46 protein-coding genes (2 of these 46 only partly in view) are annotated in these 57,671 nt (G+C 62.8%); 19 read left to right on the top strand and 27 right to left on the bottom strand.

Annotated elements, in window-relative coordinates; translation table 11 throughout:
• The 3 genes in view from gspD to AC3RCM_RS05700 are tightly spaced (at most 21 nt apart) and all read right to left on the bottom strand, a layout consistent with a single transcriptional unit that may run on beyond the window.
• Nucleotides 1-1,202: the 5' portion of a type II secretion system secretin GspD gene (gene gspD, locus AC3RCM_RS05710; protein ID WP_064493208.1), read on the bottom strand. Its footprint begins 535 nt before the window's first position; 1,202 of the gene's 1,737 nt are visible here — the first part of the coding sequence; the start codon lies at nt 1,200-1,202; its stop codon lies off the left edge, out of view.
• A gap of 21 nt (nt 1,203-1,223) precedes the next feature.
• Complete coding sequence (locus AC3RCM_RS05705) at nt 1,224-1,646, bottom strand: hypothetical protein (protein WP_064493207.1); 423 nt, start codon at nt 1,644-1,646, stop codon at nt 1,224-1,226.
• On the bottom strand, nt 1,646-3,286 hold the full coding sequence (locus AC3RCM_RS05700) for a bifunctional UDP-sugar hydrolase/5'-nucleotidase (protein ID WP_492629421.1): 1,641 nt from the start codon (nt 3,284-3,286) through the stop codon (nt 1,646-1,648). The genes AC3RCM_RS05705 and AC3RCM_RS05700 overlap by 1 nt, the downstream gene beginning before the upstream one ends.
• Before the next feature lie 224 nt (nt 3,287-3,510).
• Here AC3RCM_RS05700 and AC3RCM_RS05695 point away from each other — a divergent pair, with 224 nt between their 5' ends.
• Nucleotides 3,511-5,586: a PhoX family protein gene (locus tag AC3RCM_RS05695; protein ID WP_064493205.1), complete on the top strand. Its 2,076-nt coding sequence runs from the start codon at nt 3,511-3,513 to the stop codon at nt 5,584-5,586.
• A gap of 259 nt (nt 5,587-5,845) precedes the next feature.
• Nucleotides 5,846-6,817 carry an RHS repeat-associated core domain-containing protein gene (locus AC3RCM_RS05690; protein ID WP_492629420.1) on the top strand — a complete coding sequence of 324 codons (972 nt, stop codon included), beginning with the start codon at nt 5,846-5,848 and terminating at the stop codon, nt 6,815-6,817.
• Nucleotides 6,818-6,972: 155 nt separating this feature from the next.
• Here AC3RCM_RS05690 and gspK read toward each other — a convergent pair whose 3' ends face one another.
• Nucleotides 6,973-7,938 (bottom strand): type II secretion system minor pseudopilin GspK, encoded by a 966-nt coding sequence (gspK, locus tag AC3RCM_RS05685; protein WP_492629419.1) that lies wholly within the window; start codon nt 7,936-7,938, stop codon nt 6,973-6,975.
• Nucleotides 7,939-8,083: 145 nt separating this feature from the next.
• Between gspK and tatA the strand changes: the two genes are divergently transcribed.
• Genes tatA through tatC form a run of 3 tightly spaced genes read left to right on the top strand, consistent with a single transcriptional unit; the run spans nt 8,084 to nt 9,365 of the window.
• Complete coding sequence (gene tatA / locus AC3RCM_RS05680; protein WP_003255011.1) at nt 8,084-8,317, top strand: twin-arginine translocase TatA/TatE family subunit; 234 nt, start codon at nt 8,084-8,086, stop codon at nt 8,315-8,317.
• The gene (gene tatB / locus AC3RCM_RS05675; RefSeq protein WP_003255013.1) at nt 8,317-8,607 is read left to right on the top strand and encodes a Sec-independent protein translocase protein TatB; all 291 of its coding nucleotides are present in this window, start codon (nt 8,317-8,319) and stop codon (nt 8,605-8,607) included. The genes tatA and tatB overlap by 1 nt, the downstream gene beginning before the upstream one ends.
• A complete protein-coding gene (gene tatC, locus AC3RCM_RS05670) occupies nt 8,604-9,365 on the top strand; it encodes a twin-arginine translocase subunit TatC (protein ID WP_409322719.1) in 762 nt (253 codons plus the stop codon). Before tatB ends, tatC begins: the two co-directional genes overlap by 4 nt.
• Nucleotides 9,366-9,406: 41 nt before the next feature.
• Here the strand turns inward: tatC and AC3RCM_RS05665 are convergent, their stop codons facing one another.
• On the bottom strand, nt 9,407-9,718 hold the full coding sequence (locus tag AC3RCM_RS05665) for a YqfO family protein (protein ID WP_010952215.1): 312 nt from the start codon (nt 9,716-9,718) through the stop codon (nt 9,407-9,409).
• A 3-nt stretch (nt 9,719-9,721) separates the two neighbouring features.
• Nucleotides 9,722-13,621: a phosphoribosylformylglycinamidine synthase gene (gene purL / locus AC3RCM_RS05660; RefSeq protein ID WP_492629418.1), complete on the bottom strand. Its 3,900-nt coding sequence runs from the start codon at nt 13,619-13,621 to the stop codon at nt 9,722-9,724.
• A 568-nt stretch (nt 13,622-14,189) separates the two neighbouring features.
• Here purL and mltF point away from each other — a divergent pair.
• Nucleotides 14,190-15,647, top strand: coding sequence for a membrane-bound lytic murein transglycosylase MltF (gene mltF / locus AC3RCM_RS05655; RefSeq protein ID WP_064493201.1), 1,458 nt, complete (start codon nt 14,190-14,192; stop codon nt 15,645-15,647).
• A gap of 91 nt (nt 15,648-15,738) precedes the next feature.
• Here mltF and tadA read toward each other — a convergent pair whose 3' ends face one another.
• Nucleotides 15,739-16,218 (bottom strand): tRNA adenosine(34) deaminase TadA, encoded by a 480-nt coding sequence (gene tadA, locus AC3RCM_RS05650; protein WP_012051365.1) that lies wholly within the window; start codon nt 16,216-16,218, stop codon nt 15,739-15,741.
• Nucleotides 16,218-17,597 carry a multicopper oxidase family protein gene (locus AC3RCM_RS05645; RefSeq protein ID WP_020193354.1) on the bottom strand — a complete coding sequence of 460 codons (1,380 nt, stop codon included), beginning with the start codon at nt 17,595-17,597 and terminating at the stop codon, nt 16,218-16,220. The genes tadA and AC3RCM_RS05645 overlap by 1 nt, the downstream gene beginning before the upstream one ends.
• A 299-nt stretch (nt 17,598-17,896) precedes the next feature.
• Here AC3RCM_RS05645 and AC3RCM_RS05640 point away from each other — a divergent pair, with 299 nt between their 5' ends.
• Nucleotides 17,897-19,777: an LTA synthase family protein gene (locus AC3RCM_RS05640; RefSeq protein ID WP_492629676.1), complete on the top strand. Its 1,881-nt coding sequence runs from the start codon at nt 17,897-17,899 to the stop codon at nt 19,775-19,777.
• A 93-nt stretch (nt 19,778-19,870) separates the two neighbouring features.
• Here the strand turns inward: AC3RCM_RS05640 and guaA are convergent, their stop codons facing one another.
• From guaA to AC3RCM_RS05620, 4 genes are all read right to left on the bottom strand, one after another.
• Nucleotides 19,871-21,448 (bottom strand): glutamine-hydrolyzing GMP synthase, encoded by a 1,578-nt coding sequence (gene guaA, locus AC3RCM_RS05635; RefSeq protein ID WP_064493199.1) that lies wholly within the window; start codon nt 21,446-21,448, stop codon nt 19,871-19,873.
• 78 nt (nt 21,449-21,526) lie between these two features.
• Nucleotides 21,527-22,996, bottom strand: coding sequence for an IMP dehydrogenase (gene guaB, locus AC3RCM_RS05630; protein WP_003255025.1), 1,470 nt, complete (start codon nt 22,994-22,996; stop codon nt 21,527-21,529).
• An 86-nt stretch (nt 22,997-23,082) separates the two neighbouring features.
• Nucleotides 23,083-23,640 carry a hypothetical protein gene (locus AC3RCM_RS05625; RefSeq protein WP_020193644.1) on the bottom strand — a complete coding sequence of 186 codons (558 nt, stop codon included), beginning with the start codon at nt 23,638-23,640 and terminating at the stop codon, nt 23,083-23,085.
• Nucleotides 23,641-23,687: 47 nt separating this feature from the next.
• Nucleotides 23,688-24,443 carry a sulfite exporter TauE/SafE family protein gene (locus tag AC3RCM_RS05620; protein ID WP_104886622.1) on the bottom strand — a complete coding sequence of 252 codons (756 nt, stop codon included), beginning with the start codon at nt 24,441-24,443 and terminating at the stop codon, nt 23,688-23,690.
• Nucleotides 24,444-24,540: 97 nt separating this feature from the next.
• On the opposite strand from AC3RCM_RS05620, the gene AC3RCM_RS05615 reads away from it, so the two are divergent.
• From AC3RCM_RS05615 to leuA, 4 genes are all read left to right on the top strand, one after another.
• Nucleotides 24,541-25,419 (top strand): LysR family transcriptional regulator, encoded by an 879-nt coding sequence (locus AC3RCM_RS05615; protein ID WP_492629417.1) that lies wholly within the window; start codon nt 24,541-24,543, stop codon nt 25,417-25,419.
• 80 nt (nt 25,420-25,499) lie between these two features.
• Nucleotides 25,500-26,879 (top strand): exodeoxyribonuclease VII large subunit, encoded by a 1,380-nt coding sequence (gene xseA / locus AC3RCM_RS05610; protein WP_492629416.1) that lies wholly within the window; start codon nt 25,500-25,502, stop codon nt 26,877-26,879.
• Between the two features lie 3 nt (nt 26,880-26,882).
• The gene (locus tag AC3RCM_RS05605) at nt 26,883-27,710 is read left to right on the top strand and encodes a M23 family metallopeptidase (protein ID WP_129933841.1); all 828 of its coding nucleotides are present in this window, start codon (nt 26,883-26,885) and stop codon (nt 27,708-27,710) included.
• Nucleotides 27,711-28,142: 432 nt separating this feature from the next.
• Entirely contained in the window at nt 28,143-29,816 is a 1,674-nt protein-coding gene (gene leuA, locus AC3RCM_RS05600; RefSeq protein ID WP_010952204.1) for a 2-isopropylmalate synthase, read from the top strand.
• A 398-nt stretch (nt 29,817-30,214) separates the two neighbouring features.
• Here the strand turns inward: leuA and AC3RCM_RS05595 are convergent, their stop codons facing one another.
• The 3 genes from AC3RCM_RS05595 to zwf are packed head-to-tail and all read right to left on the bottom strand — an operon-like array spanning nt 30,215 to nt 33,082.
• Nucleotides 30,215-30,895 carry a bifunctional 4-hydroxy-2-oxoglutarate aldolase/2-dehydro-3-deoxy-phosphogluconate aldolase gene (locus AC3RCM_RS05595; RefSeq protein ID WP_064493196.1) on the bottom strand — a complete coding sequence of 227 codons (681 nt, stop codon included), beginning with the start codon at nt 30,893-30,895 and terminating at the stop codon, nt 30,215-30,217.
• Between the two features lie 17 nt (nt 30,896-30,912).
• Complete coding sequence (pgl, locus tag AC3RCM_RS05590; protein ID WP_104886625.1) at nt 30,913-31,626, bottom strand: 6-phosphogluconolactonase; 714 nt, start codon at nt 31,624-31,626, stop codon at nt 30,913-30,915.
• Nucleotides 31,613-33,082: a glucose-6-phosphate dehydrogenase gene (zwf, locus tag AC3RCM_RS05585; RefSeq protein ID WP_010952201.1), complete on the bottom strand. Its 1,470-nt coding sequence runs from the start codon at nt 33,080-33,082 to the stop codon at nt 31,613-31,615. Before zwf ends, pgl begins: the two co-directional genes overlap by 14 nt.
• A gap of 211 nt (nt 33,083-33,293) precedes the next feature.
• Between zwf and hexR the strand changes: the two genes are divergently transcribed.
• Complete coding sequence (gene hexR, locus AC3RCM_RS05580) at nt 33,294-34,157, top strand: DNA-binding transcriptional regulator HexR (RefSeq protein ID WP_198748214.1); 864 nt, start codon at nt 33,294-33,296, stop codon at nt 34,155-34,157.
• On the opposite strand, the gene AC3RCM_RS05575 is transcribed toward hexR, so the two are convergent.
• From AC3RCM_RS05575 to edd, 11 genes are all read right to left on the bottom strand, one after another.
• Complete coding sequence (locus tag AC3RCM_RS05575; protein WP_003255044.1) at nt 34,150-35,004, bottom strand: D-hexose-6-phosphate mutarotase; 855 nt, start codon at nt 35,002-35,004, stop codon at nt 34,150-34,152. The two genes, hexR and AC3RCM_RS05575, sit on opposite strands and share 8 nt — an antisense overlap.
• Nucleotides 35,005-35,121: 117 nt before the next feature.
• The gene (locus tag AC3RCM_RS05570; protein WP_064493193.1) at nt 35,122-36,465 is read right to left on the bottom strand and encodes a carbohydrate porin; all 1,344 of its coding nucleotides are present in this window, start codon (nt 36,463-36,465) and stop codon (nt 35,122-35,124) included.
• Between the two features lie 40 nt (nt 36,466-36,505).
• On the bottom strand, nt 36,506-37,660 hold the full coding sequence (locus AC3RCM_RS05565) for an ABC transporter ATP-binding protein (protein ID WP_064493192.1): 1,155 nt from the start codon (nt 37,658-37,660) through the stop codon (nt 36,506-36,508).
• Nucleotides 37,661-37,663: 3 nt separating this feature from the next.
• Nucleotides 37,664-38,509: a carbohydrate ABC transporter permease gene (locus tag AC3RCM_RS05560; protein WP_010952198.1), complete on the bottom strand. Its 846-nt coding sequence runs from the start codon at nt 38,507-38,509 to the stop codon at nt 37,664-37,666.
• The gene (locus AC3RCM_RS05555) at nt 38,502-39,410 is read right to left on the bottom strand and encodes a carbohydrate ABC transporter permease (protein ID WP_003255050.1); all 909 of its coding nucleotides are present in this window, start codon (nt 39,408-39,410) and stop codon (nt 38,502-38,504) included. Before AC3RCM_RS05555 ends, AC3RCM_RS05560 begins: the two co-directional genes overlap by 8 nt.
• 133 nt (nt 39,411-39,543) lie before the next feature.
• The gene (locus AC3RCM_RS05550) at nt 39,544-40,830 is read right to left on the bottom strand and encodes an ABC transporter substrate-binding protein (RefSeq protein WP_064493191.1); all 1,287 of its coding nucleotides are present in this window, start codon (nt 40,828-40,830) and stop codon (nt 39,544-39,546) included.
• A gap of 104 nt (nt 40,831-40,934) precedes the next feature.
• Nucleotides 40,935-42,185 carry a D-mannose isomerase gene (locus AC3RCM_RS05545; RefSeq protein ID WP_336090024.1) on the bottom strand — a complete coding sequence of 417 codons (1,251 nt, stop codon included), beginning with the start codon at nt 42,183-42,185 and terminating at the stop codon, nt 40,935-40,937.
• A gap of 228 nt (nt 42,186-42,413) precedes the next feature.
• Nucleotides 42,414-43,868, bottom strand: coding sequence for an ATP-binding protein (locus AC3RCM_RS05540; protein WP_336090023.1), 1,455 nt, complete (start codon nt 43,866-43,868; stop codon nt 42,414-42,416).
• Nucleotides 43,849-44,574, bottom strand: a complete 726-nt coding sequence (gene gltR / locus AC3RCM_RS05535) for a two-component system response regulator GltR (protein WP_014589861.1) — start codon at nt 44,572-44,574, stop codon at nt 43,849-43,851. The genes AC3RCM_RS05540 and gltR overlap by 20 nt, the downstream gene beginning before the upstream one ends.
• 78 nt (nt 44,575-44,652) lie before the next feature.
• Entirely contained in the window at nt 44,653-45,612 is a 960-nt protein-coding gene (locus AC3RCM_RS05530; protein WP_064493363.1) for a glucokinase, read from the bottom strand.
• Nucleotides 45,609-47,435, bottom strand: a complete 1,827-nt coding sequence (gene edd / locus AC3RCM_RS05525; protein WP_003255057.1) for a phosphogluconate dehydratase — start codon at nt 47,433-47,435, stop codon at nt 45,609-45,611. Before edd ends, AC3RCM_RS05530 begins: the two co-directional genes overlap by 4 nt.
• Before the next feature lie 264 nt (nt 47,436-47,699).
• Between edd and gap the strand changes: the two genes are divergently transcribed.
• From gap to AC3RCM_RS05495, 6 genes are all read left to right on the top strand, one after another.
• On the top strand, nt 47,700-48,701 hold the full coding sequence (gene gap / locus AC3RCM_RS05520) for a type I glyceraldehyde-3-phosphate dehydrogenase (protein WP_014589858.1): 1,002 nt from the start codon (nt 47,700-47,702) through the stop codon (nt 48,699-48,701).
• Between the two features lie 251 nt (nt 48,702-48,952).
• A complete protein-coding gene (locus AC3RCM_RS05515) occupies nt 48,953-49,465 on the top strand; it encodes an RNA polymerase sigma factor (RefSeq protein ID WP_492629415.1) in 513 nt (170 codons plus the stop codon).
• 89 nt (nt 49,466-49,554) lie between these two features.
• On the top strand, nt 49,555-50,517 hold the full coding sequence (locus tag AC3RCM_RS05510; RefSeq protein WP_336090022.1) for a FecR family protein: 963 nt from the start codon (nt 49,555-49,557) through the stop codon (nt 50,515-50,517).
• 126 nt (nt 50,518-50,643) lie between these two features.
• Complete coding sequence (locus AC3RCM_RS05505; protein WP_492629414.1) at nt 50,644-53,232, top strand: TonB-dependent receptor; 2,589 nt, start codon at nt 50,644-50,646, stop codon at nt 53,230-53,232.
• Nucleotides 53,233-53,371: 139 nt separating this feature from the next.
• Nucleotides 53,372-53,965 (top strand): biliverdin-producing heme oxygenase, encoded by a 594-nt coding sequence (locus AC3RCM_RS05500; RefSeq protein ID WP_336090021.1) that lies wholly within the window; start codon nt 53,372-53,374, stop codon nt 53,963-53,965.
• A 54-nt stretch (nt 53,966-54,019) separates the two neighbouring features.
• Nucleotides 54,020-54,433: a YbaN family protein gene (locus tag AC3RCM_RS05495; RefSeq protein WP_003255065.1), complete on the top strand. Its 414-nt coding sequence runs from the start codon at nt 54,020-54,022 to the stop codon at nt 54,431-54,433.
• Here the strand turns inward: AC3RCM_RS05495 and arcD (AC3RCM_RS05490) are convergent.
• A complete protein-coding gene (arcD, locus tag AC3RCM_RS05490; protein WP_492629413.1) occupies nt 54,413-55,840 on the bottom strand; it encodes an arginine-ornithine antiporter in 1,428 nt (475 codons plus the stop codon). The two genes, AC3RCM_RS05495 and arcD (AC3RCM_RS05490), sit on opposite strands and share 21 nt — an antisense overlap.
• 436 nt (nt 55,841-56,276) lie before the next feature.
• Here arcD (AC3RCM_RS05490) and arcD (AC3RCM_RS05485) point away from each other — a divergent pair, with 436 nt between their 5' ends.
• Nucleotides 56,277-57,671, top strand: partial view of an arginine-ornithine antiporter gene (arcD, locus tag AC3RCM_RS05485; protein WP_064493358.1) — the 5' portion only. 33 nt of this gene lie beyond the right edge of the window; the window shows 1,395 of its 1,428 coding nt (coding positions 1-1,395); the start codon lies at nt 56,277-56,279; the stop codon falls past the right edge of the window.

Below are 57,671 nucleotides of genomic sequence, written 5' to 3'. Positions count from 1 at the left end.
AAGGGCACTTCCTGGCCGACCAGGATCGATGCCTCGGCATTGTCCAGGGTCAGCAAGGTGGGCGTGGACAGCAGGTTGAAGCCGCTCTTGCCCTTCAGCGCGTTGACCAGCATGGCAAAGTTGAAGCCACCGCCGAAATGGCCGATGCCCGCCGTGGCACCGGTGGTGGTGGACAACAGATCGCCCAGGGCTTCGTTGTCGCCACTGGCGGCGGCGCCGGCGATGCTGGCGATATTCACCCCGTTACTGCCGAAGTTGACGATACCGGCGCCGAACTTCTCGTCGGCGAACAGCCACTGCACGCCCAGCTCCTGGGCGCTGCTGTCGGACACCTCGGCGATGATCGCTTCGACCACCACCTGGGCACGGCGAATGTCCAGTTGCTCGACAATGGCCCGGTACGCCGCCAGCTCGCTGTCGGGGCCGACCATGACCACGGCATTGGTACCTTCTTCGTATTCCAGGCGGATGCCCGAGCCACCGGCGGCTGGCACCACCGGCCGGTCCTTGCCCTCTGCCTCACCCGCGCCTTCAGCCGGCACCGCCCCTTCCTGGCTGAGCCCTCGCAGCACCTTGACCACTTCACCGGCATTGGCATGGCGCAAGTAGATCACCTGGGTGCTGCCGCTGCCCGGTGCCTCTTGAGGGCGGTCGAGCTGGCGCAGCAGGCTGGCGATGCGTTCGAGGTTGCTGCGCCAGTCAGTCACCACCAACTGGTGCGCCGCCGGGTACGGTGTAATAACCCCAACCCGTGGGTCGATCAGCGGTTTGAGGATGCCCAGTACCTGTTCGCTGGCGGCGTTGCGCACGCTGAATACGCGGGTGGCCACGCTGTCGCTGCCCTCGCCCTGCTGCCCGCCCGCCTCCACTGGCACCGGCTCCAGGCGCGCGGCCTGGTCGGGCACGATTTTCACGCTGCCGTTGGGCAGGTCGACGGTGGCATAGCCCTGGGCGCGCAGTTGGGCCAGGAAGATGTCGTAGATGGCGTCGGCGTCGTGCAGGTCGACGGTGCGCACGGTGACCTTGCCCTTGACCCGGGGGTCGACGATGAAGGTGGTGCCGGTGATGCGCGACACGCTGTCGATGAACTCGCCGAGTTCGGTATCGACGAAATTCACTTCGTACATCGGCGTACCGTTGTCATCGAACACCGGCTCTTGGGCATAGGCCATGGACAAGGCCAGGCTCAGCGCAGCCGCCATGCAGTATCTAACAGGCATCGTTCATCCTTGCCGCTTGAAGCCGGTCACGGCGGGGCGTGGCGGCCAGGGCAGGCGTTCACGCCGCCCCTGGTTGTTGAAAATCAGGCCATCGCTGTCGATGTCCTGCAGCACGATCCCTGGCGCCAGGCGCTGACCGCGGGCCAGGGTGCGCACTTGCTCGCCGTAGCGCAGCACCACCACACTGGCGGCCAATGGCTGGGCCTTGAGGCCGCCGAGGTATTGCAGCGGCAGACGAGTGATGGTGATGGCGCCGTCGTCGGGCGGCGCCTGCCAGTGACCGACCATCAGCCCGGGCAGCGGGCTGTCGGCCACCGCAGGCGCCATGGCCGGGTGTGGCTGCCGACTCAACTGCAGCACACACTGCGCAGACAGCCAGCCGGCCAGGGTCAGGCCAGCGCCGGTGAGCAGACGCGAGGTGAGCATCACGAGGCCAATTGCCTTGGGTGCCAGCCTGGGTGCCCCTGCACGTAACGCACTTCGGGCAGTTGCAGCGGCGCCAGTTGCCAATCCTCAGGCTGGCGGGCGAGCCAGGCCTCGACCCGCTGCCACAGTGGCTCGCCGGCCTGGCTTTCGAATTGCAAGCCAAAGGTGCGGCACAGGCCCTGCACCGGCTCCAACCCCGTGATGCGCTTGCCTTGCGGGCTGTAGCTGACGCTCCAGGCCTGGCCCTGCCAGCGCGGCAGGTCCTGGCTGTTGTCCAGCAGCAGCGGGTCACCGAACAATTGCTCAGCGGCGTTTTCCAGCACTTGCTCGACCTGCCTGGCCGGTGCCTCGACTACTGGCGCGGGGTAGCCACCGGTAAGGCTGATCAGATGTTCGCGGGTAATGGCCGCCCCCGCTGCCAGCGGGTAGTCATAACGCAGGCCCGGCAGCAACACTGGCATGCTGCTATCGTCGGCCAAGGCTTGATGCAGCAGGCAGTCCCAGCTGCCGCCACGGGTATCGCGGCGCCAAAAGGCCTGAGGCGCGCGGGCCAGCGGCTGGTCAAGCCAGGCCGCGTGGCCGGCCCGTTGCTGGCGCAGTTGCGCCTGCAATTGCGCGACACGCAGCTGCGCGGCAGGCGCCAGTTGCTGTTCAAAGGCCGGGAAAAAACGCCCGTCGAACTGCCACTGGCCGGCCACACGCTGGCAGCGCAGGCGGAAGGCACCGCTGCCCCGGCAGCCGGCAAACAGCACCGGCACGCGCCGACCGCTGGCCTGGGTGACCTCGACCGGTGCGGGCCACAGGTCCTGACCACGGGCGCACAACAGCACGTCGATTTGCGGCACCCGTTCAGCCAGCCACAGGCCGGGGCCCGTGCCTGCATCGGCCATGGCCACCACCAGGTCAGCCTCGTGCCGGGCTTGTTCGAATACCGGCAGCAGAGACTGGTACCACTGTTTGAGTGAGGCTTTCTGATCCTGGGCGTACGGGTCGGTCACGCCGACCACTGCAATACGGGCACCGCCGCGCTCGAAAACGTGCAGGGCTTGCACACCCAGTGCCTGGCGTTGTGCATCAGCCAGCCCGGCGCCGAGGGTAATGGCGCTGGCCTGGCGATACAGGCCCGTGCTGCGTTGTGGCCACAGCACACGCTCGTCGCTGCTGACCCGCGCTTCGATGCCCAGCAGCTGGCTGCCTTGCACGCCACTTTCGCCTTGGGTCAGGTAGGCCAGGCCACTGCCATTCCAGCCCTGGCCGTTTTCCAGGGTCAGGCTGTTGCCCGCACCGGCTTCGCCACGCAGTTGTTCCAGCAACGCCGCGAGTACCGCATAACCGCCCAGCTGGGCTGTCGTTGCCTGGCGGGCATCGAGCAGCGGCGCCAGTTGCGGGTAGGCGATACTGGCGCTGCGGCCGGTCATCCAGGGCGCACGGCCCAAGTGGCTGACCGGCCCCAACCGGGTAGCCGGTACCACCGCCTGGCCAGGTTGGCGGGCATCGAGGGTATCGGCCACGTACAGCAAGTCGAGCTGGACATTGCCGCCCTGCTGCCCTGGGAAGGCTGTGCAGGCGCCGAGCAGCGGTGCCAAGGCACCGATACCCATCCAGCCGATCACTTCGCGCCTGTGCACACTGCTCGCCATCGCATCCGCCATCCTTAACCACGTCCATTCAGGGCCCCGGATGTTGCGGCGTTGGCATTACAGTTTGATGGCAGAAATCCGACAGCAATTCCAATTCGATCTTTAGAAGAGCAATCCAAGAACCGGAAGTTTTAAAAGCTCGTTAACATTTCTGCCAAGGAATCATCACACTTGCGCCTTACAGTCGCGGTTTCTTCCAACTCAGCCAACATAAGGACAACCTGATGAGTCGAGATACCGGCGACAACCTGGACCGGAACCAAAGCGGCAACCTGCCGATGGCCAACGTCATGGACGCCTACCTGAGCCGCCGCAGCGTGATGCGCGGCAGCCTGGGCGCCGCCATCGCCATGATTGCCGGTACCGGCCTGACAGGCTGCTTCGACGGTGGTGGTTCCGATCACGATGATCCGGTCACCGAGCCACCGGTGACCGAACCGCCAGTCACCGAGCCGGAAGTGCCGAAACTGGCACTGGGCTTCCAGTCCATCCCAGGCTCGCGCACCGACGCCTGTGTGGTCGCCGCCGGCTACAGCGCCTACGTGCTGGCGCCCTGGGGTACGCCACTGAACAGCAACGGCAACCCGTGGAAGTCCGACGGCAGCAACACCTCGACCGACCAGGCCAACGCCATGGGCATGCACCACGATGGCATGCACTTCTTCCCCATCAACGGCAGCTCGGAAGACGGCCTGCTGGCGATCAATTTCGAGTACATCGACACTGCCGCCCTGCACCCGGCCGGCCCCACTACCGATGTCAACGGCAAGCGCCCGGTTGAAGAAGTGCGCAAGGAAATCAACGCACACGGTGCGGGCGTCGTACGCCTGCAGAAAATCAACGGCCGTTGGCAGGTGGTCGACAACGACCCACTGAACCGTCGCTTCACCACTGCTTCACGCATGGAGATCACCGGCCCGCTGCGTGGCACCGACCACGTCAAGACCAAATACTCCACTGCTGGCACCCACTGCCGTGGCACCAACAACAACTGCGGCAACGGCTATACCCCGTGGGGCACCTACCTGACCTGCGAAGAGAACTGGCCGGGCATTTTCGTCAACAAGGGCACCCGCCCCGAGGACCAGCGCCGCATTGGCGTGGGCACCTCCAGCGGCCAGTACAAGTGGGAAAGCGCTGCCGGTGACGCCAGCGAAGTGGACGACGAATTCGCCCGCTTCGACGTTACCGTCAAAGGCGCCAGCGCCACCGACGACTATCGCAACGAAGCCAGCACCTATGGCTACATTGTCGAGATCGACCCGTACAACAGCAGCACCCTGGCCACCAAACGCACCGCGCTGGGCCGCTTCCGCCACGAGGGCTGCGCCCCCGGCCTGCCCGTCGCCGGCAAGCCGCTGGTGTGGTACATGGGTGACGACTCGAACAACGAGTACCTGTACAAGTGGGTGTCCACCGCCGTGTGGGACCCCGCCGACGCCACCCCGGCCGACCGCCTGGCCACCGGCGCCAAGTACCTCGACCAAGGCAAGCTCTACGTGGCCCGCTTCAATGCCGACGGCACCGGCGTATGGCTATTGCTGGACGTGGCCACCGCCACTACCGGCGGCAGCACCCTGGGTGCGCTGTATGGTGACCTCCCGGGCATCATCCTCAACACCCGTGGTGCCGGCGATGCCGTGGGCGCAACGCCGATGGACCGCCCGGAGTGGACCACGGTCAACCCGCTGAACGGCGACGTATACCTGACCCTGACCAACAACAGTGCACGCACCCCGGACAAGGTCGATGCAGCGAACCCACGCGGCCCGAACCGACACGGCCACATCATTCGCTGGCACGACAGCGACGACCAGCTGAGCTTTACCTGGGACATCTTCGTGTTCGGCGCCAACGCTGCCGGTACCGCCGACATCAACCGCTCCGGTCTGACCGAACTGAACCAGTTCGCCAGCCCCGACGGCATGAGCTTCGATAGCCGCGGCGTGCTGTGGTTCGAGACCGACAACGGCGAAACCACGTTGACCGACTACACCAACGACCAGTTGCTGGCGGTGATCCCTACCGACCTGGTGGATGCCAGCGGCAAGCAGGTGCCGGTGAACGCACAGAACCAGGTGGACCTGCGGCGCTTCTTTGTCGGGCCAAATGGTTGCGAGGTGACCGGGATTACCTTTACCCCGGACAACAAGACGCTGTTCGTCAACATTCAACACCCGGACAACTGGCCGTATACCGACAAGGCGACCGATGCGACGCCGGCTGGGGCTACCGTACGGCCGCGGGCTTCGACGGTGGTGATTCAGCGGATCGATGGCGGTGAGATCGGCACCGCCTGACCTGCGGTAACACAGCCAGCCTTGTGCTGGCTGTGCAGGCCTCTTCGCGGGTGAGCCCGCGCCTACCAGGGATCGCGTATTTCGTGGAGCGGCCTTATGTTGCGATGGGCTGCACCGCAATCAGCAAACTTTCTCTTTCCACTTCGCTCGGAAGCCGCATACACAGTGGCGTGTCCAAGCGACCTGATAAATCTGCCAGTAGACATCAACATGCGCGTAGAAAATCATTAGCCCACCTACCACTCCACGGATCACGCATATGCGCTCAACCAAGTGGCTGTCAAACAGGAAAAATTTCTTCTTCCAAGTCGACCATTTGGCTTGTGAAGTCGGTGACAGCCCACGTCAATTGTTACGGGGCAATGGTATCGCTTTAGCAGAGTTAGACGCCCCCACACAGGCGGGCCTGATCCTACAGTCTGACCATGCAAATACTGCTTTGCGCATCGTTCCTGAATGCTTGCCACAAAACTATACACCCTATGGTTTTCTCCACACGCTGCCCGCTTCACAACTTGTCGCGTATAGCGGGCAACGACTTGATCAGATGCTGCACTGTTACCCACTTGGCAATGGGCACCGATTCTACAGCCCCACGTTGAGGCGATTTATCCAATCTGACACTCAGTCTCCATTTCGTAAAGGTGGGACCAACGGATATAGCTATTGTCAGAACGACCCCATCAATCGTAATGACCCGACTGGACAGTTTTGGCAGTGGTTCAGCCGAAGCGTGCAGCGAGGAGTGAGTCGAGCAGTGAACTGGGTGATCGGTCAGCTTCCACGCATTTCTGTAGTCAGACCACTTTTAAGTACCAGTAACGGCAACAGCACCGTTCAACATCTTGATCCGAGAATCAATTTGTATAGGGCAGGACAAACCCCGCCACCCAACGCGCCCCACGTTACCCTAGAGATCAATGGAATCGAGACCATTGCGCATGGGGCAAGGGAAATTTTCAGGAGTTCAAATGATCTAGCCGAGTTCTGGGGAACTATGATGACCCGTTACGAAAATGGTGCCGTATCAGGTGGGCTCGGTTATGGAATATATCTTGCGAGTCACAGCGCCGTTGGCGCAGCAAGTATACCTGTCGGTTTTGCCGCCGGTACATTAACTTACGCCTATCTCGAGCGCAACATGTACAGAGATATGGCATTACAATTACGAACCGGAACTGATCAAATGCCCCATTATCCTTATAGTCGTTATCGTTATGACTCGGAATAGTGGAAAAGTTTGGAAGACGGTGTGAGCTTGTGCAGCGCTTTCCAAGCATGTATCGCACCACCATCAGCCGCACGACGAGTCGAGGAGAAGGGCGGCCGCGGGCCTCTACCGCGGAGCGATGGTGGTGAGATCGGCACTGCCTGATCTGCGCTAACCTACCAGGCTATAGGCTCTCTACTACGCACCCGCACCTGCTGTGCCGGCACCCGGGCATGCCATTGCACCACCCCCAGCGCCTCCACCTGGAACTCGATGCGCATCACCCGCCCCTCTTCCTCGAACGACAGCTGCAACAGAAAATGCCCGCTGTTGAGCAGCAGCCCTTCGCTCAACCGTTCGAACGTTTCGTCATCCACCGCCCCCAGCGCCTGACGCAGTGCAGCCGCGTCCATATACCCCGACGCCGGCCTGCCGCTGACAATGCGGCTGAGCAACGAACGCGAGTAACGCCCTTCATACAGCGCCTCCAGCAGGGGCAGATGCTCCAACCCCAGCGCATTGGCGTTGAGCCGCCAACCCGTGGTCTGGGGCAAGGCGCACAGCATTGGGTAACGCGCCTGGCGGCTGGCGTCCGGCTCCAGCAACAGGTTCAGCTCGCTGGTGTCGAGCATCGGCTGGTCGGCCACCAGCCGGGGCGGTTGCTGACGCAGGTACTGGGCGCTCTCGGCGCCCTGCAGGCGGGCATCACTGTCGGCATCGAGCCAGTCGGCCAGGGCGTCGACCAGGCGTTCGGCCGCCATGTCATTGCCCAGCAAGTAACGCAACTGGCGCTCGGCGCGTTCGCCATCGGCACCCAGCAATGCATTGACGTTGAAGCAGGTGTGCTGGTCGCGTACCCGCAACTGCGCCTGGCCAGCGCCAAAGTCGTAGTTCAGCGGCTGCCCGCGCAAGGCTTGCCAGAACAGCGGACTGAGCCGCCAGGCGGGGTCACGCAGGGCCTGCCCGGCATAGGCCAGGCCGGCCTGCTCCATGGCCCGCACCTGCACTCGCTGGTGCAGCAGGCGCACTTCGTCGACCTGACGCCGGCCATCTTCCACCAGCCAGGCCATGCCCGCCGCCAGCATTGCCAGCACCACCATCACCATCAACAGGGCCGCACCCTGCTGTTGCCTTCCACCCATCCGTGCGTGCCTCGCTCGCGGAATAAAAACGCCAGTCAACACGCGGGGTGTTTCAGCTAGATGGCAATGCCCGTTCGTCATGTGCACGTCATCTAGGCAAGGCAGGATTGCCCTTCCTTTTCATGACCTTACAGGAGTGGTCGCTATGGGTGGCATTGGAATCTGGCAACTGGTGATCGTACTGCTGATCGTGTTCTTGCTGTTTGGTACCAAGCGCCTGAAGGGCCTGGGTAGCGATGTGGGCGAGGCGATCCAGGGTTTTCGCAAGTCCATGGGTGGTGACAATGACGCCAGCGCCGCTGACCAGGCGCACGTGCAGCAACAGTGCCCGCTGAACGGCCAAGTTGCCCAGCAATCTCAAGCGGACCGCCAGGCCTGATGTTCGAGGTAGGCTTCAGCGAGTTGCTGCTGATCGGCGTCGTCGCGCTATTGGTGCTGGGCCCCGAGCGCCTGCCGGTGGCAGCCCGTACCCTCGGCCGCGGCCTGGGCCAGGCGCGCCGGGCCATGCACGCCTTGCGCACGCAGGTGGAGCGCGAAATCGAGATGCCCAACCTCGACCAGGCACCTCTGCAACGCTTGGAACAGGAGATCCGCCAGGGCATCAGCCTGAACGCGGAACCGGCCAATGATGCGGCCACGGCCGTGCTGCCCAAGGAAAATGCTTCATGACCATTGCCATGGACCCTGCCGCGAGCATGCCCCTGACCGAACACCTGCGCGACCTGCGCAAACGCCTGGTGCGTTGCCTGGCGCTGGTGGCATTGGTGTTCGCCGGCCTGTTCCCCTTTGCCCAGACGCTGTACACGCTCATATCCGAGCCGCTACGGCGCTTTTTGCCGGAAGGCGCGAGCATGATCGCCACCAGCGTCACCTCGCCCTTTCTAACACCGTTCAAGCTGACCGCGATGTGCGCCCTGTTCCTGGCCATGCCGCTGCTGCTGCATCAGGCCTGGGGCTTTCTGGCGCCTGGGCTGTACCGCCGTGAACGGCGCATTGCCCTGCCGCTGCTGGTATCGAGCATCGTTTTGTTCTATGCCGGCATGGCGTTCGCGTTCTTTCTGGTTTTCCCGATGATGTTCGGTTTCTTTGCCAGCGTGACGCCGGACGGCGTGGCGATGATGACCGATATCAGCCAGTACCTGGACTTTATCCTGGCGCTGTTTCTGGCGTTCGGGCTGGCGTTCGAGATCCCGGTGGCGACGTTCATCGTGGTCTGGGCAGGGTTGGCCGATGTGGCCACATTGCGGCGCAGCAGGCCCTACGTGGTCGTCGGGTGCTTTGTGGTGGGGATGATCCTGACACCGCCGGATGTGTTTTCGCAGACGATGCTGGCAGTACCGATGTGGGTGCTGTTCGAGGTGGGGTTGCTGGCTTGTGGAATGTTGAAGCGGCCGGAGCCAGACAAGGAGATTGTGGCTGGATTGTAGGGCCCTTTCGCGGGCACGCCCGCGAATAGCCGTGATGCGTTCTAGAACTCGGCGAGCCGCCAGACTTCATAGGCTGGCGTCTCGTACGGGTGGCTCTGCTTGAGCGCAGCGACGACCTGCACAATCAGCTCGTCAGCCACCACCAGCTCCACCTTCCACTCTTCCACCGCCTCGACCTGGCCCGCTTGCCCGAGGAACGGCTGGCTGCCGTCCAACGGGCGGAACTGGCCCTGGCCAAGGGTTTGCCAGGCGCAGTGGTCATAGTCACCGATGCGCCCGCCGCCAGCAGCGAACACAGCGGCCTTGACCACTTCGACATGGCTGGCGGGGACGAAGAAGGCGAGCTTGTACACGCCTTAGTTCACCCACACCCGTGCGTTGCGGAACATACGCATCAGCGCGGCATCTTCCTGCCACTCGTCCGGGCGCCAGGAGTTCTGCACAGCGCGGAACACACGCTCCGGGTGCGGCATCATGATGGTCACGCGGCCGTCGCGGCTGGTCAGGCCAGTAATACCACGCGGCGAGCCGTTCGGGTTGGCCGGGTAGGCTTCGGTGACCTTGCCATGGTTGTCGACGTAGCGCAGGGCCACGCAACCGGACACATCGGCTTCCAGCAATGCTTCTTCGCTGGCGAACTCGGCATGGCCTTCGCCGTGGGCGATGGCGATCGGCATGCGCGAACCGGCCATGCCCTGCAGGAAGATCGAGTTGGACTTCTGCACTTCGACCATGGCCACGCGGGCCTCGAACTGCTCCGAGCGGTTGCGCACGAAGTGCGGCCAGTACTCGGTGCCCGGGATCAGCTCGTGCAGGTTGGACATCATCTGGCAACCGTTGCACACGCCCAGGGCGAAGCTGTCGGTACGCTCGAAGAAGGCCTGGAAGGCGTCACGGGCACGGGCGTTGAACAGCGCCGACTTGGCCCAGCCTTCGCCAGCACCCAGCACGTCACCGTACGAGAAGCCGCCACAGGCGACCAGGCCCTTGAAGGCTTCGAAGTCGACACGGCCAGCGAGAATATCGCTCATGTGCACGTCGATGGCGGCGAAGCCGGCGCGGTCGAAGGCAGCAGCCATCTCGACCTGGCCGTTGACGCCCTGCTCGCGCAGGATGGCCACTTGCGGGCGCACGCCCTTCTTGATGTAAGGCGCGGCGATGTCGTCGTTGACGTCGAAGCCCAGCTTCACCGACAGGCCCGGGTTGTCTTCCTCGAGCAGCAGGTCGAACTCCTGATCAGCGCAGTCGGCGTTGTCGCGCAGGCGCTGGATCTGGTAGCTGGTTTCAGCCCACTGGCGCTGCAGCATGCGACGGTCATCGTCGAACAGCACTTCGCCGTTCAGGCTGATGGTCACTTCAGCGTTGTTGACTGGCTTGCCGATCACCGCGACGCACTCTTCACCCAGGCCTGCAGCGCTGAACTGTGCCAGCACGTCCGGGGTAGCATCCTGGCGAACCTGGATCACCGCACCCAGCTCTTCGTTGAAGAGGATGGCCGGCACTTCGCCCTTGCTGTCGGTCAGCGGGTCGAGTTGCAGGTCGAGGCCGCAGTGGCCAGCGAAGGCCATTTCCAGCACGGTGGTGACCAGGCCGCCGTCGGAACGGTCGTGGTAGGCCAGCAGGTGGCCGTCGGCGTTCAGGCCCTGGATCACGGCGAAGAAGGCCTTGAGGTCTTCGGCGTCGTCGACGTCCGGTGCCTGGGCCGCGATCTTGCCGTAGGTCTGGGCCAGGATCGAGGCGCCCATGCGGTTCTTGCCGCGGCCCAGGTCGATCAGGATCAGGTCGGTCTCGCCCTTGTCCATGCGCAGTTGCGGGGTCAGGGTCTTGCGGATGTCGGTGACCGGGGCGAAGCCGGTGATGATCAGCGACATCGGCGAGGTGACGCTCTTCTCGACGCCCTCGTCGCTCCACTTGGTCTTCATCGACATCGAGTCTTTGCCGACCGGAATGGTGATGCCCAGCTCCGGGCACAGCTCCATGCCGACAGCCTTCACGGTGTCGTACAGGCGTGCGTCTTCACCTGGGTGACCAGCAGCGGACATCCAGTTGGCCGACAGTTTGATGTCGGACAGCTTTTCGATGCGCGAAGCCGCCAGGTTGGTCAGGGTTTCGCCGATGGCCATGCGGCCGGACGCCGGGGCATCCAGCAGCGCCAGCGGCGTACGCTCGCCCATGGCCATGGCTTCACCGGTGTAGACGTCGAAGCTGGTGGCGGTGACGGCGCAGTCAGCCACCGGAACCTGCCACGGGCCGACCATCTGGTCGCGGGCAACCAGGCCGGTGATGGTACGGTCGCCAATGGTGATCAGGAAGCTCTTGCTGGCCACGGCCGGGTGGTTCAGCACGCGCTGGACGGCGCTGTCCAGGTCCAGCTCGCTCGGGTCGAAGTCATCGCCCAGCTCGGCTTCGCGGGTAACCGAACGGTGCATGCGCGGCGGCTTGCCCAGCAGCACGTCCAGCGGCATGTCCACCGGGGTGTTGCCGAAGTGGCTGTCGCTGACGGTCAGGTGCTGTTCTTCAGTCGCTTCACCCACCACGGCAAACGGGCAACGTTCGCGCTCGCAGATGGCCTTGAAGCGCTCGAAGTCGACCGCGCTGACGGCCAGCACGTAACGCTCTTGCGATTCGTTGCTCCAGATTTCGTGCGGGGCCATGCCCGGCTCGTCGTTGGGCACGTTGCGCAGCTCGAAGCGACCACCGCGGCCACCGTCGTTGACCAGCTCAGGGAAGGCGTTGGAAATACCGCCAGCGCCCACGTCGTGGATGAAGGCGATCGGGTTGTCGTCGCCCAGCTGCCAGCAACGGTCGATGACCTCCTGGCAACGGCGCTCCATTTCCGGGTTTTCGCGCTGTACCGAAGCGAAGTCCAGGTCAGCCGAGCTGGCACCGGTAGCCACCGACGAAGCAGCGCCGCCGCCCAGGCCGATCAGCATGGCCGGGCCACCGAGCACGATCAGCTTGGCGCCGACAGTGATTTCGCCCTTCTGCACGTGGTCTTCACGGATGTTGCCCATACCGCCGGCAAGCATGATCGGCTTGTGGTAGCCGCGCACTTCTTCACCGTGCGGGGTGTTGATGGCTTGCTCGAAGGTACGGAAGTAACCGGTCAGGGCCGGGCGGCCGAATTCGTTGTTGAACGCAGCGCCGCCGAGAGGGCCTTCGATCATGATGTCGAGGGCGTCGACGATACGCTCGGGCTTGCCATAGGCCTGTTCCCAAGGCTGTTCGAAGCCCGGAATGCGCAGGTTGGACACGGTGAAGCCGGTCAGGCCGGCCTTGGGCTTGGCGCCACGGCCGGTAGCACCTTCGTCGCGGATTTCGCCACCGGAGCCGGTGGAGGCGCCGGAGAACGGGGCGATGGCGGTCGGGTGGTTGTGCGTTTCCACCTTCATCAGAATGTGCACCGGCTCCTGCACCGCGCCGTACTGGCGGGTTTCAGGGTCCGGGAAGAAGCGGCCGGCAACGTTGCCGACGATCACCGAGGCGTTGTCCTTGTACGCCGACAGCACACCTTCGTTGTGCATCTGGTAGGTGTTCTTGATCATGCCGAACAGGCTTTTTTCCTGGGCCTGACCGTCGATATCCCAACTGGCGTTGAAGATCTTGTGGCGGCAGTGCTCGGAGTTGGCCTGGGCGAACATCATCAGTTCGATGTCGTTCGGGTTGCGCTTGAGGCCCTGGAAGGCATTGACCAGGTAGTCGATCTCGTCTTCGGCCAGGGCCAGGCCCAGGTCGATGTTGGCCTTGGCCAGGGCGTCACGGCCGCCGGCCAGGATGTCGACCGAGGTCATCGGCTTGGGCTGGGCGTGGCTGAACAGGTCTGCAGCCTGCTCCAGCTGGCCGAGCACACGCTGGGTCATGCGGTCGTGCAGTTCGGCGGCGATCAGTTCGGCATCAGCGTCGCTCAGGGTGCCGGCAACGTAGTAGGCGATGCCGCGCTCCAGGCGCTGGATCGACTGCAGGCCGCAGTTGTGGGCGATGTCGCTGGCCTTGCTGGCCCATGGCGAAATGGTGCCCAGGCGCGGTACCACCAGGAACAGACGACCCGTCGGCTCCTGTACCGGCACGCTCGGGCCGTACTTGAGCAGACGGCCCAGCACCTGCTGCTGGTCGGCGGTCAGCTCGCCGTCGACATCGGCGAAGTGGGCAAATTCGGCATACAAACCAGTAACAGCGGGGACTTTCTGGCTCAGTTGCTCGAGTAATTTACCGTGGCGAAAGGCAGAAAGGGCAGGAGCGCCGCGCAGGATCAACATCGTCGGGACAGCCTCAGGAAGGGGTGTGCTTAGAGGCCGTGCATTCTAGCCTAATTCGATGGCTTTCGGCACCTGCTCTAAGCCACGCCTGCCGGGCGGCGGAACCGGACTTCGGGGTCAGTTTTCAGAGGTGTCCGGCTTGAGACATTCAGCGCCTGTGAGATCGAGCGCCGCAGGTGTCCGCCTTAAAATATTCAGCGCCTATGAGATCGAGCGCCGCCCGCGCGGCGCTTCGCGGGTAAACCCGCTCCTACGTTTGTTTCGGGCCAGTCCATCCTGTGCCTGGCGCGCGCGACCGCCTTGTTGGTACGACGCGATATCGAGATAGGCACCAAGGCGTTCGCGCGCAAATCCCACAGGCATAATTGGCCCGAAACAAACGTAGGAGCGGGTTTACCCGCGAAGCGCCGCGCGGGCGGCGCTCGATCTCACAGGCGCTGAATATCTCAAGCCGGCCACCTGGCAGCCCTGATGCAATCCCCCCTCCCCCAACCACACAACCCGCTACCAGACAAGCTAACAGTTGTCGAGATATGGTTGGGCCAGTCCTTTGCGTATACTGCAACCTATGTTCGCCCACACTGATTTGCGCCAGCGTTGCGCCAAATGGCTTCTCGCAACCGGACTCTTTCTGCTGCTAGGTGCCTGCGTTGAAAAACCCAGCACCCTCGAGCGCGTGAAGGAGGATGGCGTGCTGCGCGTGATCACACGCAACAGCCCGGCAACCTACTTCCAGGACCGTAACGGCGAAACCGGCTTTGAGTACGAACTGGTCCAGCATTTCGCCGACGATCTCGGCGTAAAGTTGCAGATCGAGACCGCCGACAACCTGGACGAGCTGTACGACGCCCTCGGCAAGCCCTCCGGCCCGGTACTGGCTGCCGCCGGCCTGGTCAGCAGTGAGCGGCGCAAAACCCAGGTGAGATACTCCCATCCCTATCTGGAGGTGACCCCGCAGGTCATCTACCGCAACGGCCGCCCGCGCCCCACCGGCGCCAAGGGTTTGGTCGGCAAGAAGATCATGGTGCTCAAGGGCAGCAGCCATGCTGACCAGCTGGCCGAGCTGAAAAAGCAGTACCCGGCCTTGCAATATGAGGAATCCGACGCCGTCGAAGTGGTCGACCTGCTGCGCATGGTGGACGAAGGTCAGATCGACTTGACCCTGGTGGACTCCAACGAACTGGCGATGAACCAGGTGTATTTCCCCAACGTGCGGGTCGCCTTCGATCTGGGCGAAACCCGCGACCAGCGCTGGGCAGTGGCCGCAGGCGAAGACAACAGCCTGCTCAACGAAATCAACGAGTATCTCGACAAGGCACAGAAAAACGGCACCCTTCAGCGCTTGAAGGACCGCTATTACGGCCATGTCGACGTACTTGGCTACGTCGGCGCCTACACCTTCGCCCAGCACCTGCAACAGCGCCTACCCAAGTACGAGAAGCACTTCAAGAGCTACGCCAAGGTCGAGCAGGTCGACTGGCGCCTGCTGGCAGCCATCGGCTACCAGGAATCGATGTGGCAGCCGGAAGTCACCTCCAAGACCGGCGTGCGCGGCCTGATGATGCTGACCCAGCGCACCGCCCAGGCCATGGGCGTGTCGAACCGACTGGACCCGAGGCAGAGCATCCAGGGCGGCGCCAAGTACTTCATGAAGATCAAGGAAGAGCTTGACGACAGCATCAAGGAGCCGGACCGCACCTGGTTCGCCCTTGCTGCCTACAATGTCGGTGGCGGCCACCTGGAAGACGCCCGCACCCTGGCCAAGCGCGAGAAGCTCAACCCGAACAAGTGGCTGGACGTGAAGAAGATGCTGCCGCGGCTGGCTCAGAAGCAGTGGTACCGGCAGACCAAGTACGGCTATGCCCGTGGGGGCGAACCGGTGCATTTCGTGGCCAACATCCGCCGTTACTACGACATTCTCACCTGGGTGACCCAGCCGCAGCTCGAAGGCCAGGTGGCCGAGGGCAACCTGCATGTGCCAGGGGTCAACAAGGACAAGCCAGCGGATAAGTCGTCGCCGATGTAAGCCAGCAGGCCTCTTCGCGGGCAAACCCGCGCCTACAAGATTTGCGCAGAACCTGTAGGAGCGGGCTTGCCCGCGAAGAGGCCGGTGCAGCTCAAGCCTTGGCCCGGCGGGCCTTGAAGAAGTCGCTGAGGATCTGCCCGCACTCTTGCGCCAGCACCCCGCCCTCCACCATCACCCGGTGGTTGAGAAAGCCTTGGCCAAAGAACTGCCCCTGGCTCTGCACGATCCCGGCCTTGGGCTCCAGCGCGCCAAACACCACGCGCATCACCCGCGAATGCACGATTAGCCCCGCACACATGCTGCACGGTTCCAGGGTCACATACAGGGTGCTGCCGGGTAGCCGGTAGTTGCTGGCCGACCTGGCTGCCGCCCTGATCGCCACCATCTCGGCATGCGCGCTGGGGTCGCTGTCGATGATCGGCCGATTGAAACCCTGGCCGATCACCTGCCCATGCTGTACCAGCACCGCCCCCACTGGCACCTCGCCCAACGCCGCGCCTTCGGCGGCCAAGGCCAGCGCCAGGCGCATGAATTCCTGATCGCGACTGCGATCGATGATCTGCGGGCGCATCAGACCACCGCGATCGCGGCCATCAGGCCGGTTTCCATGTGGTCGATGACATGGCAGTGAAACATCCAGGTTCCAGGGTTATCCGCCACCAGTGCTACCTGGGCGCGCTCGTTCTTGCCCAGCAAGTAGGTGTCGGTGAACCACGGCTCCTTGATGTCGTGACGGTTGGAGGCGATCACCTTGAAGCTCATGCCATGCAAGTGGATCGGGTGCTGGTACTGGGTCATGTTCTTAAGCTCGAAGATGTAGCTCTTGCCCTTCTGCAACGTGGCGATGGGGCGGTCGGCGCAGGTCTTGTCGGTAATATCCCAGGCCTGGCCGTTGATCTGCCACATGCTCGACGGCTTGGCCGGATCAGGGGTGACAGAGACGCTGGCCGCCCACTCGAAATTGAAGTTCAGCTTTTCGGCATTCTCCAGGTCCGGCTCGGCGATCGGATTGGGCGGCAGCGCAGGCGGCCAGTCACTCGGCGCGTCGTTGCTGGCCACCGAACGCAGGGTGCCCAGGCGCACGAAACCGTCGCGCAGGGAGATTTCCTCACCCGCCTCGGGAATGCGGATGGCCAGGCAGATACGCATGCCCGGCCCTAGCCAGTACTCATCCAGCGCACGCGGGGTCACTGGGTTGCCATCGAGGGCATAGATTCTCGCCTCGCAGTTGCCCTTGAGGTTGAGGCGGTAGGTCCAGGTATTGTCCAGGTTCAGCAGGCGCACCCGCACCACCTGGCCGGCCGGCAGCTCGGTGATCGAGTCGGCCTGGCCATTGATGGTGATCAACCGCCCGGCAGTGCCGTTGCGCGCGGCCTCGCGCGGGATGCTGAAAGGCAGCCATGCGCCCTGCTCGTCCACATGCCAGTTCTTCAGGCTCAGCGTACGCTCATGCTGGAACCCGGTGGGTTCACGTTCCTCGACGATCAGCGGCCCGACCAGACCACGGCCCAGCTCCTCGGAACTGCTGACATGGGGGTGATACCAATAGCTGCCGGCGTCCGGCACGCGGAATTTGTAATCGAAGTACTCACCAGGCTTGACCGGCAGTTGCGAAACGTATGGCACACCATCCATCTCCAGCGGCAGGCGGATGCCGTGCCAGTGGATGGTGGTTTCGACCGGCAGGTGATTGATGAAGCGCACCCGCAACCAGGTGCCTTGGCGCACCCGCAGTTCGGTGCCAGGTGCCGACGGGCCGAAGGCCCAGGCTTCGGTCTTGAAACCCGGCACCAGCTCCACTTCCAGTGGGGCGGCAATCAGCTCGTAGTCGTGCCCGGCATTCTCGTCCTCGACCTTGCCCAGCCAGTAGCGCGCCGCGCCCCCGGCGCCCAGGCCTACCACAACCAGACCAGTAAGGCCTTTGAGCATTTGTCGACGGGTAAAGGACATCGGTGCGGGTACCTCGTTTCTGCGCAATCAGTCTGCCAGCAGGGGCTGGCGATGAAGGGCGAATACGATACACCTGCATTTGCGAAATATTAAGTGAAGTCTTGTCGCACGGCCGGTTAGCGGCCGCGATCGCCAGTGGCAACCCGCTCCCCCCTCGGTACCAACCCAACGCCCCGGGGCTGACTTGCCGAATTCAGGGTGGGCTGCTTAAGTCAAAAACGGGGTGCGCAGGTGCTGGCCTTTTGCCCGCCTATCGCTTCAGACAAGACGCCGGCTCTGTGAATGCGAAGGTAGACACCATGTGGCTCAGGAATTCATTACTGCATATCTCGCTCCTGCTCGCTGCAGGCCTGCTGCTGGCACCGAAGATCATCCTGATCGAGTTTTTCTCCCATCGATGGGTGGAGACCGGTGTTTTCGACATTGCCCTGTACTTGCTTCAAGACGTGCTGTTAGTGGTCGCCCTCTATGTAATTGCCGCCAACACCATTACCAGAAAAAAATTCAACTTCTATCTGTTGAGCATCGCCTCAGGTGCCTTGCTGCTGTTCCTGCTGGTGGACATGCGTGTTCGGGAGCTATGGCTGAAGCCACTGGACTGGCAACTGATAAGCTACAGCCTGCAAAACGCAAGCAACCTGACCTCCGGGGCCGAGGTGTTTCTCACGCAAGCTGCCGGTTTCGGGCACACATTCAGGTTCATTGTCTTTGTGCTTTTTCTGGCTTACCTGGCGACCTGGTCTTTCGCTGGGCTGGCAACCTGCATCGCTTATAAAGAACAGCGCACCCGCACAGTAAAGAAAAGACAGCACCTCTGGGCATCACTGCTGGTGATAGGCGCCCTGCTCTTCGGCTCCATCCATGCCAAAAACGCGCGCTATCACCTGAACGAAAACATTGTCATCAGCCCGCTGGTCACAACACTCAGAAACACCACTTCCTTGACCGCAGCGCCGCATAGACCGTCGCTGCCATTCGAACAACCCGCCTACCCGCTGACCAGTGTCAACGAAATCCGAAAACTTCAATCTCACCCCACGCCAGACTTCAAGAACCTGGTCTTCATCGTTCTGGAGTCAGTGCGCTGGAACAGCGTGTTTGCTCCCGACATCAAAACCGCCGAGCGCTACCCCACCTTCGATAAGCTCGCTCGGGAGGGCATGCTCTTCAAATCGTACGTCTCAGTGCCTCACTCGTCCAAAGGCTACCACGCGATCCTGACGGGGCTGCATGCCTACCCTGATATTGAAATCAAAGAAGCCATGTACCTGCTGCAACCCAGTGTCATCCATGAGCTGAAGAACAGGAAAAACATGGAAGCCGTCGCCTTCAGCTCGCTGTACCTGCAGTTCGAAAACATGGAGGGCTTCCTGAAATCCATCGGTGTGTCGAATGCTTACGCAGTTTCGGAGCTCATCCCCGCCGAGAACCGCTCACAAAACGCCAGCAGCTTCGGTGAAAGTGATGAACAGCTGTTTTCGTCCAGCATCGCTTACCTGGAAAACATCAAAAAGAATGGCAAGGGTTTCATCGCGCTCTATTTCCCAAGCGCAGCCCACTACCCCTACCAATGCAGCCAAGGGCCCCCATTACAGAGCGAGCTGGAAAAGTATGAAGAATGCATAGCCAAGACAGACAGCGTGCTGGGTGAAATGCTGACATCCTTCGACAAGCAAGGCCTTCTAGACTCGACATTATTCGTGCTCGTGGGTGACCACGGTGAGTCATTTGGTGAGCACGGTCTGTTCATTCACAACGCGTCCATGCACGAAGAAGAAGTGAGCGTACCCCTGATTTTCTGGAGTAATGGAAAGTCACTGCCCAAACCCGCCTCAACCACCAGTCACCAGATCGATATTGCGCCCACGGTTGCCGATTTTTTTGATGTGACCGAATCCCCCCTCTCTGTACAAGGCATCAGCTTGTTGAGGGAACAGGGGAAACGCACATTCTTCATGTCCACGTTCTTTGACCAACTGGCGTCAGCCTTGGTGGAGCACCCGTACAAATACATATACGAATTCAGCTCGGACACCCTGACCAAATACAATCTTGAGGATGACCCGCAGGAAAAGCACCCGCAACGCGTGGAGGGTGACGAGTTCATCGCGGTGAGGAGCAGGCTGCTTTCCTATAACGCCTACCAGAAAGCGCTATTTGCCAGAAAGCCAGAAGAATAAGCAATCTGAACGAGCAAGAACCAGAAAGCCCGCAATCATGCGGGCTTTCTGGTGTATCCGTCCTGCGGGTGCCAGCCTGGGCTGGCTACCCGATCATTCCCACTCGATAGTGGCCGGCGGCTTGCTCGACACGTCGTAGGTAACGCGCGAGATACCGTCGATTTCGTTGATGATACGACCGCTGACAGTTTCCAGCAGCTCGTACGGCAGGTGTGCCCAACGCGCGGTCATGAAGTCCACGGTCTCGACGGCACGCAGGGCCACGACCCAGGCGTAGCGACGGCCGTCGCCGACGACGCCGACCGACTTGACCGGCTGGAACACCACGAACGCCTGGCTGGTCTTGTGGTACCAGTCGGCCTTGCGCAGCTCTTCGATGAAGATGTGGTCGGCGCGACGCAGGATGTCGGCGTATTCCTTCTTCACTTCACCGAGGATACGCACGCCCAGGCCCGGGCCCGGGAACGGGTGGCGGTAGACCATGTCGTACGGCAGGCCCAGTTCCAGGCCGATCTTGCGCACTTCGTCCTTGAACAGTTCACGCAGCGGCTCGACCAGCTTGAGGTTCATCTCCTCCGGCAGGCCACCAACGTTGTGGTGCGACTTGATCACGTGGGCCTTGCCGCTCTTGGCGCCAGCCGACTCGATCACGTCCGGGTAGATGGTGCCCTGGGCGAGGAACTGGATGTTCTCCAGCTTGCTGGCTTCGGCATCGAACACGTCGATGAAGGTGCGGCCGATGATCTTGCGCTTCTTCTCAGGGTCCGCTTCGCCTTCCAGGTTGTCGAGGAACTGCTTTTCAGCGTCGGCGCGGATCACCTTGACGCCCATGTTCTCTTTGAACATGGCCATCACCTGGTCGCCTTCGTGCAGGCGCAGCAGGCCGTTGTCGACGAATACGCAGGTCAGCTGGTCGCCGATGGCGCGGTGCAGCAGCGCGGCAACCACCGAGCTGTCAACGCCGCCGGACAGGCCCAGCAGAACGTTGGCCGAACCGACTTGCGCACGCACCTGGGCGATGGCGTCTTCGACGATGTTGGACGCCGTCCACAGGGCTTCACAGCCGCAGATGTCCCGCACGAAGCGGGACAGGATGCGACCACCTTGCTTGGTGTGGGTCACTTCGGGGTGGAACTGCACGCCGTAGTAGCCGCGGACGTCGTCGTACATGCCGGCGATCGGGCAGCTTGGGGTGCTGGCCAGAATGTTGAAGTTGCCAGGCATCTGGGTGACCTTGTCACCGTGGCTCATCCACACGTCCAGGCCCAGCACGCCGTCGTCATCAACGTGGTCTTCGATGCCGTCGAGCAGGCGGCTCTTGCCGACAACGTCCACACGGGCATAGCCGAACTCACGCAGGTCGGAACCTTCTACCTTGCCGCCCATCTGCTCGGCCATGGTCTGCATGCCGTAGCAGATACCCAGCACAGGCACATTCAGGTCAAACACGGCCTGCGGAGCGCGCGGGCTGTTGGCTTCGTGGACCGACTCGGGGCCGCCGGCGAGGATGATGCCGCGCGGGTTGAATTCGCGGATCGCTTCATCGTCCATGTCGAACGGGTGCAGTTCGCAGTACACGCCGATTTCGCGCACGCGGCGGGCGATCAGCTGGGTGTACTGGGAACCGAAATCGAGGATCAGGATGCGGTGAGCGTGAATGTCGAGGGCCATGACTCAATCTCGTCAGTGGAAATCGGAAACGACGCGGGGCTGTCATGACAGCCCCGCTTTATGTTGTAGCTGGAAGCCTCAGCCTACGCGGTAGTTAGGGGCTTCTTTGGTGATTTGCACGTCGTGCACGTGGGACTCGGCCATGCCGGCACCGGTGATGCGCACGAACTCCGGCTTGGTGCGCATTTCTTCGATGGTCGCGCTGCCGGTGTAGCCCATGGACGAACGCAGGCCGCCCATCAGCTGGTGGATGATCGCGGCCAGGGCGCCTTTGTAGGGAACGCGGCCTTCGATGCCTTCCGGTACCAGCTTCTCGGCGCCGGCCGAGGAGTCCTGGAAGTAACGGTCGGACGAACCTTGCGCCTGCGCCATGGCACCCAGCGAGCCCATGCCGCGGTAGGCCTTGTAGGAACGGCCCTGGAACAGCTCGACTTCACCCGGGGCCTCTTCGGTACCGGCGAACATCGAACCCATCATCACGCAGGAAGCACCGGCAACGATGGCCTTGGACAGGTCACCGGAGAAGCGGATACCGCCGTCAGCGATCAGTGGCACGCCAGTGCCTTCCAGTGCTGCTGCGACGTTGGCGATGGCGCTGATTTGCGGCACGCCGACACCGGCAACGATACGGGTGGTGCAGATAGAGCCAGGGCCGATACCAACCTTGACCGCATCGGCACCCGCTTCGGCCAGGGCCTTGGCGGCAGCGCCGGTGGCGATGTTGCCGCCGATCACCTGCACTTGCGGGTAGGTTTCCTTCACCCAGCGTACGCGGTCGATCACACCTTTGGAGTGGCCGTGGGCAGTGTCGACGACGACGACATCAACGCCAGCCGCCACCAGGGCAGCAACGCGCTCGCCGGTGTCCTTGCCGGTGCCGACGGCGGCGCCGACGCGCAGGCGACCTTGGTCGTCCTTGCTGGCCAGCGGGTAAGCCTTGGCTTTTTCGATGTCCTTGACGGTCATCATGCCCTTGAGGTTGAACTTGTCGTCAACGATCAGGACTTTTTCCAGGCGATGCTTGTGCAGCAGCTCGCGAACTTCGTTCTTGTCGGCGCCTTCGCGGACGGTGACCAGGCGCTCTTTCGGCGTCATCACGTCGCGAACCTTGGCGTCCAGGCGATTTTCGAAGCGCACGTCACGGGAGGTGACGATGCCGACCAGGTCGCCGTTGGCCAGTACCGGCACGCCGGAGATGTTGTTCAGGCGGGTCAGCTCGAACAGGTCGCGCACAGTGGCATCGGCGTCGATGGTGATCGGGTCCTTGACCACGCCAGCCTCGAACTTCTTGACCTTGCGCACTTCGCCGGCCTGTTGTTCGATGGTCATGTTCTTGTGGATGATGCCGATACCGCCTTCCTGAGCCATGGCAATGGCCAGACGCGCTTCGGTCACGGTATCCATGGCAGCGGAAACCAGCGGAATGTTCAGCTCGATGCCACGGGTCAAACGGGTCTTGAGACTGACTTCATTGGGCAGTACCTCGGAATAGCCAGGTACAAGGAGGATATCGTCGAAGGTCAGGGCTTCTTGGCTGATACGCAGCATCGCGGGGGCTCCCGGGCGGGAAAAATGGAAGCGCGCCATTATACTCATGCATGGCGCGCCGCTCAATGCAAAATAAGGGCCTTCGGTCAGGCTTGTGGCAGTTTTACCTGCACCACGGCCACCGGCTGGTCGAGCCAGTCGGCGAAGCTGTCGAGAAAGGCCTGGGTGAACCCGGCCTCGCCCCAGTTGTTGAAGATGAACCCCAGGTTGGAAAAGGCACATGGCTGCAGGTAAATGAAGCCATTGATGTCATCTTCGAAGCCGCACAGTGGGCAGGTGAAGTTGTCGCTCACTGCCGGCATCCACTCTTCCAGGCTTTCGAACAACGGCTCGCCTACCTCGCGCCGGCACTCCGGGCAACCGGCTTCTTCGAGGAAGCCTTCGGTGGGGGTATAGATGCAGCGTTTGAGCATCACTTCCAGGCCGTTGACCGGTTCGTCGAAGGGCAGTTTTTCCGGGTGCAGGGCCACTTTGCGCGCCCCTGCCGCCAGGGCGTGGCCCATGCGGTTGCCGGTGCGGCCACAGGTGGTCAGCTGCTCCTCGACGACCTTTTCGCGCACCAGCCAGCGCAGGATGGCGCGGGCACGGGCTTCATGCACCGGGACGGTAGACAGCTTTGGAACGATGATGCTCTGGGTGTTCATGAACGGGACAAGCCTGAGAAACGCCGGTAATGACGCAATTCTACCGCTCAGGCGCTCAGGTAGCGACCAATCAACGCCAGCCCACTGGCCAGCACCAGCCAGGTCACCAGCCGTACGAACGCTTCGCGGGACAACCGGTTGGTCAACCGACGCCCTACCCAAAGGCCAATGAACATGACAGGCAGCAGGGAGGCGGCGAGCAGCAGCAGGCTTTGGTCGGCATAGACACCGGCAATCAGGAACAGTGACAGACGCACTATCGTACTGCAGCTGATCAGCGCGCTCTGGGTGGCGCGTACCTGTTCCTTCACCTCCAGCCGTGCGCTCAGGTAAAGGGCATAAAGAAACCCGCCGCTGCCGAACAAAGCCCCGAACAACCCGCCTGCCGTGCCCATCGGCACCGCCCAGAAGCCGGACAGGCTGGCTGGCCTCACTTTCACTGCCAGCCCGTAAACTGCATAGGCAGTCACGAATCCCCCCATCAACAGCAGCAACAGGTCGGACTTCAGTTGCAGCAGGAACACCACGCCCAACGTACAACCCAAGGCCATGAAGGGCAGCATCCGCAGCAATTCACTGCGGACCACATCCCGGCGCGACGGCAGCAGGTTGCCGAACGCGGCCACGAAATCCAGCAGCACCAGCAACGGGATGATGCGTGACAACGGCATGAAGTGAATCAGCACCGGCCCCGCCACCAGTGCAGTACCGAAGCCGGCGATGCCGAAGACGATGTAGGCCGCGGCAATGGCGAACAGGATCGGCAGCCAGTCAAGGCCGGAAAACGACAGTTGGGCAAGCATGGCAGCAGTTCCTGGGAAGACAGGCAAAGGTTAGCCAGCCATGAGCCATGCCGACTAATATGCCTTTATCCCAAAAGCCATCTCGAAAAGGCATGACATGACGTCGATCCGACAATTGCGTTACTTCGTGGAGATCGCCGAATGCGGCAGTTTCAGCAGCGCCGCCGAGCGCCTGTACGTCGCCCAGTCGGCCCTTAGCCGGCAGATCAAGGAGCTGGAGCAACAACTGGACACGCCGCTGTTCGAACGCACGGCGCGCCTGCCTCGCCTGACGCTGGCCGGTCAGGCCTTTCTTGAACGGGCGCGACGCTTGCTGGCCGACCTGGCACAGGCCGAGCGGGTTACCCGTGACATTGGCCAAGGGTTGCAAGGCAGCTTGCGCCTGAACCATTCCAGCACCGTGCCGCTGACCGGCGGGCTTCTGGCTCGCCTGGGGAACTACCTGAAGCACAACCCAGGGGTTTCGCTGGAGATTGCGCAGCAGTCATCGGAGGCACAGCTGGAAGACATTGCTGCCGGACGGCTGGATATCGGCCTGTTGCGCTTGCCGGTGCTGCGCCAGCATGAAGGCGTGGTGCTGCATGAGTTGTTCGACGAACCCTTGTTGCTGGCGGTCGCCGCTGGACACCCCTTGGCGGGTACTCAGCACGTGCAACTGGAGCAATTGAAGGAAGAACGCTTCATTTCCATCCCGCACCGGGATCGCGGTGGCTTGAGCTACCTGTCGGCCTCGTTGTGCATGGGGGCAGGGTTCTTCCCGCAGGCGGCGCAGGTACTGTCGCGCAAGACTACGCAGTTGCAGCTGATACAGGCGGGTTTTGGGGTGGCGTTGTTGCCAGAGTGCATGCGCCAGATCGCACCCCCCTCGGTCAGTTTCGTGGCGCTGGAAGGAGATTGCCAGAGCACAGTGGCGCTGGCCTGTCGCCGCGATGCGGGGCAGATAGCCAGGCAGTTCGTAACGGCCCTGCAGGCCTGAACCTTGTTCTTCGCCGGTGCACCCGCTCCAACAGGGCCCGGGACAGACAACCGGGGCCGATGTCATTTATGATGCCAGCCATGATCAAAGACCCTTTCGAACGACTCGGGCTGGACCGCGAGGTCCTTACCGTCAGCCAACTCAACGGCCGCGCCCGCGTGCTGCTGGAAGACGTTTTCCGCAGCGTGTGGGTGGAAGGCGAAATCTCCAACCTCGCCCGCCCGGCGTCCGGCCACATGTACTTCACCCTCAAGGACAGCGGCGCCCAGGTGCGTTGTGCGTTGTTCCGGCAGAACGCCACGCGGGTACGCCAGGCGCTGCGCGATGGCCTGGCGGTGCGGGTGCGCGGCAAGGTTTCGCTGTTCGAGGGGCGTGGCGACTACCAGCTGATTCTCGACACCGTCGAGCCAGCCGGTGATGGCGCGCTGCGCCTGGCTTTCGAGGCCCTGAAGGAAAAACTCGGTGCCGAGGGGCTGTTCAGCGCCGAACGAAAGAAGCCACTGCCGGCTCACCCGCAGCGCATCGGCATCATCACCTCGCCCACTGGCGCGGTGATCCGCGACATCATCAGCGTGTTCGGCCGCCGTGCCCCGCAGGTGGAGCTGAACCTGATACCTGCGGCGGTACAGGGCCGCGAAGCCATCGCGCAGATCGTACGCGCCATCCGCCTGGCCGACAGCCTCGGCTTCGATGCGCTGATTCTGGCGCGGGGTGGGGGTTCGCTGGAAGACCTGTGGTGTTTCAACGAGGAAGCCGTGGCGCGTGCCGTGGCCGCCTGCGTCACGCCGATTGTCAGCGCCGTGGGCCATGAAACCGACGTGTCGATCAGCGACTTCGTGGCTGACGTGCGCGCGCCCACCCCGTCGGCTGCCGCCGAGCTGCTGGCCCCTGACAACAGCGGCCTTCGGCAACGCCTGGATGGCCTGCAACGGCGCCTGCTGCTGCGCATGCAGAACCGTCTGACCCACGACCGCCTGCGCCTGGAGTCACTCACCCGGCGCCTGCGCCACCCAGGCGAGCGTTTGCGCCAGCAGGCTCAACGCCTGGACGACCTGGACATGCGCCTGCGTCGCGCGTTCATGCTCAACCTCAACCAGCGCCGCGAACGCCTGGCACGCCTGGACGCCCGCCTGGCCGCGCAGCATCCGGGGCGTAACCTGAAACTGCTGAACCAGCGCCTGGACAGCCTGGCCGAGCGCCTGCCACGGGCCATGCGCGAGGTGCTCAAGGACCGTCGCCAGCGGTTCCAGGCCCAGTTGCAGACACTGCAGGTGGTCAGTCCGCTGGCCACCCTGGCCCGCGGATACAGCATTTTGCTGGATGAGCAAGGCCAGGCCATTCGCAGCGCCGAACAGACCCGCAACGGCCAACGCCTGACCGCCCGCCTGAACGAAGGCGAGCTGCTGGTGCGGGTCGAAGACAACCACCTGACCCCGGTCACCCTCTCACTACTGGACTGACACATGCCCCGCGTGCTCGCGCCCCTGCTTGCCCTTTCCCTGCTGCTGTTGGCCGGCGGCGCCCAGGCCAGCTACATCACCCGCACACTGAACAAACCGGTACCCGGCGGTGTGGCAGTCGTCGACCTGGGCCCCGCCACCAGCGCACCCAGCGCCCGTTTCGACGGCAAACCGGTGCTGGTGGTGAAGGAGCAGGACAACTGGCTGGCCATCGTCGGCATCCCGCTGACCCAGAAGCCCGGCACCGCAGTGCTGAACCAGGGCGGGCGCACCCTGCCTTTCAGCGTAGGCAGCAAGAAGTACCCTGAGCAGCGCATTACCCTGAAGAACACGCGCCAGGTCAACCCGAACCCGGCCGACCTCAAGCGCATCGAGCGCGAGCTGGCCGAGCAGATCAAGGCCTACCGCAGCTTCAGCCCGAACCTGCCGAGCAACCTGGTTCTCGACAAGCCGGTCAACGGCCCGCTGTCGAGCAAGTTCGGCGTGCGCCGCTTCTTCAACGGCGAAGAACGCAACCCGCATGCGGGGCTGGATTTTGCGGTGCCGGCAGGCACGCCGATCAAGACACCCGCCAATGGCAAAGTGATTCTGGTGGGAGACTATTTCTTCAACGGCCGCACGGTGTTCGTCGACCATGGGCAGGGCTTTATCAGCATGTTCTGCCACATGTCGAAAATCGATGTGCAGGTGGGCCAGCAACTGCGTCGTGGCGAGGTGGTCGGGCGCGTGGGCTCGACCGGGCGGGCTACCGGGCCGCACATGCACTGGAACGTCAGCCTGAACGATGCGCGGGTGGACCCGGCGATTTTCATTGGCGCGTTCCAGCCCTGAAACTGCGGCGCCTGCTTCGCGGGCACGCCCGCTCCCACAGGTACAGCGAAGCCTTCAGACACAGCACAATACTTGTGGGAGCGGGCATGCCCGCGAAGAGGCCAGCACAGTCGACAGCAGTTCAACTGTGTTGCGCCATCGAAAAATACTGCGCAAACATCAATAAGCGCCTAGCAGATCCAAGCCATAAAATCTCGCCTAATGGCTTTTTTTAAGCATTCCTCTCAATTTTTCCCGAACGCTTGCCATCCCCCACCCCACTGGTTAAGTTTGAAGGCATGAAAACCTTCAGCACCCTCATCCTGCTCCGACAACATCGCAGCCTCTGCCTGGTCAGCGCCCGACTACCAGGCTGAATCGCGTCGCCTCGCCTCTTCATATCGTTATCGCTCGGCAGGCCCGATCTCGGCCGCACACAAAAGGATTGCTTCCATGACCATGCTCAAAGACCCTTCGAAGAAATACCGCGCTTTCCCGACCATCGACCTGCCTGACCGTACCTGGCCGTCGAAGACCATCACCCAGGCACCTATCTGGTGCAGTTCCGACCTGCGTGACGGCAACCAGTCGCTGATAGAGCCGATGGACTCGGAGAAGAAACTGCGCTTCTGGAAGACCTTGGTGCAGGTTGGCGTGAAGGAGATCGAAGCCTCGTTCCCGTCTGCCTCGCAAACCGATTTCGACTTCGTGCGCACCCTGATCGAGGACGGCCACATCCCGGATGACACCACCATCCAGGTGCTCACCCAGGCACGTGAAGACCTGATTGCCCGTACTTTCGAATCGCTGCGCGGTGCGAAGAAGGCCATCGTCCACCTGTACAACGCCACCAGCCCGTCGTTCCGCCGCATCGTCTTCAATCAGGACAAGCAAGGCGTGAAGGACATCGCGGTGAACGCGGCCAAGCTGTTCGTCAAGTACGCCGCCCAGCAGCCGGAAACCCAGTGGACCTTCCAGTACTCGCCAGAAACCTTCAGCGCCACTGAAATGGAGTTCGCCAAGGAGGTCTGCGACGCGGTCATCGAGGTGTGGAACCCTACCCCTGAACACAAGATCATCCTCAACCTGCCGGCCACCGTGGAAGTGTCCACGCCAAATATCTACGCCGACCAGATCGAGTGGTTCTGCCGCAACGTCAGCCGCCGCGACAGCGTGATCATCAGCCTGCACTGCCACAACGACCGCGGCACCGGCATCGCTGCCACCGAACTGGGCCTCATGGCCGGCGCCGACCGTGCCGAAGGCTGCCTGTTCGGCAACGGCGAGCGTACCGGTAACGTCGACCTGGTGACCTTGGCACTGAACCTCTACACCCAGGGCATCGACCCGTTGCTGGACTTCTCCGACATCGACGGCGTGCGCAAGGTGGTCGAAGAATGCAACCAGTTGCCGGTACACCCTCGTCACCCGTATGTGGGCGACCTGGTCCATACCGCGTTCTCCGGCTCGCACCAGGACGCCATCCGCAAGGGCTTCGCCAAGCAGCAGGATGGGGAACTGTGGGAGGTGCCTTACCTGCCGATCGACCCGGCCGACATCGGCCGCAGCTACGAAGCGGTAATCCGCGTCAACAGCCAGTCGGGCAAAGGCGGTATCACCTACCTGCTCGAGCAGGAATATGGCATCAGCCTGCCGCGTCGCATGCAGATCGAATTCAGCCAGGTGGTGCAGGGTGAGACTGACCGCCTGGGCCTGGAAATGACCGCCCAGCAGATCTACAGCCTGCTGCACAAGGAATACCTCCAGGCCAACGCGCCATACGCACTGGTCAGCCATCGCCTGCAGGAAGAAAACGGCCACAGCGCCGTGGAAGTGGAAGTTGCCGGTGAAGGCGAAACCACCCTGCACTGGCGCGGCAAGGGCAACGGCGCCCTGGAAGCACTGGTGGCCGGCCTGCCGATTGCCGTGGAGATCATGGACTACAACGAGCATGCGATTGGCGCTGGCACCAACGCCAAGGCAGCTGCCTACATCGAACTGCGCGTGGCCGGTGGCCGCCCGGTACATGGCGTGGGTATCGATGAGAACATCACCACGGCCAGCTTCAAGGCGCTGTTCAGTGCACTGAACCGCTCGCTGAGCCAGCAGGAAGCCAAGGCGGCCTGAAGCCTGGAATGAGGGATGAGAAAGCCCGCATCGTTTGATGCGGGCTTTTTGTTGGCCTGGACTGGCCCTTTCGCGGGTAAACCCGCTCCTACGACGGGCTGCGCCCAATCACCAATGTGTGTCCACCACCGATCAGGTGTAGGAGCGGGTTTACCCGCGAATACGCAGGCCACGGCAACGGTGAACGGCCAGGGATATTGGCCAGCGGGCCCGGCCCATTCGCGGGTAAACCCGCTCCTACGACGGCCTGTGTCCAACACCCGGTGTGTGTCCACCGCAGATCGGTGCGTAGGAGCGGGTTTACCCGCGAAAGGGCCAGCACAACCACGGCAAATACCCCAGGCAAAAAAAGGGGCGCCGACCAAGCGCCCCACAAGCCGTAAAGCACACAACTGTTTTCAGTTGGCGTCCAGCAGCGCCATCGCCTCGGCACTGCACGCTTCGATCCGCGCCCAGTCACCGTTCTTGATCCAGCTGCTGTCGAGCATCCAGGTTCCACCCACGCACATCACATTCGGCAGTGCCATGTAGTTGCGCACGTTGGCCGGGTTCACACCGCCGGTGGGACAAAAACGAATATCGCCGAACGGGCCACCAAAGGCCTTGATCGCCGCTACGCCGCCGCTGATTTCCGCCGGGAACAACTTGAACCGGCGGTAGCCCAGGGCATAGCCCATCATGATTTCGGACGGCGTGCTGATGCCCGGCAACAGCGGGATTTCACTGTCCACGCCAGCCTCGAGAATGTCCTGGGTAATGCCAGGGGTAACGACGAACTGCGCGCCCGCAGCTTCAACCGCCGCGAACATGCCGCGGTCGAGCACGGTACCGGCGCCGACACACAGCTCCGGGCGCTGCTCACGCAGCACCTGAATGGCCTTGAGGCCATGCTGTGAGCGCAGGGTCACTTCCAGGGTACGGATACCGCCAGCGGCCAGGGCGTCAGCCAGCGGCAGAATGTCTTCCTCACGAGCAATGGTGATTACCGGCAGGATGCGCGCCTTTTTGCAAATGGCGTCGATCCGCGCGGCTTTATCAGCCATCGAGAGCTTGGGCTGTGGGCGTTCAAGGGTGGTCATGACTGTGGATCCTTGGCTCATGGGCACCAGTAGATGTCCAGGGGGTCGTGAAGAAAAGCGCGAATCGGCATTTCAGTAAGGTCGTTGCCCGCCAGCGCGGCGCGCAGGGTAGCGAGTTTGCCCTGGCCTTGCACAGACAGCGCGATGAAGGCCGCGCTGGCCAGCAGCGAGCGGGTCATCGACAGGCGCTGGTGCGGCACGTTCGGCGCCAGCAACGGCAGGCAGCGCCGTGGGCCGGCCGGGTCCAGGCCTGCTTCCAGGTTGGGACTGGCGGGGAAGAGCGAGGCGGTATGGCCATCGTCGCCCATGCCCAGCACCAGCACGTCGATCGGCGGTAGCTCGGCCAAGGCCTGGTCAGCTTTGAGCGCAGCTGCATCGAGGTTCTCCGCCTGCTGGTACAGGCCAACGAAACGGGCCTTGGCCGCTTCGCCCTTCAACAGGTGACGGGCCAGCAGGCCGGCATTGCTGTCGGCGTGCTCCACCGGCACCCAGCGCTCATCAGCCAGGCTGACAGTGACCTTGGCCCAGTCCAGGTGCTCGCTGGCCAGTTTCTCCAGGAACGGCACCGGGCTGCGGCCGCCAGACAACACCACACAGGCCTGCCCCTTGGCGGCAATCGCGGCGCGCAGGCGCTCAGCCACATCATGAGCCAAGGACACGGACAGTGCCTTGGCATCCGCCAGTTCATGAGCCTTCACGGCCGCTGGCAGTTTCAATTCATATATCCCCATACCACGCCCTCCCATCGCGTGTGATCAGTGCAATCGAGCTCATCGGCCCCCAGGAGCCCGCCGCGTATGGCTTGGGCGCATCGCCCGCATTACGCCAGCCGGCGATCAACTGGTCGCACCACTTCCAGGCATACTCGATTTCGTCCTTGCGCACGAACAGGTTCTGGTTGCCGCGCATCACTTCGAGCAACAGCCGCTCGTAGGCATCCGGAATTCGTGCACTGCGCCAGGCATCGGAAAAATTCAGCTGCAATGGGCCACTGCGCAGTTGCATGCCCTTGTCCAGGCCCTGCTCCTTGGTCATCACCCGTAAAGAAATGCCTTCGTCCGGTTGCAGGCGGATGATCAGCTTGTTACCGATCTGCAAACGCTGTTCCGGGGCGAAGATGTAGTGCGGCGTTTCCTTGAAGTGAATGACGATCTGCGACAGTTTTTGCGGCATGCGCTTGCCGGTTCGCAGGTAGAACGGCACGCCCGACCAGCGCCAGTTACGGATGTCGGCGCGCAGGGCAACGAAGGTTTCGGTGTCGCTCTGGGCGTTGGCGTTGTCTTCTTCCAGGTAACCAGGTACCGGCTTGCCTTCGCTGTAGCCGGCAATGTACTGGCCACGCACCACACTGGTGCTCAAACCGTCACCAGTGATCGGTGCCAGGGCTTTGAGCACTTTCACCTTCTCGTCGCGGATGGCATCGGCGGACAGTTCGCTGGGCGGGTCCATGGCGATCAGGCACAGCAACTGCAGCAGGTGATTCTGGATCATGTCGCGCAGTTGGCCGGCCTTGTCGAAATAACCCCAACGGCCCTCGATACCGACCTTTTCCGCGACGGTAATCTCCACATGGGAGATGGAATTCTGGTTCCACTGGGTTTCGAACAGGCTATTGGCGAAGCGCAGGGCAATCAGGTTCTGCACCGTCTCTTTGCCCAGGTAATGGTCAATGCGGTAAACCCGGCTTTCAGGGAAGAACCGCGCCACGGCATCGTTGACCCGGCGCGACGACTCCAGGTCGTGGCCAATAGGTTTCTCGAGCACTACCCGGGTGCGCGCAGCCAGCCCGACCTTGTCGAGGTTTTCGCAGATGGCCCCATACACCGCCGCCGCCGTGGCGAAGTAGGCGATCAGCGGCAGCTCGCCCGGCAGCTGCTCGGCCAAGGCCTGATAGCCCTCGGGCTGAAGGAAGTCCAGGTGCTGGTAATTCAGGCGGGCAAGGAAGCGCCCCAGCGCAGCAGGCTCGATATCTGCCTCGGGCACGTGCCGGCGCAGGTGGGCTTCGATGCTGTCCAGGTGCTCCTGCGCACTGCCGACCTCACGGGCGAGGGCCAGCAGGCGGGTGTCCGGGTGCAACAGGTTGGCCCGGTCGAGCTGGTAGAGCGCAGGAAACAACTTGCGCAATGCCAGGTCGCCGAGGGCGCCAAACAGGGCAAAGGTGCAAGGTTCGACACTGATTGCGGCCATGATGTTGGTTCTTTCCTAAAGTTGGTCTAGGAATACCGCTTTCACACACGGTTTTCAAGGGATAATGTAGTAAAAACCACAACATTACACACAAGTGTTACAGACAAGTGGTACGCCAACCGCACCGACAGTACGATAGACGACCGTGCAAAAAGCCTGCTGCTCACACAGCCGGCTGTCTTCCCGACCCAAGGACACACCCATGGACCGCGTGCGAAACCTCCTGGAACAGATCCAGGGCCGCCTCGACGAGCTGAACAAGGCCGAACGCAAAGTCGCCGAAGTCATCCTGCTCAACCCGCAACAAGCCACCCGTTTCAGCATCGCTGCGCTGGCCCAGGCGGCCAAGGTCAGCGAACCGACCGTCAACCGCTTCTGCCGCTCGTTCGGCGTCAGCGGCTACCCCGAGCTCAAGCTGCAACTGGCGCAGAGCCTGGCCAGTGGTGCCGCCTATGTCAGCCGCGCGGTAGAGGCCGACGATGACCCGGCCGCCTACACCCAGAAGATCTTCGCCAGCGCCATCGCCTCGCTTGACAGCGCCTGCCAGCAACTGGACCCGCAGCAGGTCAGCCGCGCCGTGGACATGATGATCCAGGCCCGGCAGATCCACTTCTTCGGCCTCGGCGCCTCGGCCCCGGTGGCCCTGGATGCGCAGCACAAGTTCTTCCGCTTCAACCTGGCCGTGTCGGCCCACGCCGATGTGCTGATGCAGCGCATGCTGGCCTCGGTCGCCCACACCGGTGATCTGTTCGTGATCATTTCCTACACCGGGCGCACCCGCGAACTGGTCGACGTGGCGCGCCTGGCACGTGAAAACGGCGCTTCGGTGCTGGGCCTCACCGCCGCAGGCTCGCCACTGGCCAATGCCTGCAGCCTGAGCCTGCACATTCCGCTGCCGGAAGATACCGACATCTACATGCCAATGACCTCGCGGATCATCCAGCTGACCGTGCTCGATGTACTGGCCACCGGCATGACCTTGCGCCGCGGCGTGGACTTCCAGCCTCACCTGCGCAAGATCAAGGAAAGCCTCAACGCCAGCCGTTACCCGATCGAGGACGACGACCTCAACTGAGCCGGTGCGCCTGCAAACGCAGGTGCGCACGCTGCCCAGGTGCCAGGCTCAGGCCTTCGCCACTGCCGCTGGTCGCCTCGACGCAGACAAAACGCTGCGACTCGCGGCCAGTCACCCCCATCAGCGGGCGATTGCCAGGGTGCCAGACCACGGTGTCGTCGCTGTCACCGGTGTCGATGCACAGCTCGCGCTGCCAGGCCGGGTCCTGCAATTGCACCCGTGGCGTACCGGGGTAGACCTTCTGGCAGCCGCCCTTGAGCTTCAGCGCGCCATCTTCACGGCAAGCCTGGCGGTTGAGGCGGTCGTAGCCCTCGATGTCTTCCAGGCCAGACAGCGCTATCTCGGACACGTCACTGATGCGCCAGTACGCCAGCAGCGCATGGCTCAACTGGCAGGGTTCGCTGTCCTGATGTTCGGTGCTCAAGCTCAGCTCCATGCGGCTACCCAGCCGGGCATGCAGGTCGACCTGCCAGTCGCACAGGTCCAGCCGCCATTTCAGGGTCACGCCCTCCTCGTCCTCACGGCTGTCCACCAGCTTCCAGTCCAGCAACCGCGCCCAACCGTGGGCCGGCCACAGGTCTTCGCTGGGATGACGGCCATACCAGGGCCAGCACACTGGCACACCACCGCGGATCGCCCCCACCTGCGGCCACTGTTCGGCGCACCACAGCCACGGCCGTTCACCCGCTGGTTGAAAGTGCAGCAACTGCGCGCCCTGGCGGCTGAACACCGCCTGGCAACGGGGGTGGTCGATGATCAGGACATCGCGCTGCTGATAACGCTCCCACTCGAATGTCGGCCGGGGCCGCTGCGAGGAGAAGAAGCGATGGAGCGGATGTTCGGGCATGGTTCAGAGCTCTTGTTGTTTGAGATAGCGCTGTCTCGGCCTATCCCCAACACCCACTGCAGACCAGTGGGTGCCGGGAACCGAAAATGGATTGGCGTAAATTTACAACAAGTTGCCTCAGAATGACGACTGAATCTTCAAGCCAGCGACCAGCGCGTTATCCACCTCGTCCACCCCGCCAGGGCTCTTGATGTACTGCAGGTTGGGCCTCACGGTCAGCCAGTTGGTAACGTGGAAGCCGTAGTAGAGCTCTGCGTTGTATTCGGTACGCTGCAGCGGTACGAAACCAGGGTTGTCGTAATCGTTGATGCCGCTCTGTGCGTTGAGCAGTTCGGCGCGCTTCTTCACGTCGTCATTCACATGAATACGCGCCACACCGAAGCCGATGTCATCCTTGGGCCGGGCGTCGAAAGCGCCTTTGTAGACCAGCCCCACCTGCTGGTAGTTGTCGACCACGTTGGTGGCCTTGTCGTGCACGGTGAAGTTGGCGAACAGGCTGAGGCCCCGGTTGACGTCGCCGCCATGGGCAGTGACCTGCTGCTGCGCCACCACCCACCATCCGTGCTTGCTGGAATGCGATTTGAAGGCCTCACCGGTCAGCCCCTGCGGGTTGCCGTTGACGTCGTCGTACACATCGTCAGCCTTGGCCGTGCTGTAGTAGTAACCCAGGCGGTACTCGCCCGGCAGACCATTGACCTTGGGCGACCACACCGCTTCCACCGGCAAGATCGCCCCCTTGGTACCGCTACCGCTCAGCTTGAAGCCGTTGCCGGTTTCCAGGTTGGAAGGGTTCTGCTCGAAGGCCCCGACCTGCACGAAGAACGCTGGGGTGATGTTGTACTTCACCCGCAGCGCCCACTGGCTGACCGGCCAGTTGTACCAGATGCCGCCCACCCAGTTGCCCACCTGCGAGCCGCAGAAGGCCAGGTTCTGGAAGTCGCAAGGGAAGCTGTTGAAGTCCTCGCCCTCGCCAAAACGGCCAAATTTCACGTCCAGCGCGCCGTCGAAGTACTTCTGCTTGATCCACATCTGGGTCAGGCGCCAGGTCTGGCCACGGCCCCACACCTCCTGCACCGAGCTGAACTGCCCGGCGCGCGGGTCGCTGATGCGGTCGTTGGACAGGTTGCGACCGCTTCGCTCGGTGATCGCCAGCTTGAACTCGGCATCATGCCAACCCAGTATCTTCTGCAAGTCCAGATGCGCGCCGAGGGCGAACTGGTCGCTGTAGCGTGCCGTCTTGTCGTCGTTGTAGCCGCCATGCAGGTTGCCAGCCACCTCACCCACATAATCGAGGGTGAAGTCATAGCCCTTGTCCAGCAGCTCGGTCCGGGTGCCGCCCCAGTCGCCGGTCATCCATTTGGATTCGCTGGAAAAAGCCTCGGCAGCCTGTGTACCGCTGCTGCCTACAAGTGCAAGCAAGGCCAGCGATCCCAGTGTCTTGATGCGTTTGCGCTGTTCCATCCCTTTGCGTCCTCTTTTTCTTATTGATGGTGTAGACGAGTCAACGGCCTTTGAAGTGAGCCACGTTGTCCTTTGCGGTTGCGCCAGTGCTGGCCAGGTGCACGCGCTCGCCATTGGCAGCGTCGAACAGCAGCACCCGGGCCGGGTCGAATTGCAGGTTGAGGGTGTCACCCACCCGGCACGCCACATCTGGCGCCAGGCGGCAGCACACCTTGGTCTGGTTGAGCGTGACGAACACCAGCAGGTCCGGCCCGGTGGGCTCTGTGACCTGGACCTCGGCGCGGATAGCCGGCAAACCATTGCCGTCAGCAGCGCCCAGGGCGATCTGCTCAGGGCGGATGCCGAGGATGATCTCGCGCCCCTCAAGCGCGTCAGCAGCCTCCCCCAAGGGCAGTTCGCAGCGCGCCTGGCCGCTGTCGAGCAGCGCCAGCAAGCGGCCATCCTGCCTGGCCAGACGCACCGGAATGAAGTTCATTGGCGGCGAACCGATGAAGCTGGCCACGAACTGGTTGGCCGGGTCGTTGTAGATCTGCTGCGGGGTGCCGAACTGCTGGATGATGCCGTCCTTCATCACCGCCACCTTGTCGCCCAGGGTCATGGCCTCGATCTGGTCATGGGTGACGTACACCGTGGTGGTCTTCAGGCGCTGGTGCATCAACTTCATTTCGGTGCGCATTTCGACCCGCAGCTTGGCATCGAGGTTGGACAGGGGTTCATCGAACAGGTAGATCTTGGGTCGCCGCGCCAATGCCCGGCCCATGGCCACGCGCTGCTGTTGGCCACCGGACAGCTGCGCCGGCTTGCGCGCCAGCAAGTGTTCGATCTGCAGCAACTTGGCCACCCGCGCCACTTCCTCGTCGATGGCGGCCTGGGGCAGCTTGCGGATCTTCAGTCCGAACTCGATGTTCTCGCGCACGCTCATGGTGGGGTACAGCGCATAGGACTGGAACACCATGGCGATATCGCGGTCCTTGGGGCTCATGCCACTGACGTCCTGCTCGTCGATGAGGATGGCGCCGCCGGTGATCTGCTCCAGGCCGGCGATACAGTTCATCAGGGTCGACTTGCCGCAGCCCGACGGGCCCACCAGGATCAGGAACTCGCCGTCCTTGATCGACAGCTGGATGTCCTTGAGGGTATCCGGCAGGCCGCTGCCGTAGGTCTTGTTCACATTGCGAAGTTCGAGCGTTGCCATGGCTTACCCCTTGACCGCGCCGGCCGTCAGCCCGCGCACGAAATATTTGCCTGCCACCACGTAGACCAGCAGGGTTGGCAGGCCAGCGATCATCGCTGCCGCCATGTCGACGTTGTATTCCTTGGCCCCGGTGCTGGTATTGACCAGATTGTTCAGGGCGACGGTAATCGGTTGCGAATCGCCGCTGGAGAACACCACGCCGAACAGGAAGTCGTTCCAGATCTGGGTGAACTGCCAGATCAGGCAGACCATGATGATCGGCGTGGACATCGGCAGGATGATGCGGCGGAAGATGGTGAAGAACCCGGCACCGTCCAACCGTGCGGCCTTGACCAGCGCGTCGGGGATGCTCACGTAGAAGTTGCGGAAGAACAGCGTGGTGAAGGCCAGGCCGTAGACCACATGCACCAGCACCAGGCCACCAGTGGTACTGGCCAGGCCAAGCTTGCCGAGGGTGAACGAGGCCGGCAGCAGCACGGTCTGGAACGGCAGGAAACAGCCGAACAGCAGCAGGCCGAAGAACAGTTGCGAACCTCGGAAGCGCCACATCGACAGCACGTAGCCGTTCAGTGCACCAATCGCGGTGGAGATCAGCACCGCGGGCACGGTGATCATAATCGAGTTCCAGAAGTAACCGCTGACCGCTCCCCAGGCCTTGACCCAGCCTATGCCGGTAATCACTGCAGGCCAGCTCAGCAGGTTGCCGGTGGTGATGTCTTCGGGGGTCTTGAAGCTGGTCAGCAGCATCACCACCAGCGGTACCAGATACAGCAGCACGGCGATCAGCAACACGGCATGGATGGCCATACGGCTGAGGCTGAGCACCGGCTTGTCGACAGGACTATGCATGGCGTTTGCTCCGCAGCTCCGAGTACAGGTAAGGCACGAGGATCGCCAGGATCGCCCCGAGCATCAGGATGGCGCTGGCCGAGCCCATGCCCATCTGGCCGCGGCTGAAGGTGAACGAGTACATGAACATTGCCGGCAAGTCGGAGGAGTAACCCGGGCCGCCGGCCGTCATTGCCGCCACCAGGTCGAAGCTCTTGATGGCAATGTGCGAAAGGATCATCAGCGCGCTGAAGAACACCGGGCGCAGGCTGGGCAGCACCACGGTCCAGTAGATGCGCGGCAGGCTGGCGCCATCCATCTGCGCAGCGCGGATGATCGACGGGTCGACGCCACGCAAGCCGGCAAGGAACATGGCCATGATGAAGCCCGAAGCCTGCCACACGGCCGCGATCACCAGGCAATACACCACCCGGTCGGGATCGATCAGCCAGTCCAGGCGAAAGCCCTCCCAGCCCCAGTCACGCAGCAGCTTGTCCAGGCCCATGCCCGGGTTGAGCAGCCACTTCCAGGCCGTGCCGGTGACGATCATCGACAACGCCATGGGGTACAGGTAAATGGTGCGAATGAAGCCCTCGCGACGGATGCGCTGGTCCAGCAGCACCGCCAGCAACACACCGATGGCCAGGCTGATGGCGATGAACAGGCCGCCGAACAGAAGCAGGTTCTTGCTCGCCACCCACCAGCGGTCGTTGTCGAACAGACGGGCGTATTGCGCAAGGCCCGCCCACTTGTAGGTGGGCAGAAAGGTCGAGGTGGTGAAGGACAGCACGAAGGTCCAGAGGATGTAGCCGTAGAAGCCCACCAGGACGATGAACATGCTGGGTGCCAGCACCAGCTTGGGCAGCCAGCGCTGAAGCGCGTCCAGGGGTGAGGCCCGCAGTTGGGCGGTGGTCGTGGTCATGTATTGGATCCCGAGGTAGTGGCGGTGCTACGCACCGCTTCGCGGGCAAGCCCGCTCCCACAGGTCCGGCGTCATGACCAGGAACAGTGGTGAGCAGGGCCCATCTGGGAGCGGGCGTGCCCGCGAACAGCCGTTACTGGGCAGCCTTGATAGCCGCCGCCAGCTTCTTCGCCGCATCGGCCGGGTCGGCCTTGGGGTCGTTGATGTAGTTGGTCACCACATCGAAGAACGCGCCCTGCACGGCCAGCGTGGTGGCCATGTTGTGCGCCATGCTCGGTTGCAGGCCGCCCGTTTTGGCGTCGGCCAGGAAGTCCTTGGCGGAGGTTTGAGCACAGGCATCGAAACCATACTTGCCCATGTCGGCAAGCATGTCGTTGCGTACCGGGATCGAACCCTTGTTGATGCTGAAGACCTTCTGGAAGTCCTCACCCAACACCTTGCGGGCGATGTCCTGCTGACCAGCAGAGGTGCCAGCGTTGTTCTGCTTGAACACCACCAACGAGTCGATGTTGTACAGGAAGGACTTGTCAGTACCGGGGAACGGCACGCACTGATAATCCTTGCCGGCAGTTTTCTTCGCCAGGGTCCATTCGCTCTTGGCCCAGTCGCCCATGATCTGCATGCCGGCCTTGCCGTTGATGACCTTGGCGGCTTCCAGGTTCCAGTCCTGGCCCTTGCCGTCCGGGTCCATGTAGGTGGCGACCTTCTTCAGCTCGGTCAGCGCCTTGACCATCTGCGGTCCGGTCAGCGTTGCGCTGTCGAGGTCGACCAAGGCCTTCTTGTAGCCATCGACGCCCATCACCGACAGCACCACGCTTTCGAACACGGTGCTGTCCTGCCAGGGTTGCCCACCATGGGCGAGCGGGATGAAACCGGCAGCCTTGAGCTTGTCGGCGGCGGCATAGAATTCGTCGAGGGTGGTGGGCGCCTTGTCGATGCCGGCTTTTTTGAACACCTCGGGGTTGATCCACAGCCAGTTGATACGGTGGATATTCACTGGTACGGCAACGTAGTCACCGTCGTACTTCACGGTGTCGGCCACTTTCTTGTCGAGCAGCGAGTCCCACTTTTCTTCCTTGGCCACATCCTTGAGCACATCGGCGTCGAGCAGGCCGGTGGCCGCCCAGTCCTGGATGTCCGGGCCTTTGATCTGCGCGACGCCCGGCGGGTTGCCGGCCACTGCGCGGCTTTTGAGCACGGTCATGGCCGTTGCACCACCGCCGCCGGCGACGGCGCCGTCCTTCCAGATGAAGCCGTCTTTTTCGACCTGGGCCTTGAGCACATCGACCGCCGCTTTTTCACCACCGGAGGTCCACCAGTGCACCACTTCGACACTGCCTTTGGCGTCAGCAGCCTGGGCACCCAAGGGGATTAACGAGGCAAAGGAAATTGCGGCAGCGAGACGGAGCGTGGAATTCATCGAAGCACCTTTCTTGTTGTTATGCCGTGCAAGTCGATCGCTTGCGTAGCATGAAGTCTAAACAGCGTGCCCGCCTCGTCAGGTAACGAAGCGATGCGTGAATGTCATCGTTTGGTTACATTGCCGGCCAGGTTGCTGGCCAGGCTGGGTGCCAGGGGCAAACCTGGCAGCAGCAGCGCCTGGTAGGCGTGATAGAGGTCGGGCTTGCCCGGCCAGAGGGACCCGGCCGGCTGGTTGTGCGCATCGAGTTCGTGGTGCCAGCTGCCGCCAATGGGGTCGATGAAATGGTTGGCGATAAAGCCCCAGCAGAAGCGGTACCACTGTTCGTAATGCGCCTCGCCGGTGCGTTGCAACAGGGCTGCCGCAGCCGCGCAAGCCTCAGCGTGCACCCAGTGCAATCGTGCATGCACCACCGGGCGATCAGCCCAGTCCAGCGTATAGACGAAACCCGGTTCGCCATCGACGTTCCAGGCCTGTTGGCAGGCTGTGTCGAACAATGCGCGGGCACTGTCCGGCAGCCATTGCGGGGCGTACAGGCCGGCCCGTTCAAGGCTGGCTTCCAGGTGCAACAGCAACCGCGCCCACTCCAGGGCATGCCCGGGTGTAGTGCCATAAGGCCGGAAGGGGTCGGCGGGATGTTCGAGGTTGTAATCCGGCAGCGGCTGCCAATGGACATCGAAATGTTCGATCACCCGATAGCCGTTGGCGGCGGCATGGGTATGGATGATGCGTTCGGCGATACGCAAGGCACGTTGCAGCCACAGGCCGTTGCCGGTGACGTCTGCCAACGCCAGGAAGGCCTCGGTCGCGTGCATGTTGCTGTTGGCGCCCCGGTACTGCTCGGGAAGCTGCCAGGCGCGGGAGAAGGTTTCCCGCAGAGCACCTTCGTCTTCGCTCCAGAAATGCGCTTCGATCACCTGGATTGCGTCTGCCAATAGCGTATTGGCGTCGACAGCGCCGGCCACCACCGCCGAGCTGGCGGCCAGCGCGACGAAGGCATGCAGGTACGCCGCCTTGCCGCTATCGTCGTGGCCGCCAGGATGGGCGAACCAACCGCCGTGGGTGGCATCCTGCATGGCACCGCGCAGCGCTGCCACACCGTGCTCGGCATAGGCCAGGCTACCGGGGATGCCCTGCAGGTGGGCCAAGGCAAAGCAATGGGTCATGCGGGCGGTGTTGATGGTTTCAGCACGGGCACCGGGGGCGAGTTGCCCATTGGCATCCAGGTTACCGAAACCGTCGGGTAGTTTCGCGGCCTTGGCAAAGGCCAGCAGGCGCTGTGCTTCGGCCAAGCGCCAGGCGTTGTGGGCCGGGGCATTGAGCCAGCTGTCAGCGGACAGGTTGAGGGGGGTCATGGGCCAGCTTGATCCTTGCCAGTCATTTGCGAATTCTAGCCAGCGGGGTCATTGCGGAGGTCACGAAGGACGACGGGATTGTCACTGGGCAGTGACATTTCGCCTGCCTGTATTGGCCTCTTCGCGGGCGCGCCCGCTCCCACAAAGACCGCACAGCCTTCCAAGTTTACGCTGTACCTGTGGGAGCGGGTTCACCCGCGAAGAGGCCCGCACAGGCACCCCAAAAACTCAATCCATACCCCGCGGCAGATACAGGGTCACCCGCAGCCCGCCCTCCCGCAGGTTCAGCAAGCTCACCTCGCCCCCATGGCTATGGGCGATGTTGCGCGCAATGCCCAACCCCAGCCCATACCCCTGCTGCTGCCCGGCCAGCCGGAAATGCGGCTCGAACACCTGTTCCAGCTGCTGCTGCGGCACCCCGGGCCCCTGGTCATCCACCTGCAGCACAAAACCCTCTGCCCCGTCGATGATGCGCAGCCGCGCCCGTTCGCCGTACTTGATGGCGTTGTCGATCAGGTTGCCGATGCAGCGACGCAACGCCAGCGGCTTGCCCGGGTAAGGCGCCAGCGCCTGGCCCTCGACGGTGATGCGACCATCGCCCAGGTAAGGCTCGGCCAGAATCTCCAGCACCTGGTTAAGGTCGACCGGCTCGATGTTTTCGTGGATGTCGGTGTCCTTTACGCACTGCAAGGCGCCTTTGACCAGCAACTCCAGCTCGTCCAGGTCCTGGCTGAACTTGGCCTGCAGGCGCTCGTCCTCCAGCAGTTCGACGCGCAGGCGCAGGCGCGTGATCGGCGTGCGCAGGTCGTGGGAAATGGCGCTGAACAGCTGGCTGCGTTCGGTCAGGTAACGGCTGATACGCTCGCGCATGCTGTTGAATGCCCGACTCACCTCGACCACTTCACTGCCGCCAGCTTCAGCCACTGGCGCCACATCGGCACCCAGCGACATCTCTCGGGCGGCCCGCGCCAGGCGCTTCAGTGGCCAGCTTTGCCAGTGCACCAGCAAGCCGATGAACAGCAACAGCAAGGCCGTGGTCAGCACGATGAAGCCGATCTGCTGGCGCGGCAGGCGTTCGGCTTCCAGCCCCGTGTACGGTTCGGGCAACAGCGAGGCGATGTACAACCATTCGCCCTCGCCCAAGCGGATCTGCGTGACCAGTACCGGGGGTTTCAGCGGTTCCAGGGTCAGTGAATAATGGGCCCATGAGCGCGGCAGTTCCTCGAGTTTGAGGCCGGTGTTGAAGATGCGCAGGTCGTCAGGCCCGACAAACTCAACGGAAATTTCCATCTGCGAACCCAGGCGCTCGTGCAGCACCTGCTGGAACACATCGATCACCGCCTGCTTGCGAGGGGTAACGGGCAGTGCCTGCATGTCCAGCGGCGTGGCGTTGAGCGACACGAAGAAACGCGTGCCGCCCATGCTGCGCAATTGGTCGAGCACCAGCGGCCGGTAGGCCACCGGCAGCGAGCGGAAGTAACTGACGCTGGCACTCATGGAATGGGCCAGGCTGCTGGCGCTGGCACGCAGCCCCTGAAGCTGGCTGGCGCGAAGCTGGGACACCCAGATGATGCTGGACAACCCCTGGGCCAGCAGGACAACCAGCAGGGTCAGCAGCAGCATGCGCCCCAGCAAGGAGCGCGGCAGCAGGCGCCAGCGCCGCTCAGGGCGCACAGCAGACATGCGCCGCCAACAAGTAGCCACTGCCTCGCACGGTGCGGATCAGCCGGGGAGGCTTGTCGGTATCGCGCAGGCGCTGGCGCAGACGGCTGACCGCCATGTCGACGATGCGGTCCAGCGGCATCGGTTCGCGGCCACGGGTGGCGTTGCCGATGGTGTCGCGGTCGAGGATTTGCTGCGGGTGATCGAGGAACAGTTTGAGCAGGGCAAAGTCGGCGCCGGAGAGGATCACCTCCTCTCCATCACGGTGGAACAGGCGGTGGCTGACCGTGTCCAGGCGCCAGTCGTCGAAGGCCAGCACGGCGCTGCCCGGCGCCGTCTGGCCGAACTCGGTGCGGCGCAACAAAGCCTTGATTCGCGCTTGCAGTTCGCGGGGGCTGAACGGCTTGCCCAGATAGTCGTCAGCGCCCAGCTCCAGGCCGATGACCCGGTCGGCCTCGTCGGAGCTGGCGGTGAGCATGATGATAGGTACGCGCGCTTGGCGTGGGTGCTGGCGTACCCAGCGGCACAAGCTAAAGCCGTCTTCGTCGGGCAACATGACGTCAAGAATGACCAGGTCGCAGGGCGTGGTTTCCAGCGCGTGGCGAAAGCCCTTGCCGTCAGCCTCGGCATGCACCTGGAAGCCGGATCGGCTCAGGTAGGTTTGCAGCAGTTCACGGATTTCCTGGTCGTCGTCGACCATCAGGATCGATTTGCCGGCAGTGCTCAAGGTGGTCCTTCCTCTTGTTGATTACAGGTCTTTTTGCCTGCTGTCGGGTATTGCCATTGGCGCCGCAAAGCGGCCCCCTCAGTGATCCAACGCCTGCTGCAACGCTACCCCTGCCCCCTCCAACCCGGAAAACTCCGCCGTCACCAGCCACACCGGCACCCCGGTAAAATAGCCACTCATACACCCCTTGTCGGCAAAACTCGCGGCAAACCCGCTACGCAGGAACAGCTCGGCAAAGCGCGGAATCACACCGCCCACAATATAGACCCCGCCTCGCGCGCCCAGCGTCAGCACATTGTTACCCGCCACTCGCCCAAGGAAACGACAGAACTGCTCGACCACCGCCAGCGCCCGTGGCTCCCCGCCCAGCGCGGCATCGGTGATATGCGCCGGGGTCTTGTGCCTGGGCGTGTCGCCGTCCAGCGCACAGATCGCCTGGTACAGCCGCACCAGGCCACCCCCACTGAGCACGGCCTCGGCGCTGACATGGCCGATCTGACTGTGGATCTGATGGTGGATTGCCGCTTCGCGAGCATTGCCTACCGGCAGGTCAACATGTCCGCCTTCACCCGGCAGGGCCTTCCAGTGCTGTTCGCCCAGACGCAGCAACGAGCCCACACCCAGGCCAGTACCTGGCCCGATCACCAATGCCGGCCTCGAGGGGTCGGCCTGGCCGGGGCACACCTCGCGGAACTCGCCTTCGCGCAGACGCGTCATGCCCAGCGCCATCGCGGTGAAATCATTGATCAGCAACAGTCGCTCGACCTGCAAGGTCTTGCAAAATGCCGTGCGGCTCAGGCGCCAGTGGTTGTTGGTGAAGCGGAATTCATCGCCATCGACCGGGCCGGCCACCGCCAGGCACACCGCCGCCAGGCCACCGCGGGCGATACCTTGGCTTTCCAGGTAGGCCTCGATGGCCTGCTCGGGGTTGGTGTAGTCCGCGGTGGCGAAAACATTTACTTCATGCAGCTGGTTGTCACGCCACAACGCAAAACGGGCATTGGTGCCGCCAATATCACCAACCAGCAGGTGCTTCATTTGAGGTGCTCCAGGGCCGAGGTAAAGGCACTGGCGCCCTGCTCTGCCGGGCTGAACGCCATGCGCATGAAGCCGAACAGCTCGCGCCCACAACCCAGGTCGTTGCCCTGGGGTGCCGGCGGCAGCTCACGGCTGGCCAGTTCTTCGGCCGACACCATGATCCGCAACGTGCCTTCGACTCCGTCGACCCGCACGATATCACCATCGCGCACCCGCGCCAGCGGGCCGCCGTCGTAAGCCTCCGGGCAAACGTGGATGGCCGCCGGGATCTTGCCCGAGGCACCGGACATGCGCCCGTCGGTGACCAACGCAACCTTGTAGCCACGGTCCTGCAATACACCGAGGAACGGGGTGAGCTTGTGCAGTTCCGGCATGCCATTGCAGCGCGGGCCCTGGAAGCGCACCACCGCGACAAAGTCACGTTCCAGCTCACCGGCCTTGAACGCGTCGGCCAGCGACTGCTGGTCCTGGAACACCCGCGCCGGGGCCTCGACCACTTGGTGCTCGGGGGCAACGGCAGACACTTTCATCACGCCACGGCCCAGGTTGCCTTCCATCACCCGCAGGCCGCCTTCGGCCGAGAATGGTCGCGACACCGGGCGCAGGATGCTTTCGTCCAGGCTGTGTTGCGGCCCTTCGCGCCACACCAGCTTGCCATTGTCGAGGAAGGGTTCCTGGGTGTAGCGGCGCAGGCCATGGCCGGCCACGGTGTTGACATCTTCGTGCAGCAGGCCGGCGTCGAGCAGTTCACGAATCAGGAAGGCCATGCCGCCGGCAGCCTGGAAGTGGTTGATGTCGGCCTTGCCGTTGGGGTAGACGTGCGACAGGGTCGGCACCACTTCGGAAAGGTCGGCCATGTCCTGCCAGGTCAGCTGGATACCCGCAGCCTGGGCGATCGCCGGGATGTGCAGGGTGTGGTTGGTCGAGCCGCCGGTAGCGTGCAGCGCGACGATGGAGTTGACCAGCGCCTTCTCGTCGACGATTTCGCCCAGCGGCATGAAGCTGCCACTGGCCTTGGTCATGCGCGTCACCTGCTGCGCAGCCTCGGCGGTGAGTGCGTCACGCAGCGGCGTGTACGGGTTGACGAACGAGGCGCCCGGTAGGTGCAGCCCCATCACTTCCATCACCAACTGGTTGGTGTTGGCGGTGCCGTAGAAGGTGCAGGTGCCGGGGCTGTGGTAGGAATTCATCTCGGACTCCAACAGCTCTTCGCGGCTGGCCTTGCCTTCGGCATAGCGCTGGCGCACATCGGCCTTCTGCTTGTTGGAGATGCCGGAAACCATTGGCCCACCCGGGACGAAGATGGTCGGCAGGTGGCCGAAGCGCAACGCGCCCATCATCAGGCCGGGGACGATCTTGTCGCAGATGCCCAGCATGAGTGCCGCGTCGAACATGTTGTGCGACAGCGCTACCGCCGTGGACATCGCGATCACTTCACGGCTGGCGATCGCCAGCTCCATCCCCGGCTCGCCCTGGGTCACCCCGTCGCACATGGCCGGCACGCCACCGGCGAACTGGCCGACCGAACCGACCTCGCGCAGGGCCTGCTTGATCTGCTCGGGGAAGTGCAAGTAAGGCTGGTGGGCAGACAACATGTCGTTGTAGGCCGAGACGATGGCCACGTTGGCCGCGTTCATCAGGCGCAGAGTCTGCTTGTCTTCGCTGCCGCAACCGGCCACGCCGTGGGCGAAGTTGGCGCACTGCAGGCTGGCACGCATGGGGCCTTCACTGGCCGCGCCGCGAATCAGTTGCAGGTAGCGTTCGCGGGTGGCGCGGCTGCGTTCGACCAGCCGCTGGGTGACCTCAAGGATGCGCGGATGCATGTACTGGACTCCAGGCTAATTGTAAGGGCGGTTTACCGGGCATTTCCCCTCCAAACGATTGCGGCCTAGGCTCATGGTTAGGAGCCCGCTGCATCGGTGGAGGCACGACGCCCAACCACTCGTTGTATATTTAAACAAAATACTGCCACTAAAAAGGCTTGTTTTCTATCAGCCAGTGAATAATCTTGTAATTCCAACAACAAAACCGTTTCAGTGAAGCTCCTTTGTGCCACAGGTTTCACTCGAACTGCCAGAGGTACTGCCATGACCCTTCGCATCGCCATCAATGGATTCGGCCGAATCGGGCGCAATGTCCTGCGCGCACTGTATACCCAAGGCTACCGCCAGGACCTGCAGGTCGTCGCCATCAACGACCTGGGCGACAGCACCATGAATGCCCACCTGCTCAAGTACGACAGTGTCCACGGCACCTTCGACGCGACCGTCGAGGCCGACCACGAAAGCCTGACGGTCAACGGGGACCGTATCGCGGTCAGTGCCATTCGCAATCCGGCCGAACTGCCCTGGAAGGCCGAGGCGATCGACGTGGTGTTCGAGTGCACCGGGCTGTTCACCGACCGCGCCAAAGCCGCTGCGCACCTGGCCGCCGGGGCGGGCAAGGTGATTGTCTCTGCACCGGCCAAGGGTGCCGATGCCACCGTGGTATACGGGGTCAACCACGACATTCTGCGGGCCTCGCACCAGGTCATTTCCAATGCCTCCTGCACCACCAACTGCCTGGCGCCGATCGCCCAGGTGCTGCACCGGGAGTTCGGCATCGAGCAAGGCCTGATGACCACCATCCACGCCTACACCAACGACCAGGTGCTGACTGACGTTTACCACAGCGACCCGTACCGCGCGCGTTCAGCCACCCAGTCGATGATCCCGAGCAAGACCGGTGCCGCCGAGGCCGTGGGCCTGGTGCTGCCGGAGCTGGCCGGCAAGCTGACCGGAATGGCGGTGCGGGTGCCCGTCATCAACGTGTCGTTGGTGGACCTCACCGTCAACCTCAAGCGCGAGGCCACGGCCGAGCAGGTCAACCAGCTGTTCCTCGAGGCCAGCAAGCATTCCAAGGTATTGGGCTACAACGCCCTGCCATTGGTTTCCTGCGATTTCAACCACAACCCGCTGTCGTCGATCTTCGATGCCAACCATACCCGGGCCAACGGGCGGATGCTCAAGGTGCTGGCCTGGTATGACAACGAGTGGGGGTTCAGCAACCGGATGCTGGACAACTGCCTGGCGCTGCACCGGGCTGGCTGACCCGCGTGGGAGCGGGCTTGCCCGCGAAGCCAACACCGTGGTGGATGGCACGGGCTTCGCCCGTGTTCGCGGGCAAGCCCGCTCCCACAGGGATCGCGCCAGCTTTTAGAAATTGAGCAAGACAGTTGCTCCCAAAAAAAGCAAACGACATCCAGCGACTACAATCTTTACCTTTTCCTGATAATTCCACACTTGACCTGCCGCACGGATGATAAGCATTATCATTAACCTTTCGTCGGCCAGGTCCCCCCGTGAGTCAGTCCCGGTTCAATTCCGTCTTCCTCGTTCAGCGCCTCACCCTGCTGCGTACCCTGCAGCGCATGGTCGGTAACCCCAGCACGGCCGAAGACCTGCTGCAGGAAACCTACCTGCGGGTGTCCCGCGCGCTGGGCGAGCGGCCCATCGAGCACATCGAGCCGTTCGTGTTTCAGACCGCGCGCAACCTGGCGCTGGACCACCTGCGTGCACGCCGGTTGCAGGCACGCATGCTGGTCGACGACGTGCCCGACGAAGTGCTGCACAGTGTCGCCGCGCCCGCCACCAGCAGCGAGGATGCCGCGCACGCCGAGCAGTTGCTCAAGCACCTCAGCGTCAGCCTCAATCAACTGAGCGAACGCCAACAACGCATTTTCATCCTCAGCCGCCTGCATGGCGCCACCTATCTGGAAATCGCCGAACAACTGAGTGTTTCGCCCAGCACGGTACAAAAGGAACTGAAACTGATCATGGCAATCTGCATGGGTGTTGCCGAACGACTCAAGTAAGCTGACCCCAGGCGAACGGCAACGCAAAGCCCTTGCCACACCCCGCCTTAGCCTTGATCATTCGCAAAAAAACCATTCAAGGATTCACCGTGACCGACAGCCCTGCCCCTCGCCCGTCACCTGCCAGGCCTGATGCCCGTGCTCGTGCCATGGACGAGGCGCTGGACTGGCTGGTGCGCCTGCAATGCGCAGATGCCGCAGACACCCAGGCCTTTGAAGCCTGGCTGAGCGCCGCGCCGGAAAACGCCGAGGCCTATGTCGAAGCGGAGGCGCTGTGGAACGGTACGCCGTTGCACAAGGTGGCCACGCACATGCACCAGCAGCAACGCCGCTCATGGCGCGGGCGCCTGCGCAGTCACTGGAAACCCCTGGCCACCGCAGCGCTGCTGCTGGTCGGGCTGTTCACCGTCGGTAACCTGCCCATGCGCCTGCAGGCCGACCACCTTACGGTGGTCGGCGAGCGCCAGCGCCTGCAACTGGAAGACGGCGCAAAAGTGCTGCTCAACACCAATTCGGCATTCGCCAGCGAACGCCAGGACGGCCGCCAGGTCGCCCGCCTGCTACAGGGCGAGGCTTACTTCCAGGTCCCCGAGGGCGCGCAGCTGCCGCTGGAGGTGGAAGCCGGGCCGTTGCGCGCACAGGTGCGCGACACCGACTTTGCCGTGCGCTACCTTGACGGCGAGGCCCAGGTACGGGTGCAACGCGGCGATGTCGACCTGCAGGGGGAGCGCGACCAGCGCATCCGCCTGAGTGCCGGCGACAGCATCAGCGTCGGCCCCCAGGGCTTTGGCCAGCGCCAGCGCCCCGACATGCACAAGGACCTGGCCTGGATCGACGGCCGCCTGGTGTTCGAGAACTGCCCGTTGAGCCAGGTGCTGGCCGAAGTGCAGCGCTACTACCCGGGCTGGATCATCAACCGCAATGAGCAGTTGGAGCACGTTGCCGTCACCGGTAACTACCGCCTCGACCAGCCACTGGAAACCCTGCGCGCACTGGCCCACATCACCTCGGCACAACTGCATGAGTACCCGGCGCTGGTCATCCTGAACTGACCCCTGAATTATTTTTACGCGATCGCACTCGCCCGCCCGTCTCGTTATAGCCAATGCAACTGATTCTTGTTTGAGAACGAGAACAGCCATCACCTATAACAGCCCGCGCGTCTGGGAGCGCTTCCGATGTCCACTGGTCCTACCCGCTCGTCCAACCTTCCCCGCCGTACAGGACAACTGTCCCTGTTGACCCTTGCCCTGCTCGCCAGCGGTGCCTGCAGCCTGCCGGCGCTGGCCGCCGAGCCGGCCCAGGCCAGCAGCCCGCGCATGGGCGACTACCGCTTCAGCATCGGCCAGCAGCCGCTAGTGTCGGCGATCAACGCCTTCAGCCAGGTCACCGGCTGGCAGGTCGGCTTCAGCGCCGAGCTGGCCGACGGCGTGGCTTCGCCAGGCGTACAGGGTTCGCTGCCGCCAGATGCTGCCCTCAAGCGCCTGTTGCGGGGTACCGGGCTGAGTTTTCGCAAGATCAGCAACGGCAATGTGGTCCTGGAGCGCCAAACCGCAAGCAACGTGATCGCGCTGCAGCAGGTGACCGTCAGCGCCACCCGCAGCGCACAGGACGTCAGCCAGGTGCCGAGCACTGTCAGCGTGCAGACCCGTGAGCAACTGGACCGGCAGAACGTGAACAATATCCAGGATCTGGTGCGCTACGAGCCGGGAGTGTCGGTATCCGGAACCGGCCAACGCAGCGGGCTGAACGGCTACAACATCCGTGGTATCGACGGCGAGCGGATCCTCACCCAAGTCGACGGCGTGTCGATCCCCGACAGCTTCTTCTACGGCCCCTACGCCCAGACCCAGCGCAACTATGTCGACCCGGAAATCGTCAAGCGTGTGGAAATCCTCCGCGGCCCGGCCTCGGTGTTGTATGGCAGCAACGCCATCGGCGGTGCGGTGAGCTACTTCACCCTCGACCCGGACGACATCATCAAGCCCGGCAAAGACGTGGGGGCACGCCTGAAAACCGGCTACAGCTCGGCCGACGAAAGCTGGCTGACCTCCGCCACCGTCGCTGGCCGCCAGGGTGACTTCGACGGCCTGCTGCACCTGAGCCAGCGCAACGGCCACGAGACCGAAACCCACGGCAGCCACAGTGGCGACGGCCTGTCGCGCACCGAAGCCAACCCGATGGATGCGCGCACCACCAACGTGCTGGCCAAGCTGGGCTGGAACTACGCCGACGACGCACGCCTGGAGTTCACCTATGAGCGCTACAAGGATGACCGTGACCAGAACATCCTCAGCGCGGTGGGTGGGCCGTTCATCCCCGGCTTTGGTGGCATGGGCTACTACAAGGCGCGTAATGGCAACGACACCATCACCCGCGAGCGCTTCGGCGTTAACCATGAGTTCGGCCTGGACTCGCTGGTCGCCGACCACGTCAAGTGGAGCCTGAACTACCAGATTGCCAAGACCGACCAGCACACCGAGGAAGTTTACGTGCCGCCTGGCCGCCAGGTGCTGCGCACCCGCGATACCACCTACAAGGACCGCCAGTGGGTGTTCGACGCCCAGCTGGACAAGGCCTTCAGCATCGGCGCCACCGACCACCTGCTGACCTACGGCACCACGCTCAAGCACGAAAAGGTCACCGGTTCGCGCAGCGGTACCGGTACCTGCTTGACCGTAGGATCCGGTTGTTCCGCCGCCGGCGCCGAACGCCCGGCAGACGGCCAGGTTCTGGTCAGCGACTTCCCGGACCCGACCGTGAATACCTACAGCCTGTTCGCGCAGGATGAAATCCGCTGGAACAACTGGACCTTCATGCCCGGCGCGCGCTACGACTACACCCGCATGGAGCCCAAATTCACCGAGGAATTCCTGCGTGGTCTGGAGTCCAGCGGTACGGCGCCTACCGCCCAGGACGATTCGGACAAGAAGTGGCACCGCGTCTCGCCCAAGTTCGGCCTGACCTACGCCTTCAACGACAATTACACCTGGTACGGCCAGTATGCAGAGGGCTTCCGCACGCCGACCGCCAAAGCCATGTATGGCCGCTTCCAGAACCTGGACCAAGGCTACCGCGTGGAGGGCAACCCGAACCTTGAGCCTGAAAAGAGCAAAAGCTACGAAACCGGCCTGCGTGGCAACTTCGACGCCGGCAACTTCGACGTGGCAGTGTTCTACAACAAGTACCGTGATTTCATCGACGAAGATGCCGTGCAAAGCGCCAACCTGGAACAGACCTTCCAGGCCAACAACATCAAGCACGCCACCATCAAGGGTGCCGAATTCAAGGGCCGCCTGAACCTCGACCACTTCGGCGCACCGCAGGGCCTCTATACCCAAACCTCGATTGCCTACACCTATGGTCGTAACGATGACACCGGTCAACCGCTGAACAGTGTCAACCCGCTCAAGGGCGTATTCGGCCTGGGCTACGAGCAGCAGAACTACGGTGGCTTGCTGAGCTGGACGCTGGTCAAACGCAAGACCCGTGTCGACGACAGCACCTTCTATTCGCCTGACGGTTCTACCTCGAAGTTCCGCACCCCGGGCTACGGTGTGCTGGACCTGACCGGTTACTACAAGGTCACCGACGACGTCACCATCAATGCCGGGCTGTACAACCTTACCGACAAGAAATACTGGCAGTGGGATTCGGTGCGCAGCTACGACGGCCAGGGTGAGGCGGCTGTGACCCAGCCAGCCAATATCGACCGCCTGACCATGCCGGGGCGCAACTTCGGTATCAATGTGGTTTGGGATATCTGAGGCGTTACGTCTGTACCGGCCTCTTTGCGGGTAAACCCGCGAAGAGGCCGGTACTGGCAACACAAATACCGGCTTTTTTTACTGTCCCGCTCCCGCTGTTTCGTCTTGTATCTAGACGCCCTCTTTCCAAGGACTCCCCATGACCGACCGCCCAGCCCTGCGCTCCCAGCGCCTGAACCAGATCACCCACGCCCCGCACGCCGAGCTGGATGCCCTGGTGAAATCCCACGCGCCTTTCGACAGCCGCGAAAGTTTCGCCCGCTTCGTCGTCGCACAGTACCTGTTCCAGTCCGAGTTGCAGGCCCTGTACAACGACCCTCAGCTGATCGCCATCGTCCCTGATCTGGCTGAGCGCTGCCGTGCCGACCAGGCCCGCCTGGACCTCGCCGACCTCGACACCGAAGTACCGGCCGCCGTGCCGGGCGCTGTGGACAAGCCAAGCCTGGGCGAGGCAATGGGCTGGATCTTCGTCTCCGAAGGCTCCAAACTGGGCGCTGCGTTTCTGATCAAGCGTGCCGTAGCCCTGGAACTGTCCGACAGCTTCGGCGCCCGTCACCTGGGGGAGCCCGCCGGTGGCCGTGCCGAAGGCTGGAAGCAGTTCACCCGCATCCTCGATGGCCTGGCGCTCTCGCCTGAAGAGGAAGCGGCTGCCGAGCGCGGTGCAGTGGCCGCTTTCGAGCGCTTCACCGAGCTGCTCAAGCACGCCTACGCTGCGGATGCCGCGCTGGTCTGATACGCCGAAGCCGGCCACCCCTCCGGTGGCCGAACCGTTTTATGCAGTGAGAACATGACCCGACCAGCCCGCTCGAAACTCGCCCGCCTGTTGTATGGAATCCTGGCCTACGTGAGCCTCGGGGTGGGCCTGGTCGCCATTGTGATTCCTGGCTTGCCGACCACCGAGTTCATCCTGCTGGCCGCCTGGGCCGCCACGCGCAGCTCACCGCGCCTGTCGGCATGGCTGGAGAACCACCGGCTGTTCGGGCCAATTCTGCATAACTGGCGCAACGGCAAGGTGATCCAGCGCCGGGCCAAGGTCAGCGCAACCATCAGCATGCTGCTGTGCGCGGGCCTGATGCTGACCTTTCTGGAACACCACTGGCCAGTATTCCTGGCAATCGCCGGCATGACCCTGGGCAACCTGTGGATCTGGTCACGCCCGGAACACGCCTGCCCTGCCCCGTCACAAGCTCAGCAGCCCTGAATACAAGGCGTAGGCCGCCAGCGCGGCACCCACCAGCACGGCGGCGAAAATCAGCTTTTCCCAGGCCGTGAACAACGTCTGCCCCTGCTCATGCTTGGCCCTCGCGAACAAGACGGCGCCGGGGGCGTACAGCAGCGCCGAAAGCAGCAGGTACTTGAGCCCGCCGGCATACAGCAGCCACACGGCATACAGCAGGGCAACCAGCGCCACCAGCAAGTCCTTGCGCCGCAACCTCGGCTGCCCGGCATAGGTTTCTGCGCGCATCGCCAGCAACACGGCATACGCCGCAGACCACAGGTAGGGCACCAGGATCATCGACGAGGCCAGGTAGATCAGACTGGTGTACGTACCGGCGGAGAACAGCGTAATCAGCAGGAAACCCTGAATCATGCAGTTGGTCAGCCACAGGGCGTTAGCCGGCACATGGTTGGCGTTTTCCTTGGCCAGAAAGCGCGGCATGGTCTTGTCCCGCGCCGTGGCGTAGAGAATTTCGGCACACAACAACGCCCATGACAGCAAGGCGCCAAGCAGCGAGACCGCCAGGCCGAGGCTGATCAGCAAGGCGCCCCAGGGGCCGACGATATGCTCCAGCACCGAGGCCAGCGAGGGGTTCTGCAGCCCGGCCAGTTCCGGTTGGGTCATGATGCCCAACGACAACACGTTGACCAGCACCAGCAGCGCCAGCACACCCAGAAAACCAATGACCGTGGCCTTGCCCACGTCTGACCGACGCTGGGCGCGCCCGGAATACACACTGGCGCCCTCGATGCCGATGAACACGAACACGGTCACCAGCATCATGTTGCGCACCTGCTCCAGCACGCTGCCGAACTGTGGGTTGCTCAAGCCCCAGATATCCCGGGTGAAGATGTCGGCGCGGAAGGCGAATGCAGCGATCACCACGAAAATCAGCAAAGGCACCACTTTGGCGACGGTGGTGACCTGGTTGATGAAGGCCGCCTCCTTGATACCGCGCAGCACCAGAAAATGTACCGACCACAGCAGCAGCGATGCACAACCGATGGCGATGGGTGTGTTGCCTTCGCCGAACATCGGGAAGTAGAAGCCCAGGGTGCTGAACAGCAGCACGAAGTAGCCGACGTTGCCCAGCCAGGCGCTGATCCAGTAGCCCCAGGCCGAGGAAAAGCCCATGTACTCGCCAAAGCCGGCCTTGGCGTAGGCATATACGCCTGAGTCCAGTTCCGGCTTGCGGTTGGCCAGGGTCTGGAACACGAAGGCCAGGGCCAACATGCCGACCGCGGTGATCCCCCAGCCGATCAGCACTGCGCCCACATCAGCACGCGCGGCCATGTTCTGCGGCAGCGAGAAGATACCGCCGCCAATCATCGACCCGACCACCAGCGCGATCAGCGCGCCCAGGCGCAGCTTCTGTCCCGGTTCGCTCATGAGCCTCCCTTTCATCGAGCCCTGTCATGCGTTTGAAACAGCCTTGCGGGCTATATGAATATCGTTACTTATACTGAAGCTGTGCGTTCAACCTATATCACTCATAACTGCTTTGTCTATGTGCCTGCTCCCTCAAAACTAGCAGCAGTCCGGCAACTAGAAAAGAAACGGATAAAACTCGAAATTCTTGTGGAAAATTTGCGAAAGCGGCAAAAGCAGCTAGTTTCAAGCTTCGCAGGCTGAACAGAGCGTTTGCTCTAGAAGGACATGGAGGTGCCAGTACGCAAGGCCTGCAGCTCAAGCTGTCGGCACTCTCCAGGAGCACCCGTGAAGGAAATTTCCTACCTTCACGGCGCCTTAAACTGACATAAGTCAGCTCAAGGCAAAGGCGTCGGATCTATTCTGTCGTCAACTTTCTCCTGGCAGGAGTTGTTAAATGTCTGATTCATCCGGAAAACTAAAGCTCGGCGCGTTAGTTGCACTTGTCGTCGGCTCGATGATTGGCGGTGGTATCTTCTCGCTGCCGCAAAACATGGCCGCCAGCGCAGGGGTTGGGGCCGTGCTGATCGGCTGGGCGATCACCGCAGTCGGCATGCTGACCCTGGCCTTCGTGTTCCAGACCCTGGCCAACCGCAAGCCTGACCTGGATGGCGGGGTGTATGCCTACGCCAAGGCTGGTTTCGGCGACTACATGGGCTTTTCCTCGGCCTGGGGCTACTGGATCAGTGCCTGGCTGGGCAACGTCGGCTACTTTGTGCTGCTGTTCAGCACCCTGGGTTACTTCTTCCCGATCTTCGGTGAAGGCAACACCCCAGCCGCCATCATTGGCGCGTCGATCCTGTTGTGGGCGGTGCACTTCCTGGTACTGCGCGGCATCAAGGAAGCCGCCTTCATCAACTTGGTCACCACTGTGGCCAAAGTGGTGCCGCTGGTGCTGTTCGCCCTGATCTGCCTGTTCGCCTTCAGGCTCGACATCTTCACCGCCGATATCTGGGCTGTGGGCACGCCAGAGCTTGGCAGTGTCATGAACCAGGTGCGCAACATGATGCTGGTCACCGTGTGGGTGTTCATCGGCATCGAGGGCGCGAGCATCTTCTCGGCGCGGGCGGAAAAACGCACCGACGTGGGCAAGGCAACGGTGATCGGCTTCGTGACCGTGCTGCTGTTCCTGGTGTTGGTCAACGTGCTGTCGCTGGGCATCATGACTCAACCGGAACTGGCCAAGCTGCAGAACCCGTCGATGGCTGCGGTGCTGGAGCATGTGGTCGGCCACTGGGGGGCGGTGCTGATCAGCGTCGGCCTGGTCATCTCGCTGCTCGGGGCGCTGCTGTCGTGGGTGCTGCTGTGCGCCGAGATCATGTTCGCCGCAGCCAAGGACCACACCATGCCGGAGTTCCTGCGCCGCGAGAACGCCAAACAGGTACCGGCCAACGCCCTGTGGCTGACCAACGCCATGGTGCAGATCTTTCTGGTCATCACGCTGTTCTCGAACAGCACCTACCTGTCCCTGATCTACCTGGCCACCTCGATGATCCTGGTGCCCTACCTGTGGTCGGCAGCCTATGCGTTCCTGCTGGCACTGCGCAGCGAAACCTACGAGCAAGCCCTGGCCGAACGCAAGAAGGACCTGATCATCGGTGGTATCGCCCTGCTGTACGCCGTCTGGTTGCTGTACGCCGGCGGCGTGAAATACCTGCTGCTCTCGGCCCTGCTCTACGCACCTGGCGCGATCCTGTTCGCCAAGGCCAAGCGTGAGGTGGGCCAACCGGTCTTCACCAACGTGGAAAAACTGATCTTCGCAGCCGTGGTCATTGGCGCCCTGGTGGCAGCC

Source organism: Pseudomonas sp. GW823-FHT05G12 (assembly GCF_058795575.1).
This window is presented reverse-complemented; position numbering and strand designations above follow the sequence as displayed.

Bases quoted from the DNA above. Each gene is read 5' to 3' on its own strand.
- AC3RCM_RS05705 (WP_064493207.1), bottom strand. From the start codon at position 1,646: ATGCTCACCTCGCGTCTGCTCACCGGCGCTGGCCTGACCCTGGCCGGC.
- AC3RCM_RS05700 (WP_492629421.1), bottom strand. From the start codon at position 3,286: ATGGCGAGCAGTGTGCACAGGCGCGAAGTGATCGGCTGGATGGGTATC.
- AC3RCM_RS05695 (WP_064493205.1), top strand. From the start codon at position 3,511: ATGAGTCGAGATACCGGCGACAACCTGGACCGGAACCAAAGCGGCAAC.
- AC3RCM_RS05690 (WP_492629420.1), top strand. From the start codon at position 5,846: ATGCGCTCAACCAAGTGGCTGTCAAACAGGAAAAATTTCTTCTTCCAA.
- gspK (WP_492629419.1), bottom strand. From the start codon at position 7,938: ATGGGTGGAAGGCAACAGCAGGGTGCGGCCCTGTTGATGGTGATGGTG.
- tatA (WP_003255011.1), top strand. From the start codon at position 8,084: ATGGGTGGCATTGGAATCTGGCAACTGGTGATCGTACTGCTGATCGTG.
- tatB (WP_003255013.1), top strand. From the start codon at position 8,317: ATGTTCGAGGTAGGCTTCAGCGAGTTGCTGCTGATCGGCGTCGTCGCG.
- tatC (WP_409322719.1), top strand. From the start codon at position 8,604: ATGACCATTGCCATGGACCCTGCCGCGAGCATGCCCCTGACCGAACAC.
- purL (WP_492629418.1), bottom strand. From the start codon at position 13,621: ATGTTGATCCTGCGCGGCGCTCCTGCCCTTTCTGCCTTTCGCCACGGT.
- mltF (WP_064493201.1), top strand. From the start codon at position 14,190: ATGTTCGCCCACACTGATTTGCGCCAGCGTTGCGCCAAATGGCTTCTC.
- tadA (WP_012051365.1), bottom strand. From the start codon at position 16,218: ATGCGCCCGCAGATCATCGATCGCAGTCGCGATCAGGAATTCATGCGC.
- AC3RCM_RS05645 (WP_020193354.1), bottom strand. From the start codon at position 17,597: ATGTCCTTTACCCGTCGACAAATGCTCAAAGGCCTTACTGGTCTGGTT.
- AC3RCM_RS05640 (WP_492629676.1), top strand. From the start codon at position 17,897: ATGTGGCTCAGGAATTCATTACTGCATATCTCGCTCCTGCTCGCTGCA.
- guaA (WP_064493199.1), bottom strand. From the start codon at position 21,448: ATGGCCCTCGACATTCACGCTCACCGCATCCTGATCCTCGATTTCGGT.
- guaB (WP_003255025.1), bottom strand. From the start codon at position 22,996: ATGCTGCGTATCAGCCAAGAAGCCCTGACCTTCGACGATATCCTCCTT.
- AC3RCM_RS05625 (WP_020193644.1), bottom strand. From the start codon at position 23,640: ATGAACACCCAGAGCATCATCGTTCCAAAGCTGTCTACCGTCCCGGTG.
- AC3RCM_RS05620 (WP_104886622.1), bottom strand. From the start codon at position 24,443: ATGCTTGCCCAACTGTCGTTTTCCGGCCTTGACTGGCTGCCGATCCTG.
- AC3RCM_RS05615 (WP_492629417.1), top strand. From the start codon at position 24,541: ATGACGTCGATCCGACAATTGCGTTACTTCGTGGAGATCGCCGAATGC.
- xseA (WP_492629416.1), top strand. From the start codon at position 25,500: ATGATCAAAGACCCTTTCGAACGACTCGGGCTGGACCGCGAGGTCCTT.
- AC3RCM_RS05605 (WP_129933841.1), top strand. From the start codon at position 26,883: ATGCCCCGCGTGCTCGCGCCCCTGCTTGCCCTTTCCCTGCTGCTGTTG.
- leuA (WP_010952204.1), top strand. From the start codon at position 28,143: ATGACCATGCTCAAAGACCCTTCGAAGAAATACCGCGCTTTCCCGACC.
- AC3RCM_RS05595 (WP_064493196.1), bottom strand. From the start codon at position 30,895: ATGACCACCCTTGAACGCCCACAGCCCAAGCTCTCGATGGCTGATAAA.
- pgl (WP_104886625.1), bottom strand. From the start codon at position 31,626: ATGGGGATATATGAATTGAAACTGCCAGCGGCCGTGAAGGCTCATGAA.
- zwf (WP_010952201.1), bottom strand. From the start codon at position 33,082: ATGGCCGCAATCAGTGTCGAACCTTGCACCTTTGCCCTGTTTGGCGCC.
- AC3RCM_RS05575 (WP_003255044.1), bottom strand. From the start codon at position 35,004: ATGCCCGAACATCCGCTCCATCGCTTCTTCTCCTCGCAGCGGCCCCGG.
- AC3RCM_RS05570 (WP_064493193.1), bottom strand. From the start codon at position 36,465: ATGGAACAGCGCAAACGCATCAAGACACTGGGATCGCTGGCCTTGCTT.
- AC3RCM_RS05565 (WP_064493192.1), bottom strand. From the start codon at position 37,660: ATGGCAACGCTCGAACTTCGCAATGTGAACAAGACCTACGGCAGCGGC.
- AC3RCM_RS05560 (WP_010952198.1), bottom strand. From the start codon at position 38,509: ATGCATAGTCCTGTCGACAAGCCGGTGCTCAGCCTCAGCCGTATGGCC.
- AC3RCM_RS05555 (WP_003255050.1), bottom strand. From the start codon at position 39,410: ATGACCACGACCACCGCCCAACTGCGGGCCTCACCCCTGGACGCGCTT.
- AC3RCM_RS05550 (WP_064493191.1), bottom strand. From the start codon at position 40,830: ATGAATTCCACGCTCCGTCTCGCTGCCGCAATTTCCTTTGCCTCGTTA.
- AC3RCM_RS05545 (WP_336090024.1), bottom strand. From the start codon at position 42,185: ATGACCCCCCTCAACCTGTCCGCTGACAGCTGGCTCAATGCCCCGGCC.
- AC3RCM_RS05540 (WP_336090023.1), bottom strand. From the start codon at position 43,868: ATGTCTGCTGTGCGCCCTGAGCGGCGCTGGCGCCTGCTGCCGCGCTCC.
- AC3RCM_RS05530 (WP_064493363.1), bottom strand. From the start codon at position 45,612: ATGAAGCACCTGCTGGTTGGTGATATTGGCGGCACCAATGCCCGTTTT.
- edd (WP_003255057.1), bottom strand. From the start codon at position 47,435: ATGCATCCGCGCATCCTTGAGGTCACCCAGCGGCTGGTCGAACGCAGC.
- gap (WP_014589858.1), top strand. From the start codon at position 47,700: ATGACCCTTCGCATCGCCATCAATGGATTCGGCCGAATCGGGCGCAAT.
- AC3RCM_RS05505 (WP_492629414.1), top strand. From the start codon at position 50,644: ATGTCCACTGGTCCTACCCGCTCGTCCAACCTTCCCCGCCGTACAGGA.
- AC3RCM_RS05500 (WP_336090021.1), top strand. From the start codon at position 53,372: ATGACCGACCGCCCAGCCCTGCGCTCCCAGCGCCTGAACCAGATCACC.
- AC3RCM_RS05495 (WP_003255065.1), top strand. From the start codon at position 54,020: ATGACCCGACCAGCCCGCTCGAAACTCGCCCGCCTGTTGTATGGAATC.
- arcD (WP_492629413.1), bottom strand. From the start codon at position 55,840: ATGAGCGAACCGGGACAGAAGCTGCGCCTGGGCGCGCTGATCGCGCTG.